Here is a 51,383-nt window from a genome sequence, read left to right as displayed (position 1 = left end):
CCAGCGCGGCCGCCACCGTGGCGCCGATCCCGCGGCTGGCGCCCGCGACGAACGCGACCTTGCCTTGAAGCGTCACTTGGGCGGGAACCGCAAGGCCCCGTCCAGGCGGATGACCTCGCCGTTGAGGTAGTCGTTCTCGATGATGCTCTGTGCCAGCTGCGCGTACTCGGTCGAGCGGCCCATGCGCTTCGGGAACGGCACCTGCGGGCCCCAGTACTGCTCGAGCTGATCGGCGGCTTTGCCGTAGGCCGGGGTGTTGATCGTCCCCGGGGCGATCGTCACCACCCGGATTCCCAACGGGGACAGGTCACGTGCGGCGACCAGGGTCATGCCGATCACGCCGCCCTTGGCCGCCGAATAGGGGAGCTGGCCGATCTGCCCCTCGTAGCCGGCCACCGACGCGGTGTTGACGATGACGCCGCGGCCGCCCTCCTCGAGCGGATCGGTCTTGGCGATCGCCGCCGCCGAGAGCCGCATGATGTTGAACACCGCGGTCAGGTAGAACGTGATCGTGGTCTCGAAGGCCTCCATGCCCAGCGGGGAGCCGTCCTTGCCGACCAGTCGTCCGCCGCCGGCGGGGCCACCGTGGGTGTCCACCGAGATACGCAGGGGCCCAAGCGCTTCGGCCTCGGCGATCGCGGCGAGCACGGATTCCTCCGACGTGGCGTCGGTACGCACGTAGCGCACGCCGAGCTCGGATTCCAGCTGCTTGCCCTTGTCGTCGGCGAGATCGGCGACGACGACCTTGGCGCCGGCGCCGTGTAGTCGCCGCACCGTCGCCTCGCCGAGGCCGCCGGCACCTCCGACGACCAGGGCCGAGCTACCCGCGATATCCATGCGCGTCCTCCTTGGAATTATCACTCTCGATATACGAGAATAGCATTCTCGCGTGCGGAACGGTCCCTCACCGGCGGGGAAATCGCCTGCGTAAGGTGTCGGGGGTGACCATCGACGACCTCATCGCCGCGGCTCGCGGAGGTTCACCGCGGGCCACCGGCAGGCTGCTCACCTTTGTCGAGAGTCCGCGCCGGGACGAGGTGCTCAGCGCGCTCGGTGACGTCGTCCCGGCCCGCGTCGTCGGCATCACGGGGCCGCCGGGGGCGGGCAAGTCCACGACGGTCGGCGCGCTGGTCGGCGCGTACCGGGCCCACGGCAGGCGCGTGGCGGTGCTGGCCGTCGACCCGTCCTCGCCGTACAGCGGCGGCGCTCTGCTGGGTGACCGGATCCGGATGTCGGCGCACATCAACGATCCCGACGTGCTGATCCGCTCGGTGGCGACCCGCGGCCACCTCGGTGGCCTGGCCGCTGCCGTGCCCGCCGCGATCCGGCTCGTCTCGGCGCTGAACTTCGACATCGTCATCCTGGAGACCGTCGGCGTCGGTCAGTCCGAGATCGAGATCGCCGCGGTGGCGGACCCGACGGTGGTGATCCTCAACCCGGGCGCCGGCGACGCGGTCCAGGCCGCGAAGGCGGGGCTGCTCGAGGTCGCCGACATCGTGGCGGTGAACAAGGCCGACCGCGAGGGCGCCGACCAGACGGTGCGGGACCTGCGGGCCGAGACCGCGGTCCCGATCCTGAAACTCGTTGCCGCGCAAGGTCAAGGCATCGACGAACTGCTCGACGTGATCGAGGCTCACCACCGCAGCGACAACCCCGGGCGGCGGTCGGCCCGGGCGCGCTCACAGATCCTGTCCCTGGCGCAGAGCCTGCTCCGTCAGCACGAGGAGCTGGATGCGCTCGCCGACGCGGTGGCCGACGGGCGCACCGACCCGTACAGCGCCGCCGCGCAACTCATCGTCGTTGACAGCGGGCGCTGAGCTACCCGGGCAGGTCGATCAGTCTTCGGGTGTAGCGCAGCAGCTCGCGGCGCAACGTCGCATCGTCGATGTCGGTGACCAGCGGATGCATCACGCCGACGGCGATCGCGCCGGACAGCATCGCGGCGGGGAGTCTGGCCTGCCGGCCCGCATCGCCGATCAGGACCGCATAGAGCCGGGCGATGAAGGCCTGGAAGGGCTGATGGCTGGCCAGGAATTTGATGATCACCGGGTCGAACTGCAGCGTGGCCACGTGCCGACGGCGTTCCACGGCCTCGTCGATGACCTGGGTGAGCACCAGCTCCCGGGCCCGGGTGGCCGACTCTTCGGCCTCCGCGGCCTCCAGAGCGGCCTCCAGCCGGCCCAGTTCACGCTCGGTCAGCGCGATCACGATGTCGTCCTTGGTCTTGAACTGGCGGTACACCGCCGCCTTGGTCACCCCCATCGCATCGGCGATCATCTGCAGCGAGGTGCCGCTGACACCGTGCTCGGAGATCAGGTTCAGCGCGGCGTCGAGCACCCGCGTCTGCGCGGCGGTGCGCGGTATCGCGCTGAACCGGGTGCCGGTGGTGGTCACACCGACGAGGCTAGCCGACCGGCTGCCGCGGTCCGGCTCCTGTCAGGACACCGACCGGTCGGTGGCCGCGGTGTATCCGGCGCGATAGCCGAACACCATCGCGGGTCCGATGGTGCCGCCCGCGCCGCCGTAGGCCTTGCCGGTGGCGCCGGCCATCGCGTTGCCCGCGGCGAACAGCCCGGTGATCGCGGTGCCGTTGACGTGCAGGACGCGTCCGTCGCGGTCGGTGCGGGGCCCGCCCTTGGTGCCCATCGCGCCGACCGAGACCGGGACGGCGTAGTACGGCGCGGTGTCGATCGGGCCGAGTGTCCGGCCGGCGGTGGTGTTCGCCGAGGTGTCACCCCAGTAGCCGTCGTAAGCGCTTGCGCCACGGCCGAACTCGGGGTCGTGTTCGTCGGCGACGTTGGCGTTCCACGCGGCGAGCGTGGCGGCCAGCCCGTCCGGGTCGATGCCGGTCTTCTCGCCGAGCTCCTCGAGATCGGCGGACCGGCAGAACCACTCGGGGACCGGCCCGTCGGGATCGACCCCGAGAAAGCCGTAGTGCTTGAGGTGGATCGAGTCGAAGACGATCCAGGCGGGGTCGTTGGCGTAACCGAGCTTCGGATCGAGGAAGTGGAACGGCCCGGCCATCGAGTTGTACTCACCGGCTTCGTTGAGGAAGCGTCTGCCGGCCCGGTTGACGATGATGCTGCGCGGGCGGGTGCGCTCCAGCCGGACGCTGCGGCTGCGCGGCTGCCCCTGGAAGGTGTCACCCGGGATCTGCACGACGGGGACCCACCACGCTTCCCCCATGTTGGCCAGGTCGGCGCCGTGCGCCATCGCCATCCGCAGTCCGTCGCCGGTGTTGTTGGGCGGCGAGACGGCCCCGCGCATCGGGCCCCGCAGAAACGCCTCCACCAGGTGCCGGTCCCACTCGAAACCGCCGGTGCCCAGGATCACGCCGCGGCGGGCGTGCACCCGGAAGTCGTTGCCGCCCTGCTGGATCCGAACACCGGTGATGCCCAGTGGATCGGCGATGAGCTCGACGGCGCGCGCCTCGGTGTGCGGTGCGACGCCACGGTCCAGCAGGCCCCTGAGCAGTCCCGCGATCAGCGCGGTGCCGGCGACGCAGAACTCCCCGGAGTCACTGTCGACGGACGCGTGGATGCGTGCGCGGGTCTCGGCGTCGATGCCGACGTTGCTGAAATCGGCCGGGAACGACGTGATCCGGGTGCTCCAGTCGCCGAGCCGGGCGAGGTCGAACGGCTTGGCGTTCAACGATCGCCCGCCTCCGGGCTTGCCGCCGGGCAACTCGGGTTTGTAGTCGGGGAATCCGGTGGCGACCTCGAAGACGAGATCGCTGTGCGCCTCCACGAAGTCGAGCATCGGCGCGCCGGTCCGCACGAACGTCTCGACGAGCTCGTCGTCCATGTACCCCAGCGACTGGGCGCGCAGGTACGCCATCGCATCCTCGACGGTCAGTTCGCCGTCGGCCGACCGGTTGTGCGCCGGGATCCACACGATCCCGCCGGACACCGCGGTGGTCCCGCCGACGGTGGCCGCCTTCTCGTAGACCTCGACGGCGGCGCCGTGGACGGTGGCGGTCAGCGCCGCGGTGAGACCCGCACCGCCACTGCCCAGCACGACGACGTCGACCTCATGGTCCCACTCGGTCATCGCTGTCTCCTTCCGATGGTTGCTGCCCGGCCCGGCTCAGCTCAGGACGGCCGACAGGTCGCTCGCCGCCTTGATCACCGACTCCCGGCCGTCGAGGACGACGTCCTCGCGGTGCGAGATCAGGTTGATACAGGTGGGCGGCGACGGTGACTTCCGGCGCACCGGCACCGCCAGACCGTAGGTGTTGGGCTCGATCTCGCCGTGGGTGATGACCCAGCCCTGTTGGCGGGTCTGCTGGACGAGGTCGCGTTCGCCGGGGCGCGGCGGCATGCTCGCCAGCAGCGCGATCCCGGCGGCGCCGCGGTCGAGCGGATAGCGGCTGCCTTCATGAAAGGACAACTGGTAGTACACGTTCGTCGGAACCATCACCGCGACGGCGACCTGCTGATCGCCCTCGGCGACGAGCAGCGACACCGTGGTGCCGAGCTCGTCGGCCAGCGCGCGCAGGGTGGGCACGCACAGTTGCCGGACATTGTTGTCGAACGACGCGCCGAGCACCGCCAGCGCGGCCGCCGAACGGTATCTGCCGTCGTCCCCCTTGGCCACGAACCGGAACTGTGCCAGCGTGCTGAGCAGCCGGTAGGCGATGGTCCGGTGCACGCCGATGTCGTCGGCCACCTGGGCGACGGTCAGTCCCGTCGGCGAGCTGGCCACCAACTGCAGAGCGTGGAGTCCGCGGGCCAGCGTCTGGGAGCCGGGCGCACTGGGACCTGCAGCGGCGGACCCGGGTGCACCCGCGGCGGGCAGATGATCACCGGCCGGTCGATTCATGCGGACCTTCCTTGACAGATCTCTGTCGTGAGAGTGATGCTCTGACTATAGTGCACGTATATGTGCGATAAATGAACAGAACGCTTACAGATTTCGAGAATCTGATTCTCGCAGTCGAGGTCTCGGCTGGGACTCCAGGAAGGAGTGCAGGGTGGCGGAGTTCGAGAGCGTATGGAGTGACCTGCAGGGCGTCCCGTTCTCCCAGGGGTTCCTCGATGCGGCCGGCGTCCGCACCCGCTACCTGCACGCCGGCGATCCCGCCAAACCGGCGCTGGTGTTCCTGCACGGATCCGGCGGCCACGCCGAGGCGTACGTGCGCAATCTCGAGGCGCACGCCGAGCACTTCTCGACGTGGTCGATCGACATGCTCGGTCACGGCTACACCGACAAGCCCGGTCATCCGCTCGAAATACCGCATTACGTCGACCATCTGGCCGCTTTCCTGGATGCCATCGGCGCACAGCGGGCGCACATCAGCGGTGAGTCGCTGGGCGGCTGGGTCGCCGCGCGCATCGCCGCCGACCGGCCGGAGCGGGTGGACCGCCTGGTCCTCAACACCGCGGGCGGTTCACAGGCCGACCCGGAGGTGATGAAGCGGATCATCACGTTGTCGATGGCCGCGGCGGAGAACCCGACGTGGGAGACCGTCCAGGCGCGGATCAAATGGTTGATGGCCGACAAGACGAAGGACTACGACGACATCGTGGCCAGCCGGCAGCGGGTGTACCGCCAGCCGGGATTCGTCAACGCGATGCGCGACATCATGGCGTTGCAGGATCCCGAGATCCGGGCCCGAAACCTGCTCGGCCCCAACGAGTACGGTGCCATCATTGCGCCCACGCTGGTGGTGTGGACCAGCGACGACCCGACCGCCGACGTCGAGGAGGGCCGGCGTATCGCGTCGATGATCCCCGGCGCCCGCTTCGAGGTGATGCCCGGTTGCGGTCACTGGCCGCAGTACGAAGACCCCAAGACGTTCAACCGGTTGCATCTGGATTTCCTGCTGGGGCGCGCGTGACCACCCCGGAGGCGACCCCTGACGTCGACGTCGTGATCGTCGGCGCCGGCCCCTCCGGCCTGACGCTGGCGAACATCCTTGGGCTGCAAGGGGTCCGGACTCTCGTCGTCGACGAACGCGACACCCTCATCGACTATCCGAGGGGAGTCGGTCTCGACGACGAAGCGCTGCGCACGTTCCAGTTCATCGGTCTGGTCGACCGGGTGCTGCCGCACACCGTGCCCAACCAGATCCTGCGCTTCTTCGACGCCGACCGGAAACTGCTCGCCGAGATGGCGCCACCGGATGCGCGGTTCGGCTGGCCCAAGCGCAACGGGTTCGTCCAGCCGATGGTCGACGCCGAACTGTTCAAGGGGCTGGAGCGGTTCGATCATGTGGAGGTGCGGTTCGGGCACCGCATGCAGGCCTGCACCGAGACCGCCGACGGCGTCACCGTCGGATTCGACGGCGACCGGGAACCGGTACGCGCGCGTTACGTGGTTGGTTGCGACGGTGGCCGCAGCGTCACCCGGCGGCTGATGGGCGTGTCCTTCGACGGAACCACCTCCTCGACCCGCTGGCTGGTGGTCGACGTCGCCAACGACCCACTGGGACATCCGAACAGCGAGGTCGGCGCCGATCCGGCACGCCCCTACGTGTCGATCTCGATCGCGCACGGCATCCGGCGCTTCGAGTTCATGATCCACCCGGACGAAACCGATGAGCAGGCCGACGATCCCGAGTTCGTCCGGCGCATGCTCGGTCAGCGCGTCCCGTATCCCGAGCGGGTCGACATGATCCGTCACCGCGTCTACACCCACCATTCCCGGATCGCCGGATCGTTCCGTAAGGGCCGCCTGCTGCTGGCCGGTGACGCCGCGCATCTGATGCCGGTCTGGCAGGGCCAGGGCTACAACAGCGGGATCCGTGACGCGGCGAACCTCGGGTGGAAGCTGGCCGCGGTGGTCCGCGGACATGCCGGCGACGCGCTGCTCGACACCTACGACGTCGAGCGCCGCAAGCACGCGCGCGCGATGATCGACCTGTCCACGATGGTGGGCCGGGTCATCTCGCCGACCAACCGCCGGGTGGCCGCATTGCGGGACCGCGTGATCCACGCCGCGTCGGTGGTGCCGACGTTGAAGCGCTACATCCTCGAGATGCGCTTCAAGCCGATGCCGCGGTACCTGCAGGGCGCCGTCCACCACGACGCGCAGCCGTCGCCGAACTCGCCGACCGGCACGTTGTTCATCCAGCCGCGCGTCGACACCCGGGCCGCGCAGAACGTCCTTCTCGACGATGTGCTCGGATCGGGTTTCGCCGTGCTGTGCTGGAGCAACAACCTGCGCGCCGTGCTCGGCGAGGACGTCTTCCAGAGCTGGAAAGCGTTGGGGGCGAAGTTCGTCGAGGCGCGGCCGATGACCCAGCTGCGCTGGCCCGGTCACGACGACGCCGACGTCGTCGTGGTGGGCGACCGCACGGGAGCGTTGAAGAAGTGGTTCGACGTGTCGACCGATTCTGTGCTGTTCCTGCGTCCCGACCGCTGCATCGCCGCCGCGTGCATCGCCCAGCGGGCGCCGGAGGTGTCGGCGGCGCTGCTCGCCGCGCTGCATCTGAACGTCCAGCCGCTCGAGGGAGGAGGATCCGGTTCTCATGGCGAAATCACAGATGGCCCTGTGCTGCATGTCGCACAGTCCGCTGCTGAACCTTCCGGGACCGTCCCAGGAACTCCTTGACGACATCGAAGGCGCGATCGCGGCAGCGCGGGACTTCGTCGCAGAGTTCGACCCCGAGCTCGTGGTCACCTTCTCGCCCGACCACTACAACGGGTTCTTCTACCGGGCCATGCCGCCGTTCTGCATCGGCACCGCGGCCGAGGGGGTCGGTGACTACGGCACCCACCAGGGGCCGCTGGATGTTCCCGCCGACCTCGCCACCGACTGTGCCCGAGCTGTTCTCGCCGCCGACGTCGACGTGGCGATCTCGGCGGCGATGGACGTCGATCACGGCACCGTGCAACCGCTGCAGAAGCTCTTCGGCGACGCCACGGCCAAACCGGTGATCCCGGTGTTCGTCAACTCGGTGGCGACCCCGCTGGGACCGATGCGGCGGGTCCGTGCGCTCGGTGCGGCGGTCGGCGCGCATCTGGCCGGCCTCGGTAAGCGGGTACTGGTCGTCGGATCGGGCGGGCTGTCGCACGACCCGCCCGTCCCCACGCTCGCCACCGCACCACCGGCCGCCCTGGACCGCATCGTGCGCGGAGTGCCGATGACCGCCGAGCAGCGGCAGGCCCGCCAGGCGGCGGTGATCGAGGCCGCCCGCGAGTTCGCCTCCGGCCGGGGAGCACTCGCCCCGCTGAACCCGGACTGGGACGGGGCCTTCCTGGACCTGCTCGACACGAACCGGCTCGCCGAGGTGGACGGCTGGGACAACGGCTGGATCGCCGAGCAGGCCGGCAACTCTGCTCACGAGGTCAGAACCTGGGTGGCCGCCTTCGGGGCGCTGGCCGCGCAGGGCAGCTACGAAACCGGCAACCGGTTCTACCGTGCCGCACCGGAACTCATCGCCGGTTTCGCCATCCGGACGGCGGTGTGTACATCATGAGTTCTGCTGCGGGCCAAGCCTTCGACCACGTCACCGACGTCCTGGTGATCGGGTCCGGCGGCGGCGGGATGACCGCCGCGCTGGCCGCCGACTCCGCCGGCCTGGACGCCCTGGTGGTGGAGAAGTCACCGCGCTTCGGCGGCTCGACGGCACTGTCGGGAGGTGGCATCTGGGTGCCGGGAGCGCCGTCGCAGCGCCGGGAGGGTTATGTGCCCGATCCCGACTCGGTCTTCACCTACCTCAAAGAGATCACCGGCGGTCTGGTCAGCGACGCCCGGCTGCGCAAGTACGTCGACGCCGCGCCGCAGATGATGGAGTTCCTGGAAAAACTCAGCCCCTGGCTGGAATTCGTCTGGAAGCCCGGCTACGCCGATTACTATCCGGAGCTTCCGGGCGGGTCGGCCCTGGGCAGCACCATCAACGTGCCCGAGATCGACCTGCGCGTGCTCGGTGACGAGGAACAGCACCTGCTGGCGCCGCTGGCACTGGCCCCGAGAGGAATCTGGTTCGCGCCCAAGGACTTGCGGCTGTTCTACCAGGTCAGGCAGAACTGGCGGGGCAAGGCGGTGCTGCTGAAGCTGATCTGGCGGATGTTCCGGGCACGGGTCTTCGGTGACCGCATGGCCGCCATCGGCCAGTCGCTGGCGGCCCGGCTGCGGCTGGCGGTGAAGCAGCAGAACATCCCGCTGTGGCTGGACGCCCCGATGGCCGAACTCATCACCGATGCCGACGGCCCGGACGGGCGGGTGGTGGGTGCGGTGATCGAGAAGGGCGGGCGTGCGCTGCGGGTCCAGGCGCGCCACGGGGTGATCCTGGCCAGCGGCGGATTCGACCACGATATGCAGTGGCGCCTGCAGCACCTGCCCGAGTTGAACCGGGTCGCAGAACTCGCCGGACCAGGCAGAGACTGGAGCTTCGGCAATCCGGCCGCCACCGGGGACGGGATCCGGGCCGGGGAGAAGGTCGGCGCCGCAACCGAACTGCTCGACGAGGCGTGGTGGTTCCCGGCGATCTGCTGGCCCGACGGCCGGCTGCAGTTCATGCTCAACGAACGCATGATGCCGTCGCAGTTCGTCGTCAACGGCGAGGGCAAGCGGTTCATCAACGAGGCCGCGCCCTACATGGACTTCGCCCACGCGATGATCGAGGGCCAGCGGTCCGGCGTCACGCACATCCCGTGCTGGCTCGTCACCGACATCCGGTCGTTCCACCGGTACGTGGTCGCCGGCCACCTGCCGATCCCGAAGGTGCCGTTCGCGCCGGTCCCGACCGGCCGGAAGGTGCCGGCGGCGTGGCTGGAATCCGGTGTGGTCAAGACCGGCTCGTCCTGGGAGGAGCTGGCCGAGCAGATCGGGGTTCCCGGATCGCAACTGCGCCGGACCGCCGAGCGGTTCAACGCGCTCGCGGCCGAGGGTCATGACGACGACTTCAACCGCGGCGACAGCGCCTACGACAACTATTACGGCGACCCGACGCTGCCCAACCCGAACCTGCATCCGCTCGGCAAGCCGCCGTACTACGCGTTCCAGATCATCCTCGGTGACCTCGGCACCTCCGGCGGACTGCGCACCGACGAACACGCCCGGGTGCTGCGCGGCGACGACTCGGTGATCGAGGGTCTCTACGCGGTCGGCAACGCGTCGGCGGCGGTGATGGGCCGCAGCTACGCCGGGGCCGGCGCGACGATCGGGCCGGCGATGACGTTCGGCTACGTCGCAGCGCAGCACATCGCGGAATCGGCGAACACCGAGCAGGAACAACCATCCGTCACACGCCCCGAAAGCCCCGAATCTTATAGGAGGTAAACAGCAGTGAAGATCTCTCTGTTCTACGAGTTCCCGTTGCCCCGGCCGTGGTCGGACGACGACGAGCATCAGCTGTTCCAGCACGGGCTCGACGAGGTGGAACTCGCCGACAAGGCCGGTTTCTCCACCGTGTGGCTCACCGAGCACCACTTCCTGGAGGAGTACTGCCACTCGACCGCCCCCGAGATGTTCCTGGCCGCGGCAAGCCAGCGCACCGAGAACATCCGCCTCGGTTTCGGGGTCATGCACCTGCCGCCACCGATCAATCATCCGGCGCGCATCGCCGAGCGGGTCGCCACGCTCGACCACCTGTCCAACGGCCGGGTGGAGTTCGGCACCGGTGAAGGGTCGTCGGTCGCCGAGCTCGGCGGATTCAACATCGACCCGGCCGACAAGCGTTCGATGTGGGAAGAGGCCCTGGAGGTCTCGATCCGCTGTATGACCGAGGCGCCGTTCACCGGGTTCAAGGGCGAGCACGTGGAGATGCCGGCCCGCAACGTGATCCCCAAGCCGCTGCAGCGGCCGCACCCGCCGGTCTGGGTGGCGTGCACGCGGCCGTCGTCGGTGCAGATGGCCGCCCAGAAGGCCATCGGCGCACTGAGTTTCGCCTACACCGGGCCCGAAGCGCTCAAGGAGCGGGTGGACGGCTACTACCGGGAGTTCGAGGAGAAGGGCACACCGATCACCCCGGCGATCAACCCGAACCTGCTCGCGATCGGCGGCGATCTGTCGATGATGGTCGCGAGAACCGACGAGGAGGCGCTCAAGCGGCTCGGTATCGGCGGCGGCTTCTTCTCGTTCGGGATCATGCACTACTACATGACCGGCATGCACACCCCCGGCCGCACCGGCGTGTGGGAGCTCTACGAGCAGGCCGTCAAGGAGGACCCCACCCTGGCCTACGGACCCGGCCGCGGGGCGATCGGCGGGCCCGACACCGTCCGCGAGTTCCTGCGCGGCTACGAGGCCAGCGGGGTCGACGAGATCATCCTGCTGCTCAATCCCCGCAGCCACGAGGGCACGATGGAGTCCATCGAGATCATGGGCAAGGAGATCCTGCCCGAGTTCATCGAACGCGACGAGAAGGCGGTCAAGGACAAGGCCAAGCGTCTCGAGCCGGTGATCGAGAAGGTCGAGGAGCGCCGGCAGCACTGGGACGCCCCGCTGTTCGACGAGACGTACGCATTCGGCGGCCTGCCCACCGGCCGCGGCGGCAAGTTCACCGCCGGTGAGATCCCCGAGGCGATGGCCGAGATCAACGAGGGCCGCGTCAAGGCCGCCCAGGCCGAGAAGGAAGCCAAGGCTGCGAAGGAAGCCGCGAGCTGACCGTGACCCCGCTTGACGAGCTGGTGCGCTTCGACGGCAGGCACGCCGTGGTCACCGGTTGCGCGTCGGGGATCGGGGCGCAGGTGGCGCACCAGCTCGCATCTCTGGGCGCGCAGGTCACCGGCCTGGATTTGCGCGCACCCGAAGACACCTCCGCGGTGCATCAGTTCATCGCCGTCGACCTGGCCGACCCCGACTCCGTCGATGCCGCCGCGGCGGCGGTTGAGGGCAGCGTCGACGTGTTGTTCAACGTCGCCGGGGTGTCCTCGGGCATCGGGGATCCGCTGCTGGTGGTGCGCATCAACTTCCTCGGCATGCGCCAGTTCACCGAGGCGCTGATCGGGCGGATGCCGGCCGGCGCGTCGATCGGCAACGTGTCGTCACTGGCCGCCTCGGCCTATCTGGAGAACGCGGCCACCACCGCGGGTCTGCTCGCCACCACGTCGGTGGCCGAAGGGCTGCAGTGGTGCGCCGACCACCCGGACGCTCTGGCCGACGGGGGCTACCGCCAGTCCAAGGAGGCGATCATCCTGTACGGCATGCGCCGGGCCGTCGACCTGGGTGCCCGCGGCATCCGGATCAACTGCACCGCACCGGGTGTCACCGAGACGCCGATTCTGGATCAGCTGCGGTCGGCCTACGGGCAGCAGTATCTCGACTCGTTCACCGCGCCACTGGAACGGGTGTCCACGCCCGAGGAACAGGCCGCGACGCTGGTCTTCCTCGGCAGCCGGGCGGCCGGCTACCTCACCGGGCAGGTGGTGTGGACCGACGGCGGGATCCTCGCCCAGCGCATCTCCGATCGGATGACCGATATTCAGGCAGCACAGGGGAGTTCGTGATGACCGGCACCATGGGTGATTTCCGCAGGACGGCCGACGAGGTCCGTAACTGGGGAAGATGGGGTGACGACGACGAGCTCGGCACGCTCAACTTCATCACCCCCGAGAAGGTCGCCGAGGCCGCAGGACTGGTCACCCAGGGCAAGGTGATCTCCCTCGGCGGCGACTTCAGCTCGGGCGGACCACAGGGGGCGTTCAAATTCCGGCAGAACCCCGTCCACGTGATGACCGTCGACGGTGGTGACGCGTCCACGCTCGTCGAGTACGGCCCGCAGTGGCTTCGCAACGCGGTGGCCGCCGATGTGAGCGCGTTCTTCGCCGACAACCCGTTCCGGTTCAACGACGACATCATCGTGATGCCGCTGCAGGCGGCCACGCAGTGGGACGCGATGTCGCACGTGTACTACGAGGACAAGCTGTACAACGGATTTCCCGCCGACTCGGTGACGAGTTTCGGGGCGTTCCGCCTCGGCATCGAGAAGGTGGCAGGCAAGGGCATCACTTCCCGCGGTGTGCTGCTCGACGTCGTCGCGCACCGGGGCGAGGACACCTTCTGCGGGCCGGGCACCCCGATCACCCCCGACGAACTCGACGAGATCGCCGCCAGGCAGAACGTCGAGATCCGTTCGGGCGACGTCGTCGTCGTGCACACCGGGTGGTGGACGCGCTTCCTGGCCACCGGCGACGGCGGCGAGGCCGGTTCGGGACTGCACTGGACGTGCGCCTCCTGGCTGCACGAGCGCGAAGTGGCCGCGGTGGCCGCCGACAACCTGATGGTCGAGGATCCCGACCCCGGCAACGGTGTCGAGGGCACGTTCCTGCCGATGCACATGCTGTGCCTGCGCGACATGGGCCTGATGCTCGGTGAGTACTGGGACCTGGGCCCGATCGCCGCCGACTGTGCCGCCGACGGCGTCTACGAATTCCAGCTCGTCGCACCGCCGTTGAAGGTGGTCGGTGCGGTCGGTGCGCCCGTCAGTCCGATCGCGATCAAGTGAGTGGGAAAGTGACCAGTACCAAGCAACCGTTCATCGTCGGCCTCGGCGGGACGCTCCGGGCGAACTCGTCCACCGAACGCGCCCTGCGCTACTGCCTGGCGTCGGTGGAGAGGCAGGGCGGGCGCACCCGGCTGTTCGCCGCCGAGGACCTCGATCTGCCGATGTACGCCCCGCACGAGCTGGAGCGCACACCGCGCGCCCTCGAACTGGTCAAGACGCTGCGCGACGCCGACGCCGTGGTCGTCGGCTCCCCGGGCTACCACGGCGCGATCTCCGGCCTGGTCAAGAACGCGCTGGACTACATCGAGGATCTGCGGGAGGATCCGCGCGTCTACCTCGACAACACCCCGTGGGGTTGCATCAGCTGCGCCTACGGATGGCAGGCCGCGGTCGGGACGCTGACCCAGCTCCGCAGCATCGGTCACGCGCTGCGGGCGTGGCCCACCCCGCTCGGGGTGGCGATCAACTCCGCGGACCCGATCTGGTGTCCGTCCGGCGAGCTCGCCGACACCGAACAGGGCCGGGCCGTGGCCAACCAGCTCGAGCTGCTGGCTGGCCAGCTGCTGGCATTCGCCCAGACCAACAGGGAGAAATCGTGAGCGAAGCCAAGTCGGTGCTGGTCGACGGGACCTTATGCAGGGTAGACGGAGTGCCGTCAAGCGAGGCGGCGCTTGTCGAGTGACGTGGAGCAAGGTTGCTTGACGGTCGGACACCGGTCGGAGCGCTTCTGGCGGAGTGGGCCGACACAGGTCAGCGCGTGAATCGCTGGCCGAACTTCAGTCACAGTAGCTAACCTGTGACGCAGTATGACTAATTCGGATGACGACGCCCGGCTGCCGGCCGAAGCGCGCGCCCGCAAGCTCATCGACGTACAGCTGACCCAGGCCGGTTGGGTTGTCCAGGACAAGAAGAACCTCAACCTGTTCGCGGCGCAAGGTGTCGCCGTGCGCGAAGTTGTGATGAAACCCGGACACGGCCGTGTCGATTATCTGTTGTACGTCGACAAGGCCGTCGTCGGCGTCATCGAGGCCAAACCTGTCGGCACGCCGCTCTCCGTGTGGAGTGGCAGTCGACGATGTATGCCGACGGTTTGCCCGCCGACGTCAGGATCGCGGCCAGGACACGGGATGGCCGGTTGCCGTTTGTGTTTGAGGCTTCCGGCGTCGAGACCCACTTCACCAACGGGTTCGATCCGGAACCCCGCGCCCGGCTGATCTTCAACGTGCCGCGACCGGAGACACTCGCGCGTCATCTGCGTGAGGCCGAGACAAATCCGGATTACCCCACTTGGCGGGCGAAGGTCCGCAAACTTCCGGCATTGGACACCGATGCGCTGCGGCCGGCGCAGATCGAGGCCATCAACGGGGTTGAGCAGAGCTTGGCCAATCAGCGATACGACCGGTCGTTGGTTCAGATGGCGACCGGTGCGGGCAAGACGTTCACGGCGGTGACGCAGTCCTACCGGCTGCTCAAGCACGGCGGATTCGACCGGGTCCTTTTCCTGGTCGACCGCAACAATCTCGCCGACCAGACCCTCGGCGAGTTCCAGAACTACCGCACGCCCGATGACGGTCGACGCTTCACCGAGCTGTACAACGTCAACAAGCTGTCCAGCGCGGGCCTGCTGGGATCGACCAAAGTCACGATCTCCACAATTCAGCGGGTGTTCCGTTTCATCAAGGCCGGCGAAGTCAGCGATACCGACGACCCCGACATCGACGACTACATCCCGGACGCGCCGGTCACCGTCTCCTATAGCGACGCGCTGCCGCCGGAGACCTTCGACCTGGTCATCGTCGACGAGGCGCATCGCAGCATCTACGGGGTGTGGCGCGGAGTCCTGGAATACTTCGACGCGCATGTCGTCGGCCTGAGTGCGACACCGGGCAAGCAGACGTTCGCGTTCTTCCGGCAGAACCTGGTCTCGGACTACACCTATCCGGAATCGGTCGCCGACGGTGTCAATGTCGATTTTGACGTCTACCGCATCCGCACCAAGATCAGCGACCACGGATCGCACATCGACGCCGGCACCATCGTCCCCAAGGTGGACCGCCGAACCCGCGAACAACGGCTCGAAGCACTCGATGACGATCTGGATTACGTTCCGGGACAGCTCGACCGGGCGGTCACAGCCACCGATCAGATCCGCACGGTGCTGGAGACGTTCCGCGACCGGCTGTTCACCGAGATCTTCCCTGGCCGCAGTACGGTTCCGAAGACGCTGATCTTCGCCAAGGATGACAACCACGCCGAGGAGATCGTCAAGCGGGTGCGGGAGGTCTTCGGTAAGGGCAATGACTTCGCCGCGAAGATCACCTACAACGCCCGCAATGCCAAGGAACAACTGAAGGCGTTTCGCACCAGCCCTAGCCTGCGCGTCGCCGTGACGGTCGACATGATCGCCACCGGCACTGACGTCAAACCGCTGGAGTGTGTGTTCTTCATGCGCGACGTGCGGTCGGCGCAGTACTTCGAGCAGATGAAGGGTCGGGGCGCGCGCACCATTCCCGATGCTGATTTCCAGGCGGTCACCCCGGACGCGAAGACCAAGACCCGGTTCGTCATCGTCGACGCGATCGGTGTCACCGAACATGACTTCGTCGAACCGCCGCTGAACCGGCAACGCTCCGTGCCGTTGAAGAAGCTGCTGGAGAAGGCCGCCAACCTGACTATCGCCGAAGATGAGGCGGCCACCCTGGCCTCACGCCTGGCCAAGCTCGAACTCGATCTGACCGATGCGGAGCGGGTCGAACTCGATGAGGTGGCGGGGCAACCGGTGCGCGACATCATCCGCTCGCTGGTGGATGCGGTCGAGCCGTCTTCCACGACACCGGAGGCCATCGAAGAGGCCCTGGAGCCTATCGCGTCGAACCCGGAGCTGCGCAACCGTGTCCTGGAACTTCGGGCCGCGCATGACCGCATCATCGACGAGGTCAGCGCCGATGAGCTGATCGACGCCGGGGGAGTGGTGGACACCGGCAAGGCTCGGCACATCGTAGAGTCTTGGACCGCCTATCTCGAGGAGCACCGTGACGAGATCACGGCGCTGCAGTTGGGCTATGAGGCCGGGGAGCGACGCATTGACTTCGCCTTCATCGAGGGGCTGGCAGCGAGAATCGCTCGGCCGCCGCATAATTGGACGCCGGACGTCATCTGGAAGGCTTATGCCGCCATCGACGGTGAGAAGGTGCACAAGAGTGCCACCCATGCCGTGACCGACCTGGTGTCTCTCGTGCGGTATGCCACCGGTGTGGACGACGAGCTCGTACCCTACGGTGACCGGGTGCGGGAGAAGTACGCAGCCTGGTTGATCCAGCAGGAGCAGGCCGGTGTCACGTTCAGCGACACGGAACAGTGGTGGCTGGACCGGATCGTATCGGTCATCGCGAGCTCTGCCGGTATTCGGGTGGAGGACCTCGACGACGCACCGTTCACCGAACGCGGCGGGACCGACGGGGCAATAAGGGATCTGGGTGACCGGGCGGCGGATTTGCTTGATGAGCTGAATGCGGAGCTGACAGCGTGACTTGGCCTGTGGTAGCGCTCGGGGAAGTGGCAGATACCGCTCTCGGCAAGATGCTTGACAAGGGCAAGGACTCTGGCCGGACACGCGTGGAGTACCTGCGAAATGTCAATGTGCAGTGGGGCCGAATCGACACTGACGACCTCCTCACGATGGAGCTCGCGGACGACGAGCGAGAGCGCTTTGAAGTCAGAGCCGGAGACTTGCTCGTCTGCGAAGGCGGTGAGATCGGCAGGGCTGCAATATGGAACGGTCGGTCCGAGTACATCGCCTTTCAGAAGGCCCTGCACCGAATTCGACCGAGCGAGGTGTTGGAGGGCAGATTCCTCCGATATCTGCTTGAGCATCACTCGCAAAGTGGAGTACTCGCTTGTCTGGCCAGCGGCTCGACAATCGCTCACTTGCCGCAGCAGCAACTGCGAAAGGTGCCGGTGCCGTTGCCGCCGCTGCCTGAACAGCACCGTATCGTCGACCTTCTCGAAGATCACCTGTCGCGCCTTGATGCTGCTGAAGGCTACTTACGTGCTGCAGAGCGGCGACTCGATGGAGCAATTGTCAATACCTGTGGATCGGGGTGTTTCAGGCAACCTCCGTTCCGGTGTGCTGATCGCCATCTGACGGTGGTCTCGGCGGGGTGATGTCGGTGGGTCGCTCGAGCAGTTTGCCTTTGTGGAAGACCGCTCCGGCACGCACGAGGGCGACCAGGTGTGGGGCGTTGACGGCCCGCCAGCGTGCTTGCGCGGCGTCGATCAGCTTGTAGGCCATCGCCAAACCAGCCGCGCGTGATCCCGAACCCTTGGTGACCTTCGTGCGCAAACGCACTGTGGCGAAGGTACTTTCGATCGGATTCGTGGTGCGCAGGTGGATCCAGTGTTCGGCGGGATAGTGGTAGAACTCCAACAGCACATCGAGGTCATCGACGATCTTGGCAACCACTTTCGGGTACTTCGCGCCGAAGGCGACGTCGAACGCTTTGACCGCGACCTGGGCTTTGTCGATGTCTTCGGCGTTGTAGATGTCGCGCATGGCCGCCAGCGCGGCCGGATGTGCTGATTTCGGCAGCCCGGCCAGCACATTGGCTTGCTTATGGAACCAGCAGCGCTGCTCTTTGGTCTTCGGGAACACCTCTCGGACGGCCTTCCAGAACCCGAGCGCGCCATCACCGACCGCCAGCACCGGGGCGGTCATCCCACGGCGTTTGCAGTCGCGCAGCAGATCAGCCCACGACTCGGTGGACTCGCGGTAGCCGTCGGTGATCGCGACCAGTTCCTTGCGTCCATCAGCACGCACGCCGAGCATCACCAGCAGGCACAGCTTCTCCTGGTCCAAACGCACCTTGAGGTGGATGCCGTCGACCCACAGGTAGACGTAGTCGGTGCCCGAGAGGTCCCGGGCGGCGAAGGTGCGGGCTTCGTCTTGCCATTGCGCGGTCAGGCGGGTGATGGTGGTGGCCGACAACCCGGCGCCGGAGCCGAGGAACTGCTCCAGTGCGGGCCCGAAATCGCTGGTCGACAGGCCGTGCAGGTACAGCAACGGCAGTACCTCACTCATCTGCGGAGACTTGCGCGCCCAGGCCGGCAGGATCGCCGAGGAGAACCGCTTGCGTTCACCGGTGTCGGGGTCCACGCGGCGGTCGTTGACTCGCGGTGCTCTCACCTGCACGGCCCCGGCCGCAGTCAACACCTCCCGGGGCTGGTGGTAGCCGTTGCGGACCACCAGCCGGTGACCGTTGGCGTCGAGCTGGTCGGCGAACTGCGCCACGTAGGCGGCGACCTCGGCCTGCAACGCCGCGGCCAGCATCTGCCGGGCGCCGTCTCGGACGATCTCATCGAGCAGCGACCGGTTGGCGTCGTCGTCGTTGGCCTCTGCGGCGTCGTGAACTACGGTGAGCATGGGCGTACCTTCCCGAACCAGCGCGCCAACGCCGGCTCTTGATCAGACCTCGGATATTCAGATCATCCTCGGGAAGGTGCGCCCACTTTCACGCCCCCTCACCGAGGCTCATCCACAAGTTCTGATCGTTGCTCGACTCGATGTGTTGGTGACAGCTATCTTGTTGGACCTGATCCCCGATGTTGATGACTATCCCGCCAGCTGGGAACGTAGTTGCGTCGGCGAAGCGGGCATCGTCGAGTTGGGTCGTCAGCGTCACCCCGACTGGCACACCGGGCCGAACATGAAGCCATATCTCCGTGTCGCGAACGTCTTCGAGGATCGGATCGATACCCGCGACGTGATGGAAATGCATTGGCTTTCTGAAACATTCGAACGGTTCAAACTTCGAGTCGGCGATGTGCTCCTCAATGAAGGGCAGACACCGGATCTTCTGGGCAGACCGGCGATTTACCGCGGCGAACCGCCAGAGGTGGCTTTCACCAATAGCCTTTTGCGCTTCGTCGCATGCGACCGGGTTCTTCCAGAGTTTGCGTTGCTGGTGTTCCGACGCCACATGAGAGCCGGTCGATTCAAGCGTGAGTCGCGGATTACAACCAACATCGCGCACCTGTCTGCTTCCCGACTCAAACCCATCGAGTTCCCGATTCCTGATCTCACGGAGCAGTCGGAAATTGTCGAATCGGCCAAGCGAAACTTCGACGCAGTCGCACGGCAGCGTGACGAACTGATCCGCAGCAGGGCTAGGGCGAAGCAACTTCGCAGGTCCCTCCTTAACGCCGCATTCTCCGGCCGACTTATCGACTCTTCGTCGGAAGTACTCGAAGAACTCGAATCCGTATGACCGGCAAGCAGATCAAGCTCTTCCTGGTGGACGGCAGCCCCGGAAGCCTCACGACCGCGGAGATCACCAATTGGACCGGTCACGTTCTGTCTGCGCCGAGGTCCGAATTGGCAGATCTGCTCAAGCGCGATGAGGCACAACGCACCGGCGCCTACCTGCTGCTCGGTGAGGACGAAGAGGCGGTCGGAAACGCTCGATGTTACATCGGTGAAGCCGATGTAGTCGCCGAGCGGGCTGCGTTATCACCAGCGGGAGAAGGAGTTTTGGGACCGCGTCGTGGTGATCACCTCCAAGGACGCAAACCTGACGAAGGCGCACGGTCGCTATCTGGAAGCCCGGATCATCGAGTTGGCTAAGCGCGCCGGTCGAGTCAAGGTTGAGAACGGCACCGCTCCACCGCTGCCAGCACTGCCCGAAGCCGACGCCTCCGTCATGGACTACTCATGACGCAACTGGAGATCGTGCTCCCCGTGCTGGACGTCAATGCCATCAGAGTCCCCTCGGCGAAGCCCGGTTCAGGTGACAGCCGCGACGACTCACTATCCCCGGTGTTCCAGCTGCGCAATGGCAAGCTCGGCGTGGACGCCAGGGCCCAGCAGATCGACGGTGAGTTCACCATGCTCGCCGGCTCAACGATGGTCGCCACCTGGCAGGGCGTCGGTAAGGCGGAGAGCACCATGAAGGCACATGCGTCACATCGGGCTCAGCATGAACACTTGGTCGCCGATGGTGCGATTGCCACCGAAGCTGGGCAGGGCCGCGTCACAAGAAACATCCCGTTCAGCTCGCCCTCGACTGCCGCCGCTGTGGCGTTGGGTCGATCGTGCAATGGCCGGCGGGAGTGGGTCGCAGCCGACGGCTCGACGTTCGGATAGTGGGAGCCGCGGCATCGAGTAACGCACATCTCGGTTGTCGGAAGGTTCTGCGAGTATCTGAGTCGTCATCACCTGCGAACGAGGCAGAATTGCAGAAGGCCGCAGGCAAAGCAGATGGGAGGTGCCGATCATGATCAAGCAGATCGAGCTGCGTCTCGTCGACGGTTCGGCACCCAGCGGTGAAATCGCACTGAAGGACCTCAGCGGTATCGCGGCGGCCCTGCAGGAGCTGGTAACCCGCCTTAGTCGGGAGGCCGCCGACGCGGCGGGTCCCGGCCGGTCGAAGCAGTACGTCGAAGAGTTCGCCGAGCTCCGTCTGGACGGCATCACCGCAGGTAGCACCGTACTTAAGGTCAGCAAAGGGCCGACCGACAAGCTGGACGTCGACGTGCCAGGCCTGTCCGAAGCCGACGAACGGTTCTGGGGCATCCTGGGCGCTATCAGCGCTGATCAGCGACCTGAGTGGACCAGCACCTTGGTGGCTGAGTCGGCGGGAAAGCTCGCCACCGCGCTGCGGGGGGCAGCGCAGACAGCGGTCATCTCCTCGCCCGACCGTGCCGACGTGCGGATCGACGCCGCACGGATCCACGCCGAGACCTGGGCGAACAATCGGGTCACCGCCGCGGGCTCGGGCACCGCTGCGGGTTGGCTGGAGAAGGTGGACCTGCACACGCACACTTTCCGTATCCGTGATGACGTCGGCAATACCGTTGAGCTTCGCCGGGTCATCGACGACAAGGCCGCTGGGCTGCTAGTCGGGCAGTGGGTGACCGCCGAGGGGGACGCGACGCTAGGTCCATCCGGACGTGTGGTGGCACTGAACCATGCGCGCGTGCTCGAGACGGGCGACCCCGCTGCGGAGTTCCTGGGCAGTCGCGTCGTTCCCCTCGACGAGATTCTTGCGAGCGCGCCGGGCCCGGATGCAGATGGACGGCTCGACCTCACCGATGAGGAAACAGCAGAGTTCCTGCGGGCCATTCGTTCATGACTCTGGTCGCTGCCGTCGTCGACACCGATGTCTTCAGCTGTGTCTATGTGCTTCCGAGGGGTGCCGACCCTCGCGCAGCGCGCTGGGCGGACGCGCTGGCGGACCGCCGGATCATCATTTCGTTTCAGACGCGAGCCGAGCTTCTCGCCGGTGCTCGGCAGGCGGGCTGGGGTGCACCGCGGGTCAATCGGCTCCAGGAGATACTGGCGCGCACCCCGACGATCCCCTCCGACAGCGACGTTGTCGATGCGTACGTGGACCTCTCGGCGGAGTGCCGGGAAGTCGGGCATGCACTTCATGAGAAGATCCACACGGCTGATCGATGGATCGCAGCATGTGCCATCTCAAAGGGGCTAGACCTGTTCTCTGGCGACACCATCTTTCAAAATGCGCCGAATCTGAATGTCCACAGCTGAATTCGAAGGAATGCATGTCTGAATCACGTCGCCTCGTCGATAAGCTCTGGTCGTACTGCAACGTTCTGCGGGACGACGGCGTCGGGGTCATCGAGTACACCGAACAGCTCACCTTCTTGCTGTTCTTGAAGATGGCTCATGAGCGTGCGACCCGGAAGCTGAACCCGCAGAAGATTGTTCCCGACGAGTATTCGTGGCAGAAGCTGCTCGATGCGGAGGGTACTGACCTTGAGGTCGAGTACACCAACATTCTGGTCGGCTTGGCGCAGCAGCCGGGAACGCTCGGAACCATATACCGAAAGGCGCAGAACAGGGTTCAAGACCCTGCCAAGCTCAAGCGGTTGATCGTCGATTTGATCGACAAGGAGAACTGGTCCGCCTCGGGCACTGATCTCAAGGGCGACGCCTACGAGGAACTGCTCGCCAAGGGCGCCTCCGACAAGGGGTCTGGGGCTGGCCAGTACTTCACGCCGCGCGATCTCATCCGTGCGATCGTGGACGTGACCGATCCGTCGCCGGCGGACACCGTCGTCGACCCGGCATGTGGCACTGGCGGTTTCCTTCTCGTCGCCCACGAGCACGTCGCGGAGGGAGCGGGAAAGCTCACCCCGACACAACGGAACCATTTGCGGGACAAGCTCGTCACCGGGTATGAGCTCGTTGATGGTACTGCGCGACTGGCCGCGATGAACCTGCTGCTGCACGGAATCGGAACCGCAGACGGACCATCGTTGATCGAGGTTCGGGATGCCTTGATAGCCGATCCAGGGCAGCGTTGGTCGGTGGTGCTGTCCAATCCGCCATTCGGACGTAAGTCGTCGCTCACCATGGTCGGTGCCGACGGGCGGGAAGCGCGAGACGATGTCGAAATCGAACGCCAAGACTTCGTCGTCACCACGAGCAACAAGCAGCTCAATTTCCTGCAGCACATCATGACCATCCTCGACATCAACGGCCGCGCAGCCGTCGTCCTGCCAGACAACGTGCTGTTCGAAGGCGGCGCCGGCGAGACGCTGCGCCGGAAACTGTTGGAGGACTTCGATCTTCACACCATGCTGCGCCTGCCGACCGGCATCTTCTACGCCCAAGGCGTGAAGGCGAACGTGCTGTTCTTCGACAAGAAACCGGCGGCCGAACAGCCGTGGACCAGCAAGCTGTGGGTCTACGACCTGCGCACCAACCAGCACTTCACGCTCAAACAAAACCCCTTGCGGCGGCATCACCTCGATGAGTTCGTCGACTCCTACTTGTCGGGAAAGCCGCGCGAGGAGCGCGTCGAGTCGGAGCGGTGGAAAGCGTTCCCCTATGACGAGCTCATTGCCCGTGACAAGGTGAATCTCGACATCACCTGGCTGCGCGACGAGTCGCTGGAGGATGCCGACAACCTCCCGGCGCCGGAGGTAATAGCCCGCGAAATCGTGGAGGATCTGACCGCGGCATTGGCTGAGTTCGAAGCCGTCGCGGCCGCTCTCGAAGCGGCGCGGACCGACCTAAGCTAAGCACTCTGGTCAATTCCTAAGCTGGAGAATGGTGTTCTCCATTCTGGGCAGCACCAGTATCGTGTGGGCGTGACGTTCGAGCGCAAGACGGTGCGGGTCGACGGATTGACCACCAGTTACCTTGAGGCCGGAACCGGTGATCCGGTCGTACTGCTGCACGGCGGCGAGTTCGGCGCGAACGCAAGCATCGGCTGGGAGCACACCATCGGCGCGCTGGCCCGGCGATACCGCGTGCTGGCGCCGGACATGCTCGGCTTCGGCGGCTCGGCCAAGGTCGTCGACTTCACCGACGGACGCGGCATGCGCATCCGGCACATCGCGCGGTTCTGCGAGGTGACGGGGGTCGACAACGCCCATTTCGTGGGCAACTCGATGGGCGCCATCAACCTGCTCGTCGACGTCACCTCGGAGAGTCCTGTGCTGCCCGTCCGCAGTCTGGTCGCCATCTGTGGAGGTGGCGAGATCCAGCGCAACGAGCACGTCAGCGCGCTCTACGACTACGACGCCACCCTCGAGGGCATGCGCCGCATCGTCACGGCGTTGTTCGCCGACCCTGCCTACCCCGCCGACGAGGACTATGTCCGGCGACGCTACGAGTCGAGCATCGCGCCGGGTGCGTGGGAGTCGTTGGCGGCAGCGCGGTTCCGCCGTCCCGGGCTGGAACCCCCGGCGACGCCGAGCAGTGCACGCGCCTACGCGCGCATCACCGTGCCGACGCTGGTGATCGAAGGGGGCGACGACAAACTGCTGCCCCGAGGCTGGGCGGCCGAGATCGCCGCACAGATCACCCAGGGCCGCTCGGCCGTCGTCGACGGCGCCGGGCACTGCCCGCAGATCGAGCGGCCTGCCGCCGTCAACCAGCTCTTGCTGGACTTCTTCGAGGAGCAGAGATGAACGAACTGGTGGGCAAGGTCGCCGTCGTCACCGGCGGCGCATCGGGGATCGGCCGGGGCATCGCCGAGCGTTTCGCCGCCGAAGGCGCCGCCGTGGTGATCGCCGACGTGCGCGACGATCTCGGCGAACAGCTGGCCTCCGACCTCAACGCACGCGGCGCCAAGACCGTGTACCGCCACACCGACGTCGGCGACCAGGCGCAGGTCGGTCAGCTCGTGGCCGCGGCGGTCGACACGTTCGGCGGGCTCGACGTCATGGTCAACAACGCGGGGATTTCCAGCCCGCTGCGCAAGGGCCTGTTCCACGAGGACCTCGAGGAGTTCGACCGGGTGATGCGGGTGAACCTGCTCGGCGTGATGGCCGGCACCCGCGACGCCGCGCGGCACATGGCCGACCACGGTGGCGGTTCGATCGTCAACCTCGGTTCGATCGGCGGTATCCAGGCCGGCGGCGGAGTCTCGACCTACCGCGCGTCCAAGGCGGCGATCATCCATTTCACCAAATGCGCGGCGATCGAGTTGGCGCACTACGAGGTACGGGTGAACTGCCTGGCGCCGGGCAACATCCCGACACCGATCCTCGCCTCGTCGGCCACCGACGAGGACCGCGAGCGGCTGGAGCGCTTCGAGGCCAGGATCCGCCAGCAGATGCGCGACGACCGCCCCCTCAAGCGGGAAGGCACCGCCGAGGACGTCGCCGAGGCTGCGCTGTATCTGGCGACGGACCGGTCCCGGTATGTCACCGGCACCGTGCTTCCCGTCGACGGTGGCACCGTCGCGGGGAAGGTGATCGTCCGGAAGCCGACGGACAGCCGGACCGCACCGTGACAGTTTTAAAGCAGTCGCTTGACTTAGTGAATGTGACGGGGTTCACTGAACGGGTGACGACTGCGAGGACTGTGCGCGCGGATCGCGCGAGCAGCACCCAAGAGGCCATCCTGAAGGCGGCCGAACGGCTCTATGCCGAACACGGCGTGTTCGCGGTGTCCAACCGGCAGGTGAGCGAGGCTGCCGGGCAGGGCAACAACGCCGCCGTCGGCTACCACTTCGGCACCAAGGCCGACCTGGTGCGCGCCATCGAGCACAAGCACCGCGGCCCGATCGAGGAGCTGCGGGAGCAGCGGGTCGCCGCGATCGGCGACTCGACGGACATGCGCGACTGGGTGGCCGCCCTGGTGTGCCCGTTGACCGATCATCTTGCCGCGCTGGGGAACCCGACCTGGTATGCCCGGTTCGCCGCCCAGGTGATGACCGATCCCGCCTACCACAACATGATCGTCAAGGACGCGCTGTCCTCACCGTCGCTGGTGCGGGTGCTCGACGGGATCAACAGCTGCCTGCCCGATCTCCCCGTCGACGTCCGGGTGGAGCGGAACATCATGGGCCGCAACCTGTTGATGCACAGTTGCGCCGACCGCGAGCGGTTGCTCGCGCAGGGGTCACCCGTCGCCCGACCCACCTGGCAGGCCGCGGCGACCGGCCTGATCGACGCGATCATCGGGCTGTGGCACGCCCCGGTCACGGAGCTGCCCTGACATGAGGGTCACGGTCGATCAGGACAGGTGCGTCTCGTCGGGCCAGTGCGTGCTCAACGCCGGTGAGGTGTTCGACCAGCGCGACGACGACGGGGTCGTCGAACTGCGCAGGCCCGAGCCCGGGCCCGAATACGCCGAGGAGACCCGTAAGGCCGCGGCCGCATGCCCCGCCCTGGCCATCCACATCGAGGAGACGATATGACCGAGACTCTCGCGCAGGAAGCGGTGCAGGTACCCGAGTATCCGATGGAGCGGACGGCGGGCTGCCCGTTCGCGCCGCCGCAGCAGATGCTCGAGATGAACAAGACCAAACCGCTGTCGCGCGTGCGGATCTGGAACGGCACCACGCCGTGGCTGGTCACCGGACACGAAGTCGCGCGCACCCTGTTCGCCGACTCGCGGGTCAGTGTGGACGACCGCCGGGACGGCTTCCCGCACTGGAACGAACATATGCTCGCCACGGTGAACAAGCGGCCACGGTCGGTGTTCACCTCCGACGCCGAAGAGCACACCCGGTTCCGCCGGATGCTGTCCAAGCCGTTCACCTTCCGGCGGGTCGAGGCGCTCCGTCCGGTGATCCAGGACGTCACCAACGAGTGCATCGACGAGATCCTCGCCGGCCCGCAGCCGGCCGACATGGTCGCCAAACTCGCGCTACCGGTGCCCACGCGGGTGATCAGCGACATGCTCGGCGTGCCCTACGAGGACCACGAGTTCTTCCAGCACCACGCCAACGTCGGGCTGGCGCGTTACGCCAGCGCCGAGGACGGTCAGAAGGGTGCGATGAGCCTGCACAAGTACCTGATCGACCTGGTCGAGAAGAAGATGGAACACCCCTCGGAGGACGCCGTCTCGGATCTGGCCGAGCGCGTCACCGCCGGCGAGATCAGCGTCAAGGAGGCCGCACAGCTGGGCACCGGCCTGCTGATCGCCGGCCACGAGACGACGGCCAACATGATCGGCATCGGCATCTGCGCCCTGCTGGAGAATCCGGAACAGGCAGCGCTGCTGCGTGATTCCGACGATCCGAAGTTCATCGCCAACGCGGTCGAAGAACTGATGCGGTATCTGTCGATCATCCAGAACGGCCAGCGCCGGGTGGCCACCGAAGACATCGAGATCGCCGGGGAGACCATCCGTGCGGGGGAGGGGATCATCCTCGACCTGGCCCCGGCCAACTGGGATTCGCAGGCCTACCCCGAGCCCGACAAGCTGGACCTGACCCGCGACGCGAACCAGCAACTCGGCTTCGGGTACGGCCGGCACCAGTGCGTCGGCCAGCAGCTGGCCCGCGCCGAGCTGCAGATCGTCTTCCACACGCTGCTCCGCCGTATCCCGACGATGAAGCTGGCCATCCCGTTCGACGAGGTGCCGTTCAAGCACGACCGCCTCGCCTACGGCGTCTACGAACTTCCCGTGACCTGGTAACAGGTTGTCTCACAGCCCGATTGGAGTGCCAACGATGTCAGCCCCCAGCACCACCCTCTATCCCCCCGAAGGCTTCGGGGCGCCCAAGCACCGGCACGGGCACTCCACCGGCGCGGTCGCCGGGCTGCCCGAGGGCACCGAGATCTTCTCCGCCGACAACCACATCTCGGTCGCCGACGACATCTTCTACGACCGCTTCCCCGAGGAGCTCAAGGGCGCCGCCCCGCGCATCTGGTACGAGGACGGCGCGTACATGGTCGGGATGAAGGGCAAGGTCTGGACCGGTGGCGATTTCGGGCGCGTGCTCATGCAGTACGACGACCTCGCCGGGGCCGCGTCGAACAACATCGAGGCCCGCATCCGCGAGCTCAAGGAAGACGGGATCGACAAGGAGCTGGCGTTCCCGAACGCGGTGCTGGCCCTGTTCCACTACCCGGACAAGGGCCTGCGCGAGCGGGTGTTCCGCATCTACAACGAGCACATCGCCGATCTGCAGGAGCGCTCAGGCGGGCACTTCTACGGCGTCGGCCTGATCAACTGGTGGGACCCGAAGGGCACCCGGAGCACGCTCGAAGAGCTGAAGTCGTTGGGGCTGCGGACATTCCTGCTGCCGCTGAACCCCGGCAAGGACAACGACGGCAACATCTACGACTACGGCAGCACCGCGATGGACGCGGTGTGGGACGAGATCGAGGCCGCCGGGCTGCCGGTCAGCCACCACATCGGCGAGACGCCGCCCAAGACGCCGTGCCAGAACAACAGCGTGGTGGTCGGCATGATGGTCAACGTCGACTCGTTCCGCGAGCAGTTCGCCAAGTACGTCTTCTCCGGCATCCTGGACCGGCACCCGAGCCTGAAGATCGGCTGGTTCGAGGGCGGCATCGCGTGGGTGCCGACCGCTCTGCAGGACGCCGAGCACATGCTCGCGTCCTACCGGCACATGTTCAACCATCAACTCGAACACGACGTGCGCCACTACTGGGCCGATCACATGAGCGCGTCTTTCATGGTCGACCCGCTCGGTCTGCAGCTGATCGACCGCATCGGGGTCGACAACGTGATGTGGTCCTCGGACTACCCGCACAACGAGAGCACATTCGGGTACTCGGACAAGTCGCTGGCCTCGGTCGTCGAGACCGTCGGTCCCGAGGCCGCGGTGAAGATCGTCAGCACCAATGTGCAGAAGTTCCTGGGACTGATATGACGGCGTCCACTCATTCCGGCGTCACCCAGATCGCCCGCACCGGGTACACGTGGCTGGACATCCCCGCCGAACCCGACCTCGCCCGGTTACGTGGCGAAGTCGGTGTGCGCCTGCACGCCGCCATGGCCGATCAGGGCGTGGATGCGCTGGTGTTGCTCGGCAACGGCAACGTCATGTACGCCACCGGTATCAGCTGGCCGCTGGCGGACGCGGGGCTGGCCCATGTCGAGCGCCCGGTGGCGGTCGTGCTGGCCGACGACGAGCACCCGCACCTGTTCCTGCCGTTCCGCGAAGGCGCGGCGATGGAGTCCGGTCTGCCCGACGACCACCTGCACGGGCCGGTCTATCTGGAGTTCGACGAAGGGGTGGCCGAATTCGCGAAGATCCTGGCCGGACTCGTCCCGGCCGGTGCGACGGTCGCGACCGACGAGCTGACCGGCGCGATGCGGCGGGCCGGCAGTGCGCTGTTCCCCAGCGCACCGGTGGATGCCGCACCGGTGATCGGGGCGGCGAAACTGGTCAAGACGATCGACCAGATCGCCTGCATCCGGCGCGCGTGTCAGATCACCGAACAGGCCATCGCCGAGATCCAGAAGTCGCTGGCGCCCGGTGAACGTCAGATCGACCTGTCCGCCGAATTCGTGCGCCGCACCTTCGAACTCGGTGCCACCACCAACATGTTCGACTCGATCTGGCAGGTCATGCCCACGTCGAGGGCGGAGGGGACCTGGACCACCACCGGTGACCTCGCCCTGCCGCTGCTGACGACCGAGCGTGAGATCCAGCAGGGCGACGTGCTGTGGACCGACGTGTCCATCGCCTATCACGGGTACTGCTCCGATCACGGGCGCACCTGGATCGTCGGGCAGGACCCGACGCCCGCTCAGCAACGGCAGTTCGACAAGTGGAGCGAGATCGTCGACGCGGTGCTCGCGGTGACCAGAGCCGGGGCGACCTGCGGTGACCTCGGACGCGCGGCGACCGCGGCCGCCGGCGGCCAGAAACCGTGGCTGCCGCACTTCTACCTGGGCCACGGCATCGGGACCAGCGCGGCCGAAATGCCGATGATCGGCACGGATCTCGGCCAGGAGTGGGACGACAACTTCGTCCTCCCGGCCGGCATGCTGCTGGTGTTCGAGCCGGTGGTCTGGGAGGACGGCACCGGCGGCTACCGCGGCGAGGAGATCGTGGTGGTCACCGAGGGAGGCTGGATGCCGCTGACCGACTATCCCTACCACCCGTACGAGGTGTCCAGTGGGAACTGAGATCGAGGCCGACGGCCGCGCATTGCGTCTCAGCCGTCGGGAGCGCGCCCTCGCACAGATGGAGGCCTTCGACCTCGACATTCTTGTGCTCGGCCGGCAGGCCAACGTCCGCTACATCTCCGGCGCCCCGCAACTGTGGGTGGTCGGCACCCGACCGTTCGGGCCGATCTGCGAGTTCGTGCGTGCCACCGGTGAGATCCACCTCAACAGCACGTGGGACGAGGGCGTCCCCGAGGAGATCCCGCACGAGAATCTGTACGGGTTCGCGTGGAACCCGATGACACTGGTCGGCATACTGCAGAACATCAAGGGCGCCGAAACGATGCGCCGGGTCGGAACCGATGCTCTGACACCGACATTCGCCAAGCTGCTGCCGATGGCCTTCCCGAACGCGGAGCTGGTCGACGCCGAGCAGGCCATGCAGGCCGCGCGCCGGATCAAGACGCCCGAGGAAGTGCAGGCGTTGCGTCGCGCGCTGGTGGTCGCCGAGCAGGGCCTGGCCGCGGGTGTCGCCGCGCTCGGTCCGGGCACCACCGAGAAGGCCCTCGCCGGTGCCGTGCTGGAGGCCGAGGCCGCCGGTGGGGTGAGTACCCCGGCGACCCAGGACGCGGCCTGGGTGACGTCGACGGAGCATCCGTGGCGCCGCGCCGACGGCGACGGCCGGGTGCGCGACGGTGACCTGGTGGCGTTGTCGGCCGGGGTGCTGGCCGACGGATATGTCGCCGAGGTGGCCCGCACGCTCTGTGTCGGCGAGCCGACCGACGCGGTGCGCACACTGTACCGGCGCCGGGACGACCTGTGGAACAAGCTGCTCGACGCCTGCCGGCCCGGCATGGCCACGAGCGGCCTGCTGGATGCCTACCGGCAGGCCGGTGAGCGCCTGCCGGCGATGCCGGTGGCGCACGGCCTCGGACTGGGTTTCGACCCGCCGGTGGTGTCACCGACGCTGCGGGCGACCGCCGACGCCGACGTTCTCGAGCAGGGCATGGTGCTCGCGGTCACCGCCTACGTGTGGGAACAGGGGGTAGGCGCGGTGTTCACCCGCGACGCGGTCCTGATCACCGCCGACGGCGCCGAGATCCTCTCGGCCGCCCCGGCTTACGGTGAGGCCGTCCATGGCTGAGCGGCCGTCGCCCGACGAGATCATCCTCTACGAGAAGGACCCGAAGACCAAGATCGCCACCATCACGTTCAACCGCCCGGAGTTCCTCAATGCGCCGACGTCACTGGCCCGGCTGCGGTACGCGGACGTGTTGCGCGCGGCCAACACCGACAACGACGTGAAGGTCGTCGTCATCCGCGGCGTCGGGGACAACCTGGGCAGCGGCGCCGACCTTCCGGAATTCATGGAGGGCAACGACAACCCGGCCGCGCGGCTGGCCGAATTGCGATTGGAGGACGACGGGGTGGGCGAGGTCACCTACCCACCGAAGGGCACCTTCCGCAACGGCGCCACCATCAGCGCCTGGTATGCCAACTCGCAGGCCGGCAACCGCGCCCTGCAGGACTTCAAGAAGATCAGCATCGTCGAGGCCAAGGGTTATTGCTATGGCTGGCACTTCTACCAGTGCGCCGACGCCGATCTGGTGATCTCCTCCGACGACGCGCTGTTCGGTCATCCGTCGTTCCGCTACCACGGCTGGGGTCCCCGGATGTGGACCTGGGTGCAGATGATGGGGTTGCGCAAGTTCCAGGAGATGGTCTTCACCGGCCGCCCGTTCACCGCCGCCGAGATGTATGACTGCAACTTCCTCAACAAGGTGGTGGCGCGCGACCAGCTTGAGGCCGAGACGCAGAAGTACGCGATGGCGTGCGCGCGGAACCGCCCGGTGGACACCGTGTTCCAGCAGAAGATGTTCTTCGAGATCTTCAAGCAGCAGCAGGGCGAGTACATGGGCAGCCTGCTCAGCGCGTTCTTCGAGTCGATGGGCAACGGGGTCGCCAATGACAGCGATGACGACCTCGACATGTTCGAGTCGATCGACAGCGGCCTGTCGGCCGCGGTCAACGACAACGACAACAAGTTCCCGCCCGAATTCCGGTTGAGCAAACGCAACCGGGCCAAAGAGGAGTAAGAGCATCGGTGCCCGCAGTGCCTGACCCACCGCTCTCCGGCTACGTCGTCGTCGACCTGTCCAGTGGGATCGCCGGCGCCTACTGCACCAAACTGCTCGCCGACGGCGGCGCCGAAGTGGTCAAAGTCGAACCGGCACAAGGTGACCCGCTGCGATCCTGGTCGGCCTCGGGTGCGGAGATCATGGACGGAACCGACGGTGCGCTGTTCTCGTTCCTGGCGTGCTCGAAGCGGTCGGTGGTGGCCGAGCCCGGCGCCGACACCGAGTTCGTCGACGCGCTGCTGGCCGGCGCGCACGCCGTCATCTGGTCGCGCGGCCCCGGCGTGGCGCAGGACGGATGGTTCACGCCGGAGGCGATCCGGGACCGTCATCCGCATCTGACCGTCACCGCCATCACCCCGTTCGGTCTGCACGGGCCGTGGTGCGACCGTGCGGCCACCGAATTCACGCTTCAGGCGTGGTCGGGTGGCATCGTCGGCCTCGGCAGGGGCGCCCCGGACCGGGCGCCGGTGTACGTCGGCGGGCAGGTCGGTGAATACCTCGCCGGCGCCTATGCCGGCGCGGCGACGCTCGCCTCGCGGATGCGCGGCGGTGGTGAGCTGATCGATCTGTCGATGCTGGAGACCGCGATCCTCGGGCTCACCTACTACCCGGTGAGCTACTACGAGATGCTGGGGCGCCCGTGGCGCGACGCGCGACGCCTCACCGTGCCCGGCATCACCCGCGCCAAGGACGGGCTGGTCGACATCGGCTGCGGCACCGCGCAACAATGGTTCGACCTGTGTGCGATGACCGGGCACGTCGAGTGGATCGACGAGGACTCACCGCTGTCGATCACCCAGCAGGCCAACGAGAAGGCCGACGACCTCTACGCATGGGTGGCCGACCAGACCGTCGACGAGATCCGGGACCTGGCCACCGCGTTCCGCATCCCGAACGCCCCGGTCGCCAACGGCGCCAACGTCGAGTCGCTGGATCACTTCGTCGAGCGCGGCTCGTTCGTCGTCAACCCCCGCGACGGTTTCACCCAGCCGGCGCACCCGTACCGCACCACCCCGCCGATGCTGCGGCACCCGGAGCCGGGCCCGCGCCTGGGCGAACACACCGAGCTCTACCGCTCGCGCAAACCGGTGGAGACGCCCTCGGTTCCGCGGACGGAAGGGCTGCCGTTCGAGGGCCTGCGGGTCGTCGACATGACCACCTTCTGGGCGGGCCCGAGCTGCACCCATCTGCTGGCGATGCTGGGCGCCGACGTGATCCACGTCGAGTCCACCCGCCACCCGGACGGCACCCGGTTGATCGCGGGCATCCCGGTCACCGAAGACCAATGGTGGGAGAAGTCGCCGATCTTCTCGGGCCTCAACACCAACAAGCGCGGCCTCACGCTGAACCTGTCCAGCGACACCGGCAGAGACCTTCTCAAGAAGCTGATCGCGACCGCCGACGTCGTCGTCGAGAACTTCACCCCGCGAGTGCTGGAGAGCATGGGGCTGCCCTACGACGCGGTGAAGGCGATCAAACCGGATGTGGTCATGGTGCGGATGCCGGGATTCGGTCTGGACGGACCGTGGCGCGACAACCCGGCCTTCGCGTACGTCATCGAGGCCGCGGCCGGGATCAGCTGGCTCACCGGCTATCCGGACCGCAACCCGTTCGAGCCGTACTCGGTGGGTGACCCGAACGCGGGCATCCACGCGGTGAACGCGCTGCTGCTGGCGCTCGAGCATCGCCGCCGCACCGGGGAAGGGTCGATGGTCGAGGCCGCGATGGTCGACGCGGCGCTCAACGTCGCCGCCGAGCAGGTGATCGAGTACTCCGCGTACGGCGCACTGCTGCAGCGGGCCGGCAACCGCGGGCCGGCCGCGGCGCCGCAGAACCTGTATCTCACCAACGAGATCGACGAGTTCGGCCGCCGGGACAGCTGGGTCGCGATCGCGGTGGCCACCGACGCGCAGTGGGCCGGGCTGTGCGAGGCGCTCGACCGGCCCCCATGGGCGAGGGCCGGTGAGCTGGCCACCGCGGCCGGACGGCACACGCACCACGACCTGATCGACCGGCATCTGTCCGCGTGGTGCGCCGAACGCAGCGGCGACCAGATCGTCACCGCCCTGTGGGACAACGACGTTCCGGTCGCCAAGGTGCTGCAACCGCACCGCCAGACCCAGATCCCGCAGCTGGAGGCCCGCAACTTCTTCGAGGCGGTCGACCATCCCGTCAACCCCGCGACCCCGCACAGCACGCTGCCGTTCCGCAGCTCGCGCGGCCCGGACCGGGTGCACACCGCACCCGCGCCGCTGCTCGGTGAACACAACCACCAGCTGCTGGCCGAACTCGGGCTCTCCGACGACGAGATCGGACGTCTGGAAGCCGACGGCGTCACCGGAACCGCCCCGGCGCGCTAGTCTCGGCACCCATGGCCATCGCTCCGTCGGACATTCTGCTCACCGGTCGCGTCGCGGTCGTCACCGGCGGGGGTGCCGGAATCGGGAAGGGAATCGCCCAGGGACTCGCCGCATTCGGCGCGTCGGTCGCGATCTGGGAGCGCGATCCCGACAGCTGTGCCGCGGCCGCGGCGGCCGTCGGCGCACTCGGGTTGACCACCGACGTCAGGGACGGCGCGGCCGTCGACGCCGCGCTGGAACGCACCGAACGTGAGCTGGGAACCGTGTCGATCCTGGTCAACAACGCCGGCGGGACGTTCAACTCACCGTTGCTGGAGACCTCGGAGAACGGCTGGGATGCGTTGTACCGGAGCAACCTTCGCCATGTGCTGCTCTGCACCCAGCGGGTGGCGCGCCGGCTGGTGGAGGCCGGCGAACCCGGAAGCGTCGTCAACATCACGTCGATCGAAGGCACCAGGGCGGCCCCCGGCTATGCGGCGTACGCAGCGGCGAAGGCGGGTGTCGTCAACTACACCAAGACTGCGTCCTTCGAGTTGGCGCCGCACCGCATCCGCGTCAACGCGCTGGCGCCGGATCTGACGGTGACCGAGGGTCTGCAGAACCTCGCCTCCGGAGATCTGTCCGACACGCTGGCCGCGATGGTGCCGCTCCGGCGTGCCGGACACGTCGACGAGATGGCTTCGGCGGCAGTGTTCCTCGCGTCGGACATGGCCGCCTACATCACCGGCCAGACCATCCACGTCGACGGGGGCACCGCGGCGGCCGGCGGCTGGTACTTCCATCCGGGCTCCGGGGCGCCGACGCTCGGGCCCGCCTGAGTCCTACGAGTCCGGCGACGGGTCACCGATCTTGCGCTTGATCGCCCCCCACGGGTCGGCGTACCGGCCGGGCTGCTTCCAGTAGGCGGACCGCCGCTTGAGGACCGCTCGCACCAATGGCGCGGCCACCTGAAGCGCATACCGGGACAGGCCGGCGCGGCGCCGCGCCTCGTCGAGCATCTCCTGCCACGAATGGTGTTGGAACTGCAGCGCTTCCTGGGCGCGCGTGGTGTCCATCCAGTCGGTGACGAACCAGTCGTCGTCACTGTTCGGGTCGCCGTTGCGGCCTGGCACCAGCCCGCCCTTGAGTCCCCGCGATTCGGCCAGCGCGCGGCCGACCTCGCCCTGCAGCACGCGGTGGGAGTCGTCCCCGGCGATCAGCAGGATCTCGCGCGCGACGTCGGCGGTCGTCGCGGCGGCGAAGGCCCACGCCACGTCGCGGACGTCCACGCTGTGCAACCGCCCGTCGGCGGGCAGCACGCTTTCGAAGTACAGTGCGTCCGCGCTCAGCGGAATCGCCTTGGGGTCCACGCTGAGCACCCCGCCCAGTCGCAACACCACCCATTCCAGTGAGGAGGCGCGCACGATCGCCTCGGCCTCGGCCTTGTGCGTGCTGTACAGATCGGAGTGCTTCATCGGCATGTCCGCGGTCACGGGACCGTCCGACTTGTACGGGTTGCGCGCCCCGTACACCGCGTTGCTGGACGCCTGGACGAAACGTGGGGGAGTCGGCTGGGCCTCGGCGACGCGGACCAGGGTGGCGGTCGCGTCGACGTTCACCCGACGAGCCAGCGCGCGATTCTTGTAGATCGCCGGCGGGATGATCGCCGCGAGGTGGATGATCACCTCGGGCGCGACGTCGGCGACCAGGCGAGAGGTCTGGTCGGCGTCGGTCAGATCGGTCCATCGCACCGACACGCCCGCCGGGAGGCGCTCGGCGGCGGCGCGGTTGGCCGGGGTGCCGAGGTCGGCGACGACGACGGGGCGGCCCAGCTCCACCAGCCGCTGCACCGTGGCCGAACCGACGAGGCCGAAGCCGCCGGTGACGAGAACGGCTCCGGTCATGAAAAAGCCTCCCAACTGCGGATATGACATTCTCTTTATCGGAGAGTATCATATCCGTCACCATGTCCGACGAGCGCGCCGAGACGGCCAAGTGGGACCCCGGATTCACCCGGCAGATCACCAACTGGGTGGGGCCGGTGATCCGACGTTACTTCCGGGCGGAGGTGCGCGGCATCGGTTCGGTGCCCGCCCACGGCGGGGCCCTGGTGGTGTCCAACCATTCCGGCGGCATGCTGACCCCGGACGTGTTGGTGTTCGCGCCCGCGTTCTATGAGCACTTCGGATTCGACCGCCCGCTGTACACGCTCGCCCACTACGGCGTGCTCGTGGGGCCGCTCGGTGACCTGCTGCGCAAGGCGGGGGTGATCGAGGCCAGCCGGGAGAACGCCGCCGACGCGCTGCGCTCGGGTGCGGTGGTGCTGGTGTTCCCCGGCGGTGACTACGACTCGTACCGGCCTACCATGGCGGCGAACGTGGTGGATTTCGCCGGGCGCACCGGATATGTCCGCACGGCGCTGGAAGCCCGTGTGCCGATCGTGCCGGTGGTGTCGATCGGGGCTCAGGAGACGCAGATGTTCCTGGCCCGGGGCGATTCGATCGCCCGCCGGATCGGCCTCACCCGCGCGCGGATGGAGATCCTGCCGGTCAGTGTCGGCTTCCCGTTCGGTCTCTCGGTGCTCTTCCCGCCCAACCTGCCGCTGCCGTCCAAGATCGTCACACGGGTGCTCGACCCCGTTGACATCACCGCGCAGTTCGGTGCGGACCCCGACGTCGACGAGGTCGACCACCATGTCCGGGCGGTGATGCAGACCGCGCTCGACGAACTCGCCCGCAAACGCCGCTTCCCGGTGCTGGGTTGATCATGGCCGATCCGCTGGGACTCCTCACCACGCTCTGGCGCGCGCGGCTGATTGCGCCGATGCGTCCGGACCGGTACCTGCGGATGGGACTGGCCATGCGCCGCGCCGGCCTGACCGCGACCGTCGGGTTCGCCGCGGCCGCGCAGCGGTGCCCGGACCGTCCCGGGATCGTCGACGAGCTCGGAACGCTGACCTGGAAACAGCTCGACGACCGCTGTGACGCGCTCGGTGTCGCGCTGCAGGAGCGTAAGCCGGGAACCGTTGCGGTGATGTGCCGCAACCACCGCGGCTTCGTCGAGGCGCTCGTCGGGGCCAACCGCATCGGCGCCGACGTGCTGTTGTTGAACACTTCGTTCGCGGGCCCGGCGATGGCCGAGGTCATCGAACGCGAAGGCGCCGACGTCGTGATCTACGACCAGGAGTTCACCGAGACCGTCGACCGTGCGCTGCAGAACCGGCCGCAGACCGAACGGATCCTGGGGTGGGTCGACAGCGACGGGGCGAGCGCCGCGACGGGGGACATGTCAGGCGCCCCGGCGCTGGAAGCGCTGATCGACGCGCACCTGGGCCGGCGTCCGCAACCGGCCGACCGCAAGAGCGACATCATCCTGCTCACATCGGGGACCACCGGAACGCCCAAGGGCGCCAAGCGTTCTGCGGGCAGTGGTGGAGCCGGTGACCTCAAGGCCGTGCTCGACCGCACCCCGTGGCGGGCCGAGGAACCGGTCGTGATCGCGGCGCCCATGTTCCACGCCTGGGGGTTCTCCCAGCTGCTCTTCGCCGCGCTGCTGGCCTGCCCGATCGTCACCCGCCGCAAGTTCGATCCCGAGGCGACGCTGGCGTTGATCGACCGCCACCGGGCCACCGGTCTGGCCGTCGTCCCGGTGATGTTCGACCGCATCATGGAACTGCCCGACGAGGTGCGCAACCGTTACAGCGGCAGGACATTACGGTTCGCCACCGCATCCGGCTCGCGGATGCGCCCCGACATCGTGACCGCGTTCATGGACCAGTTCGGTGACGTCGTCTACAACAACTACAACGCCACCGAGGCAGGCATGATCGCCACCGCCACGCCCGCCGACCTGCGGGCGGCCCCGGACACCGCGGGCAGGCCCGCCGACGGTACCGAGTTGCGGATCCTCGACGCCGAGCACCGTGAGGTGCCGACGGGGGAGGTCGGGCAGATCTTCGTCCGCAGCTCCACATTGTTTCGACGGCTACACCTCCGGCGCCACCAGGGATTTCCACGACGGCTTCATGGCCTCGGGCGACATGGGTTATCTCGACGAGGCGGGGCGGTTGTTCGTGGTCGGCCGGGACGACGAGATGATCGTCTCCGGCGGGGAGAACGTCTACCCGATCGAGGTGGAGAAGACGATCGTCGCGCACCCCGGGGTTTCCGAGGCGGCCGTGCTCGGTGTCGACGACGAGCAGTACGGCCAGCGGCTGGCCGCGTTCGTCGTCCCCGCGGCCGGTCACACCCTCACCGTGGACGAACTCAAGCAGCATGTGCGCGACAACCTCGCCAATTACAAAGTGCCACGCGACATCACGATCCTGGGCGAGTTGCCGCGCGGCAGCACCGGCAAGATCCTGCGCAACGAGTTGCGCGGTTAACCCTCGGCGGTCGCGGGGGCCATCGCGGAGTCGATGACCCCGGCGCGCGGCAGACCGCACGCCTGCCGCAGTTCGTCGAAGGCGTGCACCATCGCGTCGGTGGCCTCGTGGGTGTCGTCGAAGGTGCGGTCGTCGGACAGTATCGCGACGTCGAGCTGGTCGACATAGCTCCACACGGTCATGTTGAACGCGCTTCCGGCGGAAAGCACACCGACGGAGTAGATCTCGCTGACCGGAGCACCCCCGATGTGGCCACGCCGGCGCGGGCCCGGGACGTTGGAGATCGCGACGTTCATCAGCCGGTTGCGGCGGGCCCGTTTGGCATGGGCGCGGAACAGTGCCGGGGCGAGCGGCGGCAGATACTCCAGCATCCTGCCCTGTGACGTCGGCCCGAGCAGTTCGTTGGCCTCCTTGGCGCGGGTGCTGGCCACCGACGTCAACTTCAACCGTTCCAGCGGGTCGTCGATGTGCACCGGAAGCGACACCATCATGCCGCCGATCTCGTTGCCGGTGATCCGCTCGGTGGACTTGTCGGTACTGACCGGAACCGTCGCCATGATGGGGCGGTCGGCTCGACCGTCGTAGCGCAGCAGTAGCTCCCGCAGGCCACCGGCCGCGACGGCCAGCACGACGTCGTTGAAGGTCACACCGAGGTACTTCGTCGTCTCCTTGACCTCGGCGAGCGACAGCGAGGCGGTCGCGAACGTGCGGACGGGGGAGACGACGTGGTTGAGGAAGGTGGGGGGAGCGTTGAACGGCTTGGCCAGGTCGGGATCGTCGCGGCGCTCGCGGGCACGTCTGCGCAGCCGGGACACCCCGCGGGCGGCGTCGGTGAGGAGGCCGGGCAGCTCGGCGATCTTCCGGAAGTGGTCGAGCTGTGCTTCCCTCAGCAGTTCGGCGCTGGAGGGCTCCCGGCACGGCGTGGGCGGTTCGTCCCGCTCATCCTGTACCGGCCCCGCCAGATCCATAAGCCGGGCAAGCAGATTCGCCGATGCCACCCCGTCGGCGAGAGTGTGGTGCACCTTGCCGATGAGGGCGAAGCGGTTGTCGGCCATGCCTTCGGCGAAGTGGAACTCCCACAGCGGCCGGGTGCGGTCCAGCGGTGTGCTCGCGATCTCCCCGATGACCCGGTCGAGTTCCCGCCGGCGCCCCGGAGCGGGCACGCGGACGCGGCGCAGGTGGTAGTCCAGATCGACCGGGCAGTCCTCCAGCCACATCGGGTGGTGCAGGCGCCACGGGATGTCGATCAAGCGGTAGCGCAGCGGGTCGAGCAGGTGCAGCCGCCGCGCGACGGTGCGCCGGAACGCGTCGAACCCGTAGTCGCCGTCGTAACCGGACGCGTCGATCACCGCCACCTTGAGGGTGTGGGTGTGCAGATTCGGCGTCTCGCTGTACAACAGCATGGCGTCCATGCCGTTGAGCCGCCTCATGGACGGATATGCAACCATCCGCGGCTCATGATCACGGTGGTTTCGCCGAACGCGTCACCCGCAGACGGCGTCGAGCGCGTCCCGCGTCTCCAGATCGACGTATGCCGCGGCGTATCGTTGCGCCAAGGCCAGGCAGATGTCGGCGCCCTGCCAGGCGTCCCCACCGGACAGCGTCGCCATCCAGATGGCCAACCCGTGCGCGACCGACGCGCGGTATCCCAGCCATACCTCCTCGGCCGAGGGGAGTTCGTCGGCGGGCAGTACGAGTGCATCGCGGTACTCGCCGAGCAGCTCGCGCTCGGCCCGCCTGCGGTCCTCGATGGTCAGGGCGCCCTGCAGGAAGTAGCCGAGGTCCAGCGAGAATCCCCCGCGGCGCACCATCTGCCAGTCGAGGAAGCCGACGTGGTCGCCGGGCAGCACATAGGTGTTGCCGATGTGCGGGTCGCCGTGCAGCAAGGTCTGCGGCCCGGCGATGAGTGATCCGATGTAGCGGGCCCAGACGTCGACGAACAGTTCGGTGCCGCTGAGCGCGATCACCTCGGCAGGCGCGGTGTCGCCCAGCCGGTCATGGGCGATGTGCAGCGGGGCGTACTCGAGTCCCTGGAATGCCACGAACGGCTCCACCCAGCTCAGCGCGGGTTGGCCGGTGAGCCGCTCGCCCCAGTATTCGCTGTGCAGCCGCGCCAGCCCGCGCACGCCGGCGGTGGCCTGTTCCACGGTCATGGGCCGGGTGGAGTCGCGCGGGTCGGCCCCGCGCGAGGCCACGTCCTCCATGATCATCAGGAAGTCGCGGCGGTCCTCGTCGATGATTGCCGTGTAGACGTCGGGATGGTCCAGGGGCAGCACCACGCCGGACGCGAACAGCCGCGGCTCGTGGTACAGGCCGCTGGTCAGCGCGACCAGGTCTGCGTGCTCAGGGTCGACGGCCTTGGCGAAGACCGTCGCCGGACCCGCCCCGGCTGAGTACTCCAGCGCCAGCCGCGCTCGGCGGTTGGTGCCGTCGTCCCGGAGCGCCACCCGGACAGTGGCGACCTCGGCTCCCGGGAAGTGTTGCGCGAGAACCGAGGTCATCCATGCCGGGGTGATCTCGTCCCAGTCCCGCGGAATCGACAGCTCGGTGGCGGTCACACTTGTCCCGGTTACTTCAGGCAGCTGCCGCCGTCGACCGGGAGTGTGACACCGGTGATGAAACGCGCTTCGTCGGAAGCCAGGAACAGCACGGCGTTGGCGATGTCCTCGGGCTCCACCCAGCCGATGGGCAGAGTGTGCATCAGCTGACCGACGACCTTCATGTCGTCCGGGCCCGGGTTCTCCAGATCGGGACGGAACAGCTTCATCGTCGGTTCGTTCATGAACAGCGGGGTGTTCACATTGGTCGGGTGCACCGAGTTGACCCGGATGTTCTGCGCACCGAGCTCGACGGCGAAGGTCCGCATCAGCCCGACCACACCGTGTTTGGCGGCGACGTAGTGGCCGGTGTGCGGGTAGGCCTTCAGGCCGCCGACCGAGCTGGTCAGGATGATCGACCCGCCGCGGCCGCCGGCGAGAATATGGGGCACACCGGCTTTCACGGTCTTCCACACACCGGAGAGGTTGACCGCGATCATGTCGTCCCAGTCCGGTTCGCCGGTCTTGTCGAGCGTCTGCCCGCCGTTGCCGATACCGGCGTTGGCGACGATGATGTCCAGCCGGCCGAACTCCTCGACGCCGGCGTCGACGGCGGCCTTGAGGGCGTCGTAGTCGCGGACGTCGACCTCGGCGGTGTGGATGCGGCCGCCGGCGTTCTTGACCATGTCCGCCGTCTCGGCGAGATCCTCCGGCGTGGACAGCGGGATCAGCACGCTGTCGATCTGCTTGCAGATGTCGACGGCGATGATGTCGGCACCCTCCTGGGCCATCCGCACCGCATGGGCCCGTCCCTGTCCGCGCGCCGCGCCGGTGATGAAAGCGACCTTGCCTTCTACGCGTCCTGCCATGTTTCTCTCAGTCCTTTTCGTGGTGGTTGTTCTGGATCAAGAAATGAAGGTCGGCATCGATTCCCAGCCGCGGACGGCCGTGGTCTGCGACGGCTTGGCATTCGCCCAGTCGACCTCCCAGGACGGGAACCGTTTGAGGATCTCCTCCAGCGCGATGCGGCCCTCCAGTCGGGCCAGCGCGTTGCCCATGCAGAAATGCGTCCCGGCGCCAAAGGTCATGTGCGACCTCAGATCCCGATGGATGTCGAACACATCACCGTCCGGTGGGAAGCGGCGGGCGTCCCGGTTGGCGGAGCCGACGAGCATGAGCATGGCCGATCCTTCGGGCACCACCTGGCCGTAGTACTCCACGTCACGAGCCACGTATCGGGCGATCTGCAACGCCGGTGGCTCCCAGCGCAGAATCTCCTCGATCGCCTGCGGGATCAGTGCCGGGTCGGCCACCAGTTGGGCGCGCTGATCGGGGTGGTCGGCGAGTGTCTTTCCCGCCCAACCGATCAGCCGGGTTGTGGTCTCGCTACCCGCCGTCGCGATGACGGTCAGGTACATGAGCAACTCGTCACGACGCAACTTGCGTCGAGTTCCGGTCTCGTCCTCGAACTCGGCGTTGAGGAGGTCGGTCATGATGTCGTCGGAAGGGTGCTCGGTTCGGTAGTCGATGAATTCCGCGAACACCTCACCGGTGGCCATCAGGTCGACCGAGTCACCCTGCAGCGTGGCCTCGCCGTGTTCGGTCACTCGACGCTGATCTTCTTCCGGGATACCGAGGAGCATGCCGATGACGCGCATCGGCATCTGTTCGCCGAGATCGTTGACGAAGTCGAACCGGTCCGATCCGACCAGCGGATCCAGACAGCGGGAGGTGAACTCGCGGATCTGCGGTTCCAGCGCGAGTACCTTGCGCGGGGTGAACACCCGGGACAGCAGGTTGCGGTGGATGTTGTGGATCGGCGGATCCTCGAAGATCAATGTGCCGGGCGGGATTTCCATGCCGGACTTGATGATCTCCAACAGCGCGCCTCGTCCGGAGATGAACGTCTCGTGGTTGATGACGGCCTTGTTGACGTCTTCGAAGCGGCTCAGCGCGTAGAAATCGTGCTTGGCGTTGTAGTACAGCGGAGCTTCTTCTCGGAGGCGGGCGAACACCGCGTAGGGGTTCATGTTGAGTTCGACGCTGTAGGGGTCGTAGTACAACTCGTCCGCCGTCGCGGCGTTCTGCACATCGGAGTTATCGGTGCTGATCGTCACGGTGTCCCTCTCGCTGGACCAGACTTTGGTAAGACAACGGGCTGCAATTTGTCTCACAACTTTGGCATTACGGACGCGGAGGTGTCAATGGCCGAACCGTTTCCGGCAACTGATCCTCTCATCGCAGAAGAACAGCCTTCTCCGATAGATGCGATTGTGGGCGAGGGTCGCCGATGGCGACGACAAATCTCAGGGCCGGGAGAGCGTGATTTCCGGTCAGACGACGGCGAAGCCGTAGGCGCAGAAGTCCCAGACCTCGTCCGCGGTGATGGGATGGGCGGCGTTTTCGCCGCCATCGCCGCTGGCCTGCGCGACGAACATGACGGTCTGCATGGTCATCGCGGCCATCCGCTTGGGGTTGATGCCCTCGCGAAGCTGGCCGGCCGCGCTCGCCTCCTCCATCAGCTCGGTGAGCAGCGCGAGCAGCGGCGCGTGCGCCACTTTCACCTCGGAGGGGTGCGACACGAGCAGCCGCGGGGCGAAATCGGTGAACAGCGGACGCTGGGCGGCGGGATCCGGTCGAGACGACTCGAAGAGAAGTTGAATGGCCACCTTCAGGCGCTCGAGCGGATCTTCATGCCCGGCGGTGGCGGCGCGGATCTGATCGGCCGACCTGCTGAGTGCGTCCTCGAAGAGAGCCAGGAGAAGTTCGTGCTTACCGTCGAACTGCAGGTAAAAGCTGCGGAGGGACTGGCGGGAGCGGTCGACGACCTCCTGCACCGTGAAGTCGGTGCTGCCTTTCTCGATGATGATGGCCTGCGCGGCGTCGAGGAAGCGCTGCACGCGCTGGGCCGCCCGCAACTTGGCGGTTTTGATGGATCGCTCGACCGCGCGCTGCTTCCAGGCAGGTTCTTCGCTCGGGCTCGTCACCGGCGGCTCGGATGCAGACCGATTGGAGAGAACATGAACTGACTGTACCGGAGAACGTCTTGCCATAGCGGCCCCTGACCCCCTCTCGGCCAACGTGTCAGAGATTGTAACTTCCTCATCGGGAGAATAGTATTCTCATTTTGGTGATAACAGAAGGCCCAGATATCGCGCGCCGGTTCCAGGCCGTCCAGCTCACCCATCCGTCGTTCCCGCCGAAACCGGAGGACCGCCCGTGTACATCGACTATGAGGTGACCGACCGGATCGCGACGATCACGCTGAACCGGCCCGAGGCCGCGAATGCGCAGAATCCCGAGCTGCTCGACGAGCTGGACGCGGCCTGGACGCGGGCTGCCGAGGACAACGACGTGGCGGTCATCGTGCTGAGGGCCAACGGAAAACACTTCTCCGCCGGTCACGACCTGCGCGGCGGGGGCCCGGTGCCGGACAAGATCACGCTGGAGTTCATCATCCAGCACGAAGCCAGGCGCTATCTCGAATACACGCTGCGCTGGCGCAACGTGCCGAAGCCGTCGATCGCGGCTGTCCAGGGCCGCTGCATCTCCGGTGGCCTGCTGCTGTGCTGGCCGTGTGACCTGATCATCGCGGCAGACGACGCGCAGTTCTCCGACCCGGTGGTGTTGATGGGCATCGGTGGGGTCGAGTACCACGGCCATACCTGGGAACTCGGTCCCCGCAAGGCGAAGGAGATCCTGTTCACCGGCAGGGCGATGACCGCCGACGAGGTGGCCGGCACCGGGATGGTCAACCGTGTGGTGCCCCGCGACCAGCTGGACGCCGAGACCAGGGCGCTGGCCGAGCAGATCGCCAAGATGCCGCCGTTCGCGCTGCGCCAGGCCAAGCGTGCGGTCAATCAGACGCTGGATGTGCAGGGCTTCTACGCCGCGATCCAGTCGGTGTTCGACGTTCACCAGACCGGGCACGGCAACGCGCTCAGCGTGGGCGGGTGGCCGGTGCTGGTGAACCTCGACGAGATGAAGGCCAACATCAAGTAGCGGAGCGCGTCCGTCGCGCTCGGCGCGCGAAGCGGGGCTACAGGTGGGCCAGGCGGGGCGCCGAGCCGCGCGCCCGCAGGCCGGCCCCGGCTCTGCGGGTGAGTTCCCTTGAGCTGCCGAGCAACCCGTCGAGCACCAGCGCGCGCTTCACGTGGAGTTGCAGCTCGTGCTCCTCGGTGAAGCCGATGCCGCCCAGCACCTGCTGGCAGTTCCTGGCCGCGGTCAGCGCGGCCTTGCCCGCCGCGGCCTTGGCCAGCAACGCGGTCAGGTCGGGGTTGTCCGCCCCGGGAAGCGTCAGCGTCGCCTCGGCGCCTTCGATGGCCACCAGCGTCTCGGCCAACCGGTGCCGGACGGCCTGGAACGACGCGATCGGCTTCCCGAACTGCACGCGGTCCAGCGCGTGCCGGCGGGCCAGGCTCAGCATCGCCCTGGCCGAACCGACGAGCCACCAGCCGACGGCCAACCGCGCCTCGGCCACCCGGATCGGGTAACCCTCCTCCTCGCGGCGCAGCGGCAGTCCGCCGAGCGTCGGGTCGATGCTCTCCGCACTGATGCGGTCCCACACCACCCACGCGTTGCCGGCATACGGCAACGGAAGCTCGACGGTGTCGCCGATCGTGTTACCGGTGGCGTGCAGCACCACGTCGACGAGAACCGAAGCGTGCGAACCGGTCTCGCCCAACAGCCGGAACACCAGCGGGACGGCGGAATCGGCGGCCTCGGACAGCATCTCGGCCCACCCCATGTCGGCCAGCGCCGCGTCGAGGTCCGGACCGGACTTCGTGAGCATCGTCTTGCGCAGCGAGGCCTCGAGCATGTCGAGTGACGCCTCGTCCATTCCGGGGGCCATCCTCACTCCTTCCCGAGGTCGAGCAGGCGGCGGGCGATGATGTTGCGCTGCACCTCGGCGGTGCCGCCGTAGATGGTCGCCGCCCGCGAATACAGGTACTCGGTGCGCCATTCGGTGTCGTCGAGTTCGACCGCCCCGGGCAGCAGATCGCGTGCGGTGTCGTAGAGGCGCTGTTCGGCGCCGGCCAGCAACACCTTGTCGATGGACGTCTCGGGACCGAGCTTGTGGCCGTCGGCCAGCCGATGCTGGGTCGCGCGGGAGCGGCACCGCAGTGTGTGCAGCGCCAGGTACGCCTCGCCCATGTCCTGGTCCACGGCCTGGCCCTGCCGCTTCACCTCCTCGACGAGCGCGTCGAACCGGGAGTACAGGTACGCGATGCGCTGCCAGAAACACGTCGACCGTTCGTACGGCAGCAGATCCATCGCGAGCTGCCAGCCGTCACCGGGCTTGCCGAGCATGCGCCCGGCATCCACGGCGACGTCGTCGAAGTACACCTCGCAGAACTCGTCGACACCGTGCATGGTGCGCAGCGGGCGCACCGAGATGCCCGGAGTGTCGACGTCGACGAAGAAGGCGGTGATCGCCTGGTGACTGGGGGTGTCCGCGTCGCCGGTGCGGGTCAGCAGGATGCACCGGCGCGAGTACTGGGCGAAACTCGTCCACACCTTCTGACCGTTGACGATCCACTTGTCGCCCTGTTGCACCGCGCGGGTGGTCAGCGACGCCAGGTCACTTCCCGAGCCCGGCTCGGAAAACCCTTGGCACCACTGCTCTTCGCCACTGAGCAGCTTGGGCACCATCTCGGCGGCCAGCTCCTCGGGCGCGTAGTCGATCATCGTCGGCGCCAGCACCTCGAGCATCGAGTACGGTCCCGGCTCGGCCAGCCGCCGGCCCACCACCTCCTCGCCGACGATGGCCCGCAGCAGCGCCGGCCCCCCGAGGCCGCCGGCATGCTCGGGCCAGCCGTAACGGCTCCAGCCGGCGTCGTACAGCGCGCGCTGCACCCGCGCGAACTGCCGGATGTGTCCCGGCAGCGAATGGTCGTCGGCCGGTGGCGTGAGGTCGTTGTCGTCCAGCCAGGCCGCCAACTGCGACCGGAACTCGGCGGCACTCGAGATGTCGGCGGAGACGGTCATCCGGCCTCAGGCCTCCCGATCGCGTGGGGGCGGCCGGAGTCGTGTTCTCCGGAACGCCGGATGAACGTCATGGCACGCGTTTTCAGCCGCCAGCCGTCATCGGTGCGGACGTAGGTGTCGTTGTAGTAGCCGATGCGCATGTCGTGTTTGGAATGCTCGATGAAGCACAGCGGCTGGGTGCCGGTGGCCTTGTCGGGATCCCCGGGGTCGAGGCTCACCAGCGAGGTGCCGGTCATGAACAAGCCCTTGGGGGCGGCGTCGACGAGCTCGGGGAAGCGGGCCAGGGTGTAGGTGGAGCCGAACGCGCTGTAGGTGCCGTCCGGGGTGAACACCGAGATGAGTCCGTCGATGTCGCCCTGCGTGATCGTGACGGCGTACTTCGCGAGGAGCTGCTGGATCTCGACCAGGTCCTCGATCCGGGACGTGCTAGTTCGCGCTGTCATTCTTGAAGACCTTACCGTCCTTCATTACAAATGTGACATTCCGTGTAACACCGATGTCCGTCAGGGGGTCGCCGGGCACCGCGATGATGTCCGCGAGATACCCCTCGGCCAGACGTCCGAGTGAGTCGGAACGGTTGATCAGGTCGGCGGCGACGACCGTGGCCGCGCGCAGCACGGCGGCCGGCGGCATGCCCCAGTCGACCAGTGTGACGAGTTCGTCGGCGTTCTTGCCGTGGGGGATCGCCGGGGCGTCGGTGCCGACGGCGATCTTCACGCCCGCCTCGTAGGCCGCCTTGATCGACGTGCGGGCCTTCGGAAACATCTCGGCGGCCTTGTCCTGCAACTCTTTCGGCGCCCGCGAGACGTCCATGGCCTCAGCCAGCCGCCGCGTCGTCACCAGGAACCGGTCGTTGTCGACCAGCATCTGGATGGCCTCGTCGTCCATCAGGAAGCCGTGCTCGATGCAGTCGATTCCGCAGGCGACCGCGTGCTTGACGGCCTCGGCACCGTGGGTGTGGGCGGCCACCCGCAGCCCCCGCCGGTGCGCCTCGTCGACGATGACCCGCAACTCCTCGTCGGAATAGTGCTGTGCACCGGCCTCCCCGGTCAGCGACATCACGCCGCCCGAACAGCAGACCTTGATGAGCTCGGCGCCATGTTTGATCTGGTAGCGCACCGCCTTGCGGATCTCGTCGACCCCGTTGGCGATGCCTTCCTCGACCGTCAACTCCAGCACGCCCGGCATGAACGCCGCGAACATCGTCGGGTCGAGGTGGCCACCCGTCGGCGTGATGGCATGGCCGGCGGGGATGACCCGGGGGCCGTCGATCCAGCCGGCGGCGATCGCCTTGCCGAGCGCGACGTCGAGCAGGTAACCGCCTGTCTTGACGAACAATCCGAGGTTGCGCACGGTGGTGAAGCCGGCTCGCAACGTGCGCCGGGCGTTGCCCACGGCGCGCAGCACGCGCGTCGCGGGATCGTCCTGAACCTGCGACAGGCCGGGGTTCTCCCCGCGCCCACCCATGAGGAGGTTGACCTCCATGTCCATCAGCCCGGGCAGCAGGATGGCGTCACCGAGGTCGATGACCTCCCCCTGTTCGGCACCTCCGACGGCGACGATGCGGCCGTCGTCGACGGTGACGGTGCCGGGGCGGATGACCTCCCCGGCGTCGACGTCGACCAGACCCGCGGCCTTCAGGGAGATCGGCGGCACTAGACCACCGGCTCCTTGATGCAGGTGATGTAGGTGGCACCGCTGTCGAGCACCCGCGGCTGCTTCCACACCTCGATGGGGAACGACACGTTCACCAGTGACTGCATCATGTGGATGAGAGCCTTTGCGTCCTCGGGCATTCCGTCCAGCGGGAAGCGGGCGTCGCAGTATTCCATGACGGCCTCCAGCCGGGGCATCGCGGCGTCGTAGAACTCCTGCATCTCGGCCATCGTCGAGGCCAACCGCTTCTGGTAGCGGTCTTCCTCGTTGGGCAGGCACCAGTCGGTGAACCGCTCCAGATCGGCGAATTCTTCCGGCAGCTTAGACATTGATGGCGTCCTTCTCGCTGGTCGTCACGGCATGGCCGTTGGCATTACCGTTTCCGATGCCCTTCTCCTTCTTGTACGCGTTCACGTGATCCCACGCCGTCTTGTGCAGGTGACGAAGCAGGACCTCCTGATCGCACAGCGGGAAGTCGGTGACGACCCGGGTGTTGATCTGCGTCTGGGTGGCTTCCAGGGTGTTCGCGTCCTGGAACGCGTACTCCTTGAACGTCACCGCCGCGAGCTCATGAGCGAGCCGCTCACGGGTGTTGGTGGCGGGCACGAAGTACAGGGTGCACTCGAAGATGTGCTTATCCACGTCGGTGGGCCAGTAGTGATAGGTCAGGTACCAGCCGGGCGCCCAGAGCAGCAGCGTGAAGTTCGGGAAGAACTCGAACGAATCCTGGCCCCAGGCGTGGTGACGCGAGGGATTGACCGCCGGCGGCAGCTCGTCGGGCAGGATGCCCTTGATCTTCGGCCGGTCCCACGGGCCGAACAACCCGCTGTGCAGGATCCTCTCGATGGGCTTGACCATGCTCTCGTCCTTGGGCGGGCTCATGCCGCCCCACGACGAGACCATCGAGTGCCTGCCCTTGATGTCGTAGGCCAGCGCCTCGAAACCATACTGGGCGAGCTTCTCGGCCTCCTCCTTGACCGCCTGCTTCATGTGCAGGATCGGCGCGTGGTAGAACTCCACGAACGCGTCGATGAACAGCTTCCAGTTCGAGTTGATTTCGGCACGATAGGAATACGTTTCGGTCATCTCGTGGAAGGGGTACCCCTCGAGGCCCTTTGCGAAGTCGCCGAGGTAGTCGATCAACGGCTCGGCGTCGTTGTCGAAGTTGATGAAGATGAAGCCCTCCCACACCTCGCAGCGCACCGGCACCAGGCCGTAGTCCGCCTTGTCGACGTCGAAGAACTCACCCTCCTGCTGGATGAACGTCAGATCGCCCTTGAGGCTGTAGCGCCACGCGTGGTACTTGCAGGTGAACTGGCGGCACGTGCCCGAGACCTCTTCCCCCGGATAGTCGTTCCACACCAGCTTGTTTCCGCGGTGGCGGCACATGTTGTAGAAGGCGCGCACCTCGTTGTCGGTGTCCTTGACAATGATCACCGAGGTGCCGGCGCCGGCCGACGGCATCTCACGGGTGAAGTAGCTGCCCTTCTTGGGCAGCCGCTCCACCCGTCCGACGTTCAGCCAGCACTTCCTGAAGATGGCCTGCTGTTCGAGCTTCCACTGCTCCGGGTCGATCGAATCGGTGTAGGCGACCGGCGCGGTGCCGAGTTCGGGCCAGTGTTCGGTCCAGCTCCCCTCGGCTGGTTTGGGGAAGAATGCCACGGTGTCTACCTCTCTGAGTTCATTTCGGAGTCGGGTTCTACGCCAAAGGTGTTGATGGCCATGGCCAATGAGCCATAGCAACCGATCGTGAAGACGAGGTCCATCAGCTGGCGCTCGTCGAGGTGGTCGGACAGCGCTGCCCAGGTGGGGTCGGAGACGACGGAGTCGTGGTGCAGTTCGTCGACGGCGGCCAGCACCGCGCGGTCGAGCTCGCCGGACGCCTCGCCCCGTTCGATGCCGGCGATGACGTCGTCGGTCAGACCCGCCTCGAGCCCCATGGCCACGTGGTGGCGCCACTCGTACTCACAGTCGGTGAGGTGGGCGACGCGAAGTACGGCGAGTTCGCGCAGCCGCTCGGGCAGTGTCGAACCGTAGAGCAGGTGGAAGTTGAAGCGCAGGAATCCGCGGGCGAGCCTCGGGTGACGCATCAGGGTCGCGACGAGGTTCCCGGTGGCTTCCGGATTGCGCCGTTCGGCGGGCATCAGGCCCGAAAGCGCCTTGTCGACGGCCTCGTCCCACTGGTCTGCAGGCAGTGGCGCCACGCGCACCGGCAGGCTCCTCTCACTCATGAGAATCAGGTTCTCATATTTCGCCAATAGATTTCCACTTTTCCCGTCCGGCGTCAACGGACGGCCCGCTGACCGCCGGTCAGCGGGCCGCCGGAGCGCCGTCGACTCGGCGGTCTGCCAGCGCAGATGTCGCTGACGGACATTGATTCTCTCTGTTGGAGAAGCTAGTTTCCTTGGTAGGAGAACAATAGGCCGAAACCACCGCAGGTCCCCGGTGCGGGCCGAGGGACGGAAGGAGAGCCAGCATGAACAAGGACGAGATGATTTTGATCAGCGTGGATGATCACATCGTTGAGCCGCCGGATATGTTCAAGAATCATTTGCCGCGGAGGTATTTGGATGAGGCGCCGCGGTTGGTGCATAACCCGGACG

48 protein-coding genes and 2 pseudogenes are annotated in these 51,383 nt (G+C 67.1%); 31 read left to right on the top strand and 19 right to left on the bottom strand.

Annotated elements, in window-relative coordinates:
* Window positions 1-76 (bottom strand): annotated as a pseudogene (locus ASJ79_RS34535) (short-chain dehydrogenase); the annotation flags it as partial.
* Window positions 73-837 carry an SDR family NAD(P)-dependent oxidoreductase gene (locus ASJ79_RS26005; protein ID WP_067961609.1) on the bottom strand — a complete coding sequence of 255 codons (765 nt, stop codon included), beginning with the start codon at window positions 835-837 and terminating at the stop codon, window positions 73-75. The gene ASJ79_RS26005 and the pseudogene ASJ79_RS34535, both read right to left, overlap by 4 nt.
* Before the next feature lie 104 nt (window positions 838-941).
* On the opposite strand from ASJ79_RS26005, the gene meaB reads away from it, so the two are divergent.
* A complete protein-coding gene (meaB, locus tag ASJ79_RS26000) occupies window positions 942-1,817 on the top strand; it encodes a methylmalonyl Co-A mutase-associated GTPase MeaB (protein ID WP_067961607.1) in 876 nt (291 codons plus the stop codon).
* A 1-nt stretch (window position 1,818) separates the two neighbouring features.
* On the opposite strand, the gene ASJ79_RS25995 is transcribed toward meaB, so the two are convergent.
* The 3 genes from ASJ79_RS25995 to ASJ79_RS25985 are packed head-to-tail and all read right to left on the bottom strand — an operon-like array spanning window position 1,819 to window position 4,821.
* Window positions 1,819-2,394, bottom strand: a complete 576-nt coding sequence (locus tag ASJ79_RS25995) for a TetR/AcrR family transcriptional regulator (protein ID WP_067961604.1) — start codon at window positions 2,392-2,394, stop codon at window positions 1,819-1,821.
* A 42-nt stretch (window positions 2,395-2,436) separates the two neighbouring features.
* On the bottom strand, window positions 2,437-4,050 hold the full coding sequence (locus ASJ79_RS25990; protein WP_067961602.1) for an FAD-dependent oxidoreductase: 1,614 nt from the start codon (window positions 4,048-4,050) through the stop codon (window positions 2,437-2,439).
* A gap of 36 nt (window positions 4,051-4,086) precedes the next feature.
* Window positions 4,087-4,821 carry an IclR family transcriptional regulator gene (locus tag ASJ79_RS25985; RefSeq protein ID WP_231751046.1) on the bottom strand — a complete coding sequence of 245 codons (735 nt, stop codon included), beginning with the start codon at window positions 4,819-4,821 and terminating at the stop codon, window positions 4,087-4,089.
* 151 nt (window positions 4,822-4,972) lie between these two features.
* Between ASJ79_RS25985 and ASJ79_RS25980 the strand changes: the two genes are divergently transcribed.
* The 10 genes from ASJ79_RS25980 (at window position 4,973) to ASJ79_RS31670 (ending at window position 17,557) form a co-directional block, all read left to right on the top strand.
* Window positions 4,973-5,839, top strand: a complete 867-nt coding sequence (locus tag ASJ79_RS25980; RefSeq protein WP_067961600.1) for an alpha/beta fold hydrolase — start codon at window positions 4,973-4,975, stop codon at window positions 5,837-5,839.
* Window positions 5,836-7,554 (top strand): bifunctional 3-(3-hydroxy-phenyl)propionate/3-hydroxycinnamic acid hydroxylase, encoded by a 1,719-nt coding sequence (locus tag ASJ79_RS25975; protein ID WP_067961598.1) that lies wholly within the window; start codon window positions 5,836-5,838, stop codon window positions 7,552-7,554. Before ASJ79_RS25980 ends, ASJ79_RS25975 begins: the two co-directional genes overlap by 4 nt.
* Window positions 7,502-8,422: a 3-carboxyethylcatechol 2,3-dioxygenase gene (locus ASJ79_RS25970; protein ID WP_067961596.1), complete on the top strand. Its 921-nt coding sequence runs from the start codon at window positions 7,502-7,504 to the stop codon at window positions 8,420-8,422. Before ASJ79_RS25975 ends, ASJ79_RS25970 begins: the two co-directional genes overlap by 53 nt.
* Window positions 8,419-10,227 (top strand): FAD-binding protein, encoded by a 1,809-nt coding sequence (locus tag ASJ79_RS25965; protein ID WP_067961593.1) that lies wholly within the window; start codon window positions 8,419-8,421, stop codon window positions 10,225-10,227. The genes ASJ79_RS25970 and ASJ79_RS25965 overlap by 4 nt, the downstream gene beginning before the upstream one ends.
* Window positions 10,228-10,233: 6 nt before the next feature.
* The gene (locus ASJ79_RS25960; protein WP_067961590.1) at window positions 10,234-11,553 is read left to right on the top strand and encodes an LLM class flavin-dependent oxidoreductase; all 1,320 of its coding nucleotides are present in this window, start codon (window positions 10,234-10,236) and stop codon (window positions 11,551-11,553) included.
* A 2-nt stretch (window positions 11,554-11,555) separates the two neighbouring features.
* Window positions 11,556-12,395 carry a coniferyl-alcohol dehydrogenase gene (locus ASJ79_RS25955; RefSeq protein ID WP_067961588.1) on the top strand — a complete coding sequence of 280 codons (840 nt, stop codon included), beginning with the start codon at window positions 11,556-11,558 and terminating at the stop codon, window positions 12,393-12,395.
* A complete protein-coding gene (locus ASJ79_RS25950; protein WP_067961586.1) occupies window positions 12,395-13,393 on the top strand; it encodes a cyclase family protein in 999 nt (332 codons plus the stop codon). Before ASJ79_RS25955 ends, ASJ79_RS25950 begins: the two co-directional genes overlap by 1 nt.
* 8 nt (window positions 13,394-13,401) lie before the next feature.
* Window positions 13,402-13,992, top strand: a complete 591-nt coding sequence (locus ASJ79_RS25945; protein WP_067961584.1) for an NADPH-dependent FMN reductase — start codon at window positions 13,402-13,404, stop codon at window positions 13,990-13,992.
* A 545-nt stretch (window positions 13,993-14,537) separates the two neighbouring features.
* Entirely contained in the window at window positions 14,538-16,922 is a 2,385-nt protein-coding gene (locus ASJ79_RS25940) for a DEAD/DEAH box helicase family protein (protein ID WP_231751048.1), read from the top strand.
* Window positions 16,923-16,948: 26 nt separating this feature from the next.
* Window positions 16,949-17,557 carry a restriction endonuclease subunit S gene (locus ASJ79_RS31670; protein WP_197420378.1) on the top strand — a complete coding sequence of 203 codons (609 nt, stop codon included), beginning with the start codon at window positions 16,949-16,951 and terminating at the stop codon, window positions 17,555-17,557.
* Here ASJ79_RS31670 and ASJ79_RS25935 read toward each other — a convergent pair.
* Window positions 17,499-18,812: an IS256 family transposase gene (locus ASJ79_RS25935; RefSeq protein WP_067961583.1), complete on the bottom strand. Its 1,314-nt coding sequence runs from the start codon at window positions 18,810-18,812 to the stop codon at window positions 17,499-17,501. The genes ASJ79_RS31670 and ASJ79_RS25935 overlap by 59 nt on opposite strands.
* Here ASJ79_RS25935 and ASJ79_RS32840 point away from each other — a divergent pair.
* The 17 genes from ASJ79_RS32840 (at window position 18,811) to ASJ79_RS25855 (ending at window position 35,054) form a co-directional block, all read left to right on the top strand.
* Window positions 18,811-19,656, top strand: a complete 846-nt coding sequence (locus tag ASJ79_RS32840) for a restriction endonuclease subunit S (RefSeq protein ID WP_156448658.1) — start codon at window positions 18,811-18,813, stop codon at window positions 19,654-19,656. The two genes, ASJ79_RS25935 and ASJ79_RS32840, sit on opposite strands and share 2 nt — an antisense overlap.
* Before the next feature lie 276 nt (window positions 19,657-19,932).
* Window positions 19,933-20,103, top strand: coding sequence for a hypothetical protein (locus ASJ79_RS34530; RefSeq protein WP_231751045.1), 171 nt, complete (start codon window positions 19,933-19,935; stop codon window positions 20,101-20,103).
* Entirely contained in the window at window positions 20,100-20,531 is a 432-nt protein-coding gene (locus tag ASJ79_RS34525; RefSeq protein WP_231751044.1) for a DUF4357 domain-containing protein, read from the top strand. Before ASJ79_RS34530 ends, ASJ79_RS34525 begins: the two co-directional genes overlap by 4 nt.
* Before the next feature lie 130 nt (window positions 20,532-20,661).
* Complete coding sequence (locus tag ASJ79_RS25920; protein WP_067961579.1) at window positions 20,662-21,519, top strand: hypothetical protein; 858 nt, start codon at window positions 20,662-20,664, stop codon at window positions 21,517-21,519.
* On the top strand, window positions 21,516-21,935 hold the full coding sequence (locus ASJ79_RS25915) for a PIN domain-containing protein (protein ID WP_067961577.1): 420 nt from the start codon (window positions 21,516-21,518) through the stop codon (window positions 21,933-21,935). Before ASJ79_RS25920 ends, ASJ79_RS25915 begins: the two co-directional genes overlap by 4 nt.
* 14 nt (window positions 21,936-21,949) lie before the next feature.
* Complete coding sequence (locus tag ASJ79_RS25910; protein ID WP_067961574.1) at window positions 21,950-23,434, top strand: class I SAM-dependent DNA methyltransferase; 1,485 nt, start codon at window positions 21,950-21,952, stop codon at window positions 23,432-23,434.
* 63 nt (window positions 23,435-23,497) lie between these two features.
* On the top strand, window positions 23,498-24,328 hold the full coding sequence (locus tag ASJ79_RS25905) for an alpha/beta fold hydrolase (protein ID WP_067961571.1): 831 nt from the start codon (window positions 23,498-23,500) through the stop codon (window positions 24,326-24,328).
* Window positions 24,325-25,155, top strand: a complete 831-nt coding sequence (locus tag ASJ79_RS25900) for an SDR family NAD(P)-dependent oxidoreductase (RefSeq protein ID WP_067961568.1) — start codon at window positions 24,325-24,327, stop codon at window positions 25,153-25,155. The genes ASJ79_RS25905 and ASJ79_RS25900 overlap by 4 nt, the downstream gene beginning before the upstream one ends.
* Window positions 25,152-25,862 carry a TetR/AcrR family transcriptional regulator gene (locus ASJ79_RS25895; protein WP_067961566.1) on the top strand — a complete coding sequence of 237 codons (711 nt, stop codon included), beginning with the start codon at window positions 25,152-25,154 and terminating at the stop codon, window positions 25,860-25,862. The genes ASJ79_RS25900 and ASJ79_RS25895 overlap by 4 nt, the downstream gene beginning before the upstream one ends.
* A gap of 1 nt (window position 25,863) precedes the next feature.
* Window positions 25,864-26,064, top strand: coding sequence for a ferredoxin (locus tag ASJ79_RS25890; RefSeq protein WP_067961564.1), 201 nt, complete (start codon window positions 25,864-25,866; stop codon window positions 26,062-26,064).
* Window positions 26,061-27,290 carry a cytochrome P450 gene (locus ASJ79_RS25885; RefSeq protein WP_067961562.1) on the top strand — a complete coding sequence of 410 codons (1,230 nt, stop codon included), beginning with the start codon at window positions 26,061-26,063 and terminating at the stop codon, window positions 27,288-27,290. The genes ASJ79_RS25890 and ASJ79_RS25885 overlap by 4 nt, the downstream gene beginning before the upstream one ends.
* Before the next feature lie 34 nt (window positions 27,291-27,324).
* Window positions 27,325-28,494 carry an amidohydrolase family protein gene (locus tag ASJ79_RS25880; RefSeq protein WP_067961560.1) on the top strand — a complete coding sequence of 390 codons (1,170 nt, stop codon included), beginning with the start codon at window positions 27,325-27,327 and terminating at the stop codon, window positions 28,492-28,494.
* Entirely contained in the window at window positions 28,491-29,759 is a 1,269-nt protein-coding gene (locus tag ASJ79_RS25875; RefSeq protein ID WP_067961558.1) for a Xaa-Pro peptidase family protein, read from the top strand. Before ASJ79_RS25880 ends, ASJ79_RS25875 begins: the two co-directional genes overlap by 4 nt.
* Window positions 29,749-30,882 (top strand): Xaa-Pro peptidase family protein, encoded by a 1,134-nt coding sequence (locus ASJ79_RS25870; RefSeq protein ID WP_067961556.1) that lies wholly within the window; start codon window positions 29,749-29,751, stop codon window positions 30,880-30,882. Before ASJ79_RS25875 ends, ASJ79_RS25870 begins: the two co-directional genes overlap by 11 nt.
* Window positions 30,875-31,834, top strand: coding sequence for an enoyl-CoA hydratase/isomerase family protein (locus tag ASJ79_RS25865; RefSeq protein WP_067961554.1), 960 nt, complete (start codon window positions 30,875-30,877; stop codon window positions 31,832-31,834). The genes ASJ79_RS25870 and ASJ79_RS25865 overlap by 8 nt, the downstream gene beginning before the upstream one ends.
* An 8-nt stretch (window positions 31,835-31,842) precedes the next feature.
* Entirely contained in the window at window positions 31,843-34,236 is a 2,394-nt protein-coding gene (locus tag ASJ79_RS25860) for a CoA transferase (protein ID WP_067961553.1), read from the top strand.
* An 11-nt stretch (window positions 34,237-34,247) separates the two neighbouring features.
* Window positions 34,248-35,054, top strand: coding sequence for an SDR family NAD(P)-dependent oxidoreductase (locus tag ASJ79_RS25855; protein WP_067961551.1), 807 nt, complete (start codon window positions 34,248-34,250; stop codon window positions 35,052-35,054).
* A gap of 3 nt (window positions 35,055-35,057) precedes the next feature.
* On the opposite strand, the gene ASJ79_RS25850 is transcribed toward ASJ79_RS25855, so the two are convergent.
* A complete protein-coding gene (locus ASJ79_RS25850) occupies window positions 35,058-36,119 on the bottom strand; it encodes an NAD(P)-dependent oxidoreductase (RefSeq protein ID WP_067961613.1) in 1,062 nt (353 codons plus the stop codon).
* A gap of 23 nt (window positions 36,120-36,142) precedes the next feature.
* Here ASJ79_RS25850 and ASJ79_RS25845 point away from each other — a divergent pair, with 23 nt between their 5' ends.
* A complete protein-coding gene (locus ASJ79_RS25845; protein ID WP_067961549.1) occupies window positions 36,143-36,979 on the top strand; it encodes a lysophospholipid acyltransferase family protein in 837 nt (278 codons plus the stop codon).
* Between the two features lie 2 nt (window positions 36,980-36,981).
* Window positions 36,982-38,599, top strand: a pseudogene (fadD12, locus tag ASJ79_RS25840) (acyl-CoA ligase FadD12).
* Here the strand turns inward: fadD12 and ASJ79_RS25835 are convergent.
* The 5 genes from ASJ79_RS25835 to ASJ79_RS25815 all read right to left on the bottom strand — a co-directional run bounded on the left by ASJ79_RS25835 (window position 38,596) and on the right by ASJ79_RS25815 (window position 44,189).
* Complete coding sequence (locus ASJ79_RS25835; RefSeq protein WP_067961547.1) at window positions 38,596-40,029, bottom strand: wax ester/triacylglycerol synthase family O-acyltransferase; 1,434 nt, start codon at window positions 40,027-40,029, stop codon at window positions 38,596-38,598. The pseudogene fadD12 and the gene ASJ79_RS25835 overlap by 4 nt on opposite strands.
* A gap of 54 nt (window positions 40,030-40,083) precedes the next feature.
* Complete coding sequence (locus ASJ79_RS25830) at window positions 40,084-41,157, bottom strand: phosphotransferase (RefSeq protein ID WP_067961544.1); 1,074 nt, start codon at window positions 41,155-41,157, stop codon at window positions 40,084-40,086.
* Window positions 41,158-41,168: 11 nt separating this feature from the next.
* A complete protein-coding gene (locus ASJ79_RS25825) occupies window positions 41,169-42,005 on the bottom strand; it encodes a mycofactocin-coupled SDR family oxidoreductase (protein WP_067961542.1) in 837 nt (278 codons plus the stop codon).
* A 36-nt stretch (window positions 42,006-42,041) separates the two neighbouring features.
* Window positions 42,042-43,253, bottom strand: a complete 1,212-nt coding sequence (locus ASJ79_RS25820) for a cytochrome P450 (RefSeq protein ID WP_067961540.1) — start codon at window positions 43,251-43,253, stop codon at window positions 42,042-42,044.
* Between the two features lie 216 nt (window positions 43,254-43,469).
* Entirely contained in the window at window positions 43,470-44,189 is a 720-nt protein-coding gene (locus ASJ79_RS25815) for a TetR/AcrR family transcriptional regulator (protein ID WP_082754062.1), read from the bottom strand.
* Window positions 44,190-44,355: 166 nt separating this feature from the next.
* Between ASJ79_RS25815 and ASJ79_RS25810 the strand changes: the two genes are divergently transcribed.
* Complete coding sequence (locus ASJ79_RS25810) at window positions 44,356-45,138, top strand: enoyl-CoA hydratase (RefSeq protein ID WP_067961535.1); 783 nt, start codon at window positions 44,356-44,358, stop codon at window positions 45,136-45,138.
* Window positions 45,139-45,175: 37 nt separating this feature from the next.
* Here ASJ79_RS25810 and ASJ79_RS25805 read toward each other — a convergent pair whose 3' ends face one another.
* Genes ASJ79_RS25805 through ASJ79_RS25775 form a run of 7 tightly spaced genes read right to left on the bottom strand, consistent with a single transcriptional unit; the run spans window position 45,176 to window position 50,990 of the window.
* Window positions 45,176-45,976, bottom strand: coding sequence for an acyl-CoA dehydrogenase family protein (locus ASJ79_RS25805; protein WP_067961532.1), 801 nt, complete (start codon window positions 45,974-45,976; stop codon window positions 45,176-45,178).
* 14 nt (window positions 45,977-45,990) lie between these two features.
* The gene (locus ASJ79_RS25800; RefSeq protein WP_067961530.1) at window positions 45,991-47,124 is read right to left on the bottom strand and encodes an acyl-CoA dehydrogenase family protein; all 1,134 of its coding nucleotides are present in this window, start codon (window positions 47,122-47,124) and stop codon (window positions 45,991-45,993) included.
* Window positions 47,121-47,567, bottom strand: coding sequence for a nuclear transport factor 2 family protein (locus tag ASJ79_RS25795; protein WP_067961528.1), 447 nt, complete (start codon window positions 47,565-47,567; stop codon window positions 47,121-47,123). Before ASJ79_RS25795 ends, ASJ79_RS25800 begins: the two co-directional genes overlap by 4 nt.
* Window positions 47,551-48,780, bottom strand: a complete 1,230-nt coding sequence (locus ASJ79_RS25790; RefSeq protein ID WP_067961525.1) for an amidohydrolase family protein — start codon at window positions 48,778-48,780, stop codon at window positions 47,551-47,553. The genes ASJ79_RS25795 and ASJ79_RS25790 overlap by 17 nt, the downstream gene beginning before the upstream one ends.
* Entirely contained in the window at window positions 48,780-49,109 is a 330-nt protein-coding gene (locus ASJ79_RS25785; RefSeq protein WP_067961523.1) for a hypothetical protein, read from the bottom strand. The genes ASJ79_RS25790 and ASJ79_RS25785 overlap by 1 nt, the downstream gene beginning before the upstream one ends.
* Window positions 49,102-50,442: an SRPBCC family protein gene (locus ASJ79_RS25780; RefSeq protein ID WP_067961521.1), complete on the bottom strand. Its 1,341-nt coding sequence runs from the start codon at window positions 50,440-50,442 to the stop codon at window positions 49,102-49,104. Before ASJ79_RS25780 ends, ASJ79_RS25785 begins: the two co-directional genes overlap by 8 nt.
* Window positions 50,443-50,447: 5 nt before the next feature.
* Window positions 50,448-50,990: a carboxymuconolactone decarboxylase family protein gene (locus tag ASJ79_RS25775; RefSeq protein ID WP_067961611.1), complete on the bottom strand. Its 543-nt coding sequence runs from the start codon at window positions 50,988-50,990 to the stop codon at window positions 50,448-50,450.
* Between the last annotated feature and the right edge of the window lie 393 nt (window positions 50,991-51,383).

Source organism: Mycobacterium sp. NAZ190054 (assembly GCF_001545925.1).
In the GTDB taxonomy this organism is placed as follows: Bacteria; Actinomycetota; Actinomycetes; order Mycobacteriales; family Mycobacteriaceae; genus Mycobacterium.
Note: the sequence above shows the minus strand (reverse complement) of the source record. Positions and strands in the feature narration are given on the sequence as shown.

Excerpts from the sequence above, each read along its gene's own strand:
- ASJ79_RS26005 (WP_067961609.1), bottom strand. The coding sequence starts at position 837 with ATGGATATCGCGGGTAGCTCGGCCCTGGTCGTCGGAGGTGCCGGCGGC.
- ASJ79_RS25990 (WP_067961602.1), bottom strand. The coding sequence starts at position 4,050 with ATGACCGAGTGGGACCATGAGGTCGACGTCGTCGTGCTGGGCAGTGGC.
- ASJ79_RS25985 (WP_231751046.1), bottom strand. The coding sequence starts at position 4,821 with ATGAATCGACCGGCCGGTGATCATCTGCCCGCCGCGGGTGCACCCGGG.
- ASJ79_RS25970 (WP_067961596.1), top strand. The coding sequence starts at position 7,502 with ATGTCGCACAGTCCGCTGCTGAACCTTCCGGGACCGTCCCAGGAACTC.
- ASJ79_RS25965 (WP_067961593.1), top strand. The coding sequence starts at position 8,419 with ATGAGTTCTGCTGCGGGCCAAGCCTTCGACCACGTCACCGACGTCCTG.
- ASJ79_RS25950 (WP_067961586.1), top strand. The coding sequence starts at position 12,395 with ATGACCGGCACCATGGGTGATTTCCGCAGGACGGCCGACGAGGTCCGT.
- ASJ79_RS32840 (WP_156448658.1), top strand. The coding sequence starts at position 18,811 with ATGGGCGTACCTTCCCGAACCAGCGCGCCAACGCCGGCTCTTGATCAG.
- ASJ79_RS25935 (WP_067961583.1), bottom strand. The coding sequence starts at position 18,812 with ATGCTCACCGTAGTTCACGACGCCGCAGAGGCCAACGACGACGACGCC.
- ASJ79_RS34525 (WP_231751044.1), top strand. The coding sequence starts at position 20,100 with ATGACGCAACTGGAGATCGTGCTCCCCGTGCTGGACGTCAATGCCATC.
- ASJ79_RS25920 (WP_067961579.1), top strand. The coding sequence starts at position 20,662 with ATGATCAAGCAGATCGAGCTGCGTCTCGTCGACGGTTCGGCACCCAGC.
- ASJ79_RS25915 (WP_067961577.1), top strand. The coding sequence starts at position 21,516 with ATGACTCTGGTCGCTGCCGTCGTCGACACCGATGTCTTCAGCTGTGTC.
- ASJ79_RS25910 (WP_067961574.1), top strand. The coding sequence starts at position 21,950 with ATGTCTGAATCACGTCGCCTCGTCGATAAGCTCTGGTCGTACTGCAAC.
- ASJ79_RS25900 (WP_067961568.1), top strand. The coding sequence starts at position 24,325 with ATGAACGAACTGGTGGGCAAGGTCGCCGTCGTCACCGGCGGCGCATCG.
- ASJ79_RS25890 (WP_067961564.1), top strand. The coding sequence starts at position 25,864 with ATGAGGGTCACGGTCGATCAGGACAGGTGCGTCTCGTCGGGCCAGTGC.
- ASJ79_RS25885 (WP_067961562.1), top strand. The coding sequence starts at position 26,061 with ATGACCGAGACTCTCGCGCAGGAAGCGGTGCAGGTACCCGAGTATCCG.
- ASJ79_RS25880 (WP_067961560.1), top strand. The coding sequence starts at position 27,325 with ATGTCAGCCCCCAGCACCACCCTCTATCCCCCCGAAGGCTTCGGGGCG.
- ASJ79_RS25875 (WP_067961558.1), top strand. The coding sequence starts at position 28,491 with ATGACGGCGTCCACTCATTCCGGCGTCACCCAGATCGCCCGCACCGGG.
- ASJ79_RS25865 (WP_067961554.1), top strand. The coding sequence starts at position 30,875 with ATGGCTGAGCGGCCGTCGCCCGACGAGATCATCCTCTACGAGAAGGAC.
- ASJ79_RS25855 (WP_067961551.1), top strand. The coding sequence starts at position 34,248 with ATGGCCATCGCTCCGTCGGACATTCTGCTCACCGGTCGCGTCGCGGTC.
- ASJ79_RS25850 (WP_067961613.1), bottom strand. The coding sequence starts at position 36,119 with ATGACCGGAGCCGTTCTCGTCACCGGCGGCTTCGGCCTCGTCGGTTCG.
- ASJ79_RS25845 (WP_067961549.1), top strand. The coding sequence starts at position 36,143 with ATGACATTCTCTTTATCGGAGAGTATCATATCCGTCACCATGTCCGAC.
- ASJ79_RS25835 (WP_067961547.1), bottom strand. The coding sequence starts at position 40,029 with ATGAGGCGGCTCAACGGCATGGACGCCATGCTGTTGTACAGCGAGACG.
- ASJ79_RS25825 (WP_067961542.1), bottom strand. The coding sequence starts at position 42,005 with ATGGCAGGACGCGTAGAAGGCAAGGTCGCTTTCATCACCGGCGCGGCG.
- ASJ79_RS25815 (WP_082754062.1), bottom strand. The coding sequence starts at position 44,189 with ATGGCAAGACGTTCTCCGGTACAGTCAGTTCATGTTCTCTCCAATCGG.
- ASJ79_RS25805 (WP_067961532.1), bottom strand. The coding sequence starts at position 45,976 with ATGGACGAGGCGTCACTCGACATGCTCGAGGCCTCGCTGCGCAAGACG.
- ASJ79_RS25800 (WP_067961530.1), bottom strand. The coding sequence starts at position 47,124 with ATGACCGTCTCCGCCGACATCTCGAGTGCCGCCGAGTTCCGGTCGCAG.
- ASJ79_RS25795 (WP_067961528.1), bottom strand. The coding sequence starts at position 47,567 with ATGACAGCGCGAACTAGCACGTCCCGGATCGAGGACCTGGTCGAGATC.
- ASJ79_RS25785 (WP_067961523.1), bottom strand. The coding sequence starts at position 49,109 with ATGTCTAAGCTGCCGGAAGAATTCGCCGATCTGGAGCGGTTCACCGAC.